This is a genomic window from Curtobacterium sp. MMLR14_010 (assembly GCF_001865015.1).
Classification (GTDB): domain Bacteria; phylum Actinomycetota; class Actinomycetes; order Actinomycetales; family Microbacteriaceae; genus Curtobacterium.
The window spans coordinates 2,488-57,029 of the sequence record NZ_MJGV01000027.1 but is presented as its reverse complement, the minus strand read 5'-3'; the positions used below and the strand labels follow the sequence as shown (position 1 = coordinate 57,029).

The 54,542-nt window shown below is 71.0% G+C and carries 60 protein-coding genes and 2 tRNA genes (1 of these 62 running past the window's edge); 42 read left to right on the top strand and 20 right to left on the bottom strand.

Going from position 1 to position 54,542, the window contains the following annotated elements:
- The 3 genes in view from BIU98_RS06885 to BIU98_RS06875 are tightly spaced (at most 57 nt apart) and all read left to right on the top strand, a layout consistent with a single transcriptional unit that may run on beyond the window.
- A protein-coding gene (locus BIU98_RS06885; protein ID WP_071273789.1) for an SDR family oxidoreductase crosses the window boundary here: on the top strand, positions 1 to 130 show its final stretch. Its footprint begins 521 nt before the window's first position; 130 of the gene's 651 nt are visible here — the last part of the coding sequence; the start codon falls outside the window, past its left edge; the stop codon is at positions 128 to 130.
- A gap of 57 nt (positions 131 to 187) precedes the next feature.
- Complete coding sequence (locus BIU98_RS06880) at positions 188 to 808, top strand: TetR/AcrR family transcriptional regulator (RefSeq protein ID WP_071273786.1); 621 nt, start codon at positions 188 to 190, stop codon at positions 806 to 808.
- Positions 805 to 1,509 (top strand): hypothetical protein, encoded by a 705-nt coding sequence (locus tag BIU98_RS06875; protein ID WP_071273783.1) that lies wholly within the window; start codon positions 805 to 807, stop codon positions 1,507 to 1,509. The genes BIU98_RS06880 and BIU98_RS06875 overlap by 4 nt, the downstream gene beginning before the upstream one ends.
- A 22-nt stretch (positions 1,510 to 1,531) precedes the next feature.
- Here BIU98_RS06875 and BIU98_RS06870 read toward each other — a convergent pair whose 3' ends face one another.
- Together BIU98_RS06870 and BIU98_RS06865 are read right to left on the bottom strand one after the other, a co-directional pair.
- Positions 1,532 to 1,960, bottom strand: a complete 429-nt coding sequence (locus tag BIU98_RS06870; RefSeq protein WP_083393046.1) for a BLUF domain-containing protein — start codon at positions 1,958 to 1,960, stop codon at positions 1,532 to 1,534.
- Positions 1,961 to 2,024: 64 nt separating this feature from the next.
- A complete protein-coding gene (locus BIU98_RS06865) occupies positions 2,025 to 2,501 on the bottom strand; it encodes a GtrA family protein (protein ID WP_083393045.1) in 477 nt (158 codons plus the stop codon).
- A gap of 54 nt (positions 2,502 to 2,555) precedes the next feature.
- Here BIU98_RS06865 and BIU98_RS06860 point away from each other — a divergent pair, with 54 nt between their 5' ends.
- The 3 genes from BIU98_RS06860 (at position 2,556) to BIU98_RS06850 (ending at position 4,677) form a co-directional block, all read left to right on the top strand.
- Entirely contained in the window at positions 2,556 to 3,272 is a 717-nt protein-coding gene (locus BIU98_RS06860; RefSeq protein ID WP_071273777.1) for a histidine phosphatase family protein, read from the top strand.
- A 116-nt stretch (positions 3,273 to 3,388) separates the two neighbouring features.
- Positions 3,389 to 3,916 carry a DUF3090 domain-containing protein gene (locus BIU98_RS06855; RefSeq protein ID WP_071273774.1) on the top strand — a complete coding sequence of 176 codons (528 nt, stop codon included), beginning with the start codon at positions 3,389 to 3,391 and terminating at the stop codon, positions 3,914 to 3,916.
- Positions 3,913 to 4,677, top strand: coding sequence for an SCO1664 family protein (locus BIU98_RS06850; protein ID WP_071273771.1), 765 nt, complete (start codon positions 3,913 to 3,915; stop codon positions 4,675 to 4,677). The genes BIU98_RS06855 and BIU98_RS06850 overlap by 4 nt, the downstream gene beginning before the upstream one ends.
- 157 nt (positions 4,678 to 4,834) lie before the next feature.
- Here the strand turns inward: BIU98_RS06850 and BIU98_RS06845 are convergent, their stop codons facing one another.
- The 3 genes from BIU98_RS06845 to BIU98_RS06835 all read right to left on the bottom strand — a co-directional run bounded on the left by BIU98_RS06845 (position 4,835) and on the right by BIU98_RS06835 (position 9,549).
- A complete protein-coding gene (locus BIU98_RS06845; protein WP_071273768.1) occupies positions 4,835 to 6,877 on the bottom strand; it encodes a VWA domain-containing protein in 2,043 nt (680 codons plus the stop codon).
- Positions 6,870 to 8,240, bottom strand: a complete 1,371-nt coding sequence (locus tag BIU98_RS06840; protein ID WP_071273810.1) for an ATP-binding protein — start codon at positions 8,238 to 8,240, stop codon at positions 6,870 to 6,872. Before BIU98_RS06840 ends, BIU98_RS06845 begins: the two co-directional genes overlap by 8 nt.
- Before the next feature lie 109 nt (positions 8,241 to 8,349).
- Positions 8,350 to 9,549 (bottom strand): cobalamin-independent methionine synthase II family protein, encoded by a 1,200-nt coding sequence (locus tag BIU98_RS06835; RefSeq protein ID WP_071273765.1) that lies wholly within the window; start codon positions 9,547 to 9,549, stop codon positions 8,350 to 8,352.
- A gap of 150 nt (positions 9,550 to 9,699) precedes the next feature.
- On the opposite strand from BIU98_RS06835, the gene BIU98_RS06830 reads away from it, so the two are divergent.
- The 5 genes from BIU98_RS06830 (at position 9,700) to BIU98_RS06810 (ending at position 15,457) form a co-directional block, all read left to right on the top strand.
- The gene (locus BIU98_RS06830) at positions 9,700 to 11,163 is read left to right on the top strand and encodes an MFS transporter (RefSeq protein ID WP_071273762.1); all 1,464 of its coding nucleotides are present in this window, start codon (positions 9,700 to 9,702) and stop codon (positions 11,161 to 11,163) included.
- A gap of 277 nt (positions 11,164 to 11,440) precedes the next feature.
- Positions 11,441 to 12,103 (top strand): GntR family transcriptional regulator, encoded by a 663-nt coding sequence (locus tag BIU98_RS06825; protein ID WP_071273759.1) that lies wholly within the window; start codon positions 11,441 to 11,443, stop codon positions 12,101 to 12,103.
- Positions 12,104 to 12,285: 182 nt separating this feature from the next.
- The gene (locus BIU98_RS06820) at positions 12,286 to 13,593 is read left to right on the top strand and encodes an LCP family protein (RefSeq protein ID WP_083393043.1); all 1,308 of its coding nucleotides are present in this window, start codon (positions 12,286 to 12,288) and stop codon (positions 13,591 to 13,593) included.
- Positions 13,594 to 13,690: 97 nt separating this feature from the next.
- On the top strand, positions 13,691 to 15,010 hold the full coding sequence (locus tag BIU98_RS06815; protein ID WP_071273807.1) for an LCP family protein: 1,320 nt from the start codon (positions 13,691 to 13,693) through the stop codon (positions 15,008 to 15,010).
- 358 nt (positions 15,011 to 15,368) lie between these two features.
- A tRNA-Ser gene (locus tag BIU98_RS06810) sits at positions 15,369 to 15,457 on the top strand.
- A gap of 58 nt (positions 15,458 to 15,515) precedes the next feature.
- Here BIU98_RS06810 and BIU98_RS06805 read toward each other — a convergent pair.
- Both BIU98_RS06805 and BIU98_RS06800 read right to left on the bottom strand, forming a co-directional pair.
- On the bottom strand, positions 15,516 to 16,628 hold the full coding sequence (locus BIU98_RS06805) for a site-specific integrase (protein ID WP_071273756.1): 1,113 nt from the start codon (positions 16,626 to 16,628) through the stop codon (positions 15,516 to 15,518).
- Positions 16,615 to 16,881, bottom strand: a complete 267-nt coding sequence (locus BIU98_RS06800) for a helix-turn-helix domain-containing protein (RefSeq protein WP_071273751.1) — start codon at positions 16,879 to 16,881, stop codon at positions 16,615 to 16,617. Before BIU98_RS06800 ends, BIU98_RS06805 begins: the two co-directional genes overlap by 14 nt.
- Positions 16,882 to 16,972: 91 nt before the next feature.
- Between BIU98_RS06800 and BIU98_RS18880 the strand changes: the two genes are divergently transcribed.
- From BIU98_RS18880 to BIU98_RS06740, 14 genes are all read left to right on the top strand, one after another.
- The gene (locus tag BIU98_RS18880) at positions 16,973 to 17,188 is read left to right on the top strand and encodes an AlpA family transcriptional regulator (RefSeq protein ID WP_071273748.1); all 216 of its coding nucleotides are present in this window, start codon (positions 16,973 to 16,975) and stop codon (positions 17,186 to 17,188) included.
- A 73-nt stretch (positions 17,189 to 17,261) separates the two neighbouring features.
- Positions 17,262 to 17,684: a hypothetical protein gene (locus tag BIU98_RS06790; protein WP_071273722.1), complete on the top strand. Its 423-nt coding sequence runs from the start codon at positions 17,262 to 17,264 to the stop codon at positions 17,682 to 17,684.
- The gene (locus BIU98_RS06785) at positions 17,684 to 17,986 is read left to right on the top strand and encodes a hypothetical protein (protein WP_071273719.1); all 303 of its coding nucleotides are present in this window, start codon (positions 17,684 to 17,686) and stop codon (positions 17,984 to 17,986) included. The genes BIU98_RS06790 and BIU98_RS06785 overlap by 1 nt, the downstream gene beginning before the upstream one ends.
- Positions 17,987 to 18,062: 76 nt before the next feature.
- A complete protein-coding gene (locus BIU98_RS06780; RefSeq protein ID WP_071273716.1) occupies positions 18,063 to 18,422 on the top strand; it encodes a helix-turn-helix domain-containing protein in 360 nt (119 codons plus the stop codon).
- A gap of 203 nt (positions 18,423 to 18,625) precedes the next feature.
- Positions 18,626 to 18,835: a hypothetical protein gene (locus BIU98_RS06775; RefSeq protein WP_071273713.1), complete on the top strand. Its 210-nt coding sequence runs from the start codon at positions 18,626 to 18,628 to the stop codon at positions 18,833 to 18,835.
- Positions 18,835 to 18,960: a hypothetical protein gene (locus BIU98_RS19970; RefSeq protein WP_302847963.1), complete on the top strand. Its 126-nt coding sequence runs from the start codon at positions 18,835 to 18,837 to the stop codon at positions 18,958 to 18,960. Before BIU98_RS06775 ends, BIU98_RS19970 begins: the two co-directional genes overlap by 1 nt.
- A gap of 13 nt (positions 18,961 to 18,973) precedes the next feature.
- Entirely contained in the window at positions 18,974 to 19,873 is a 900-nt protein-coding gene (locus BIU98_RS06770) for a hypothetical protein (protein WP_071273710.1), read from the top strand.
- A gap of 154 nt (positions 19,874 to 20,027) precedes the next feature.
- Entirely contained in the window at positions 20,028 to 20,399 is a 372-nt protein-coding gene (locus BIU98_RS06765) for a hypothetical protein (protein ID WP_083393041.1), read from the top strand.
- A complete protein-coding gene (locus tag BIU98_RS06760) occupies positions 20,399 to 20,686 on the top strand; it encodes a hypothetical protein (RefSeq protein WP_071273707.1) in 288 nt (95 codons plus the stop codon). The genes BIU98_RS06765 and BIU98_RS06760 overlap by 1 nt, the downstream gene beginning before the upstream one ends.
- Before the next feature lie 125 nt (positions 20,687 to 20,811).
- Positions 20,812 to 22,299 carry a hypothetical protein gene (locus tag BIU98_RS06755; protein WP_139200603.1) on the top strand — a complete coding sequence of 496 codons (1,488 nt, stop codon included), beginning with the start codon at positions 20,812 to 20,814 and terminating at the stop codon, positions 22,297 to 22,299.
- A 179-nt stretch (positions 22,300 to 22,478) separates the two neighbouring features.
- Positions 22,479 to 22,688 carry a type II toxin-antitoxin system HicA family toxin gene (locus tag BIU98_RS20040; RefSeq protein ID WP_139200602.1) on the top strand — a complete coding sequence of 70 codons (210 nt, stop codon included), beginning with the start codon at positions 22,479 to 22,481 and terminating at the stop codon, positions 22,686 to 22,688.
- 15 nt (positions 22,689 to 22,703) lie between these two features.
- The gene (locus BIU98_RS06750) at positions 22,704 to 23,018 is read left to right on the top strand and encodes a hypothetical protein (protein ID WP_071273701.1); all 315 of its coding nucleotides are present in this window, start codon (positions 22,704 to 22,706) and stop codon (positions 23,016 to 23,018) included.
- Positions 23,015 to 23,512 carry a hypothetical protein gene (locus BIU98_RS06745; protein ID WP_139200601.1) on the top strand — a complete coding sequence of 166 codons (498 nt, stop codon included), beginning with the start codon at positions 23,015 to 23,017 and terminating at the stop codon, positions 23,510 to 23,512. The genes BIU98_RS06750 and BIU98_RS06745 overlap by 4 nt, the downstream gene beginning before the upstream one ends.
- Positions 23,513 to 23,743: 231 nt before the next feature.
- Entirely contained in the window at positions 23,744 to 24,007 is a 264-nt protein-coding gene (locus BIU98_RS06740; RefSeq protein ID WP_071273695.1) for a hypothetical protein, read from the top strand.
- A 213-nt stretch (positions 24,008 to 24,220) separates the two neighbouring features.
- Here BIU98_RS06740 and BIU98_RS06735 read toward each other — a convergent pair whose 3' ends face one another.
- From BIU98_RS06735 to BIU98_RS06725, 3 genes are all read right to left on the bottom strand, one after another.
- Positions 24,221 to 24,505 carry a helix-turn-helix domain-containing protein gene (locus BIU98_RS06735; RefSeq protein ID WP_071273692.1) on the bottom strand — a complete coding sequence of 95 codons (285 nt, stop codon included), beginning with the start codon at positions 24,503 to 24,505 and terminating at the stop codon, positions 24,221 to 24,223.
- A complete protein-coding gene (locus BIU98_RS06730; RefSeq protein ID WP_139200600.1) occupies positions 24,492 to 24,695 on the bottom strand; it encodes a helix-turn-helix domain-containing protein in 204 nt (67 codons plus the stop codon). The genes BIU98_RS06735 and BIU98_RS06730 overlap by 14 nt, the downstream gene beginning before the upstream one ends.
- A 329-nt stretch (positions 24,696 to 25,024) precedes the next feature.
- The gene (locus BIU98_RS06725) at positions 25,025 to 25,330 is read right to left on the bottom strand and encodes a hypothetical protein (protein WP_139200599.1); all 306 of its coding nucleotides are present in this window, start codon (positions 25,328 to 25,330) and stop codon (positions 25,025 to 25,027) included.
- A 149-nt stretch (positions 25,331 to 25,479) separates the two neighbouring features.
- Here BIU98_RS06725 and BIU98_RS06720 point away from each other — a divergent pair, with 149 nt between their 5' ends.
- The 4 genes from BIU98_RS06720 to BIU98_RS06705 all read left to right on the top strand — a co-directional run bounded on the left by BIU98_RS06720 (position 25,480) and on the right by BIU98_RS06705 (position 31,355).
- Entirely contained in the window at positions 25,480 to 26,487 is a 1,008-nt protein-coding gene (locus BIU98_RS06720) for a glycosyl hydrolase family 18 protein (RefSeq protein WP_071273683.1), read from the top strand.
- A 268-nt stretch (positions 26,488 to 26,755) separates the two neighbouring features.
- Positions 26,756 to 27,685: a MoxR family ATPase gene (locus BIU98_RS06715; protein WP_083393047.1), complete on the top strand. Its 930-nt coding sequence runs from the start codon at positions 26,756 to 26,758 to the stop codon at positions 27,683 to 27,685.
- Between the two features lie 83 nt (positions 27,686 to 27,768).
- Entirely contained in the window at positions 27,769 to 28,995 is a 1,227-nt protein-coding gene (locus tag BIU98_RS06710; protein WP_175481304.1) for a DUF58 domain-containing protein, read from the top strand.
- Positions 28,992 to 31,355, top strand: a complete 2,364-nt coding sequence (locus BIU98_RS06705) for a DUF3488 and transglutaminase-like domain-containing protein (RefSeq protein ID WP_071273641.1) — start codon at positions 28,992 to 28,994, stop codon at positions 31,353 to 31,355. The genes BIU98_RS06710 and BIU98_RS06705 overlap by 4 nt, the downstream gene beginning before the upstream one ends.
- Positions 31,356 to 31,487: 132 nt before the next feature.
- Here the strand turns inward: BIU98_RS06705 and BIU98_RS06700 are convergent, their stop codons facing one another.
- Together BIU98_RS06700 and BIU98_RS06695 are read right to left on the bottom strand one after the other, a co-directional pair.
- A complete protein-coding gene (locus BIU98_RS06700) occupies positions 31,488 to 32,093 on the bottom strand; it encodes a TetR/AcrR family transcriptional regulator (RefSeq protein WP_071273638.1) in 606 nt (201 codons plus the stop codon).
- Positions 32,094 to 32,391: 298 nt separating this feature from the next.
- Positions 32,392 to 33,168 (bottom strand): trimeric intracellular cation channel family protein, encoded by a 777-nt coding sequence (locus tag BIU98_RS06695; protein WP_071273635.1) that lies wholly within the window; start codon positions 33,166 to 33,168, stop codon positions 32,392 to 32,394.
- A 69-nt stretch (positions 33,169 to 33,237) separates the two neighbouring features.
- On the opposite strand from BIU98_RS06695, the gene efeU reads away from it, so the two are divergent.
- From efeU to BIU98_RS19320, 4 genes are all read left to right on the top strand, one after another.
- On the top strand, positions 33,238 to 34,830 hold the full coding sequence (gene efeU, locus BIU98_RS06690; protein WP_071273632.1) for an iron uptake transporter permease EfeU: 1,593 nt from the start codon (positions 33,238 to 33,240) through the stop codon (positions 34,828 to 34,830).
- Positions 34,817 to 36,043, top strand: coding sequence for an iron uptake system protein EfeO (efeO, locus tag BIU98_RS06685; RefSeq protein ID WP_071273629.1), 1,227 nt, complete (start codon positions 34,817 to 34,819; stop codon positions 36,041 to 36,043). The genes efeU and efeO overlap by 14 nt, the downstream gene beginning before the upstream one ends.
- A complete protein-coding gene (locus BIU98_RS06680) occupies positions 36,040 to 37,317 on the top strand; it encodes a Dyp-type peroxidase (protein WP_071273626.1) in 1,278 nt (425 codons plus the stop codon). Before efeO ends, BIU98_RS06680 begins: the two co-directional genes overlap by 4 nt.
- A gap of 378 nt (positions 37,318 to 37,695) precedes the next feature.
- Entirely contained in the window at positions 37,696 to 37,956 is a 261-nt protein-coding gene (locus BIU98_RS19320; RefSeq protein WP_071273623.1) for a hypothetical protein, read from the top strand.
- Between the two features lie 182 nt (positions 37,957 to 38,138).
- Here BIU98_RS19320 and BIU98_RS06670 read toward each other — a convergent pair whose 3' ends face one another.
- From BIU98_RS06670 to BIU98_RS06655, 4 genes are all read right to left on the bottom strand, one after another.
- Positions 38,139 to 40,466, bottom strand: a complete 2,328-nt coding sequence (locus BIU98_RS06670; protein ID WP_071273620.1) for a 5'-nucleotidase C-terminal domain-containing protein — start codon at positions 40,464 to 40,466, stop codon at positions 38,139 to 38,141.
- An 86-nt stretch (positions 40,467 to 40,552) separates the two neighbouring features.
- On the bottom strand, positions 40,553 to 42,367 hold the full coding sequence (locus tag BIU98_RS06665; protein ID WP_071273617.1) for a thiamine pyrophosphate-requiring protein: 1,815 nt from the start codon (positions 42,365 to 42,367) through the stop codon (positions 40,553 to 40,555).
- Positions 42,368 to 42,550: 183 nt separating this feature from the next.
- On the bottom strand, positions 42,551 to 43,477 hold the full coding sequence (locus tag BIU98_RS06660) for a sugar phosphate isomerase/epimerase (RefSeq protein ID WP_071273614.1): 927 nt from the start codon (positions 43,475 to 43,477) through the stop codon (positions 42,551 to 42,553).
- Positions 43,474 to 44,631, bottom strand: coding sequence for a Gfo/Idh/MocA family protein (locus BIU98_RS06655; RefSeq protein ID WP_071273611.1), 1,158 nt, complete (start codon positions 44,629 to 44,631; stop codon positions 43,474 to 43,476). Before BIU98_RS06655 ends, BIU98_RS06660 begins: the two co-directional genes overlap by 4 nt.
- 79 nt (positions 44,632 to 44,710) lie before the next feature.
- On the opposite strand from BIU98_RS06655, the gene BIU98_RS06650 reads away from it, so the two are divergent.
- The 3 genes from BIU98_RS06650 (at position 44,711) to BIU98_RS06640 (ending at position 47,167) form a co-directional block, all read left to right on the top strand.
- Positions 44,711 to 46,132 carry a glucose-6-phosphate dehydrogenase gene (locus tag BIU98_RS06650; protein ID WP_071273608.1) on the top strand — a complete coding sequence of 474 codons (1,422 nt, stop codon included), beginning with the start codon at positions 44,711 to 44,713 and terminating at the stop codon, positions 46,130 to 46,132.
- A 70-nt stretch (positions 46,133 to 46,202) separates the two neighbouring features.
- Complete coding sequence (locus BIU98_RS06645; protein ID WP_071273605.1) at positions 46,203 to 46,988, top strand: dienelactone hydrolase family protein; 786 nt, start codon at positions 46,203 to 46,205, stop codon at positions 46,986 to 46,988.
- A 106-nt stretch (positions 46,989 to 47,094) separates the two neighbouring features.
- Positions 47,095 to 47,167: transfer RNA gene (locus BIU98_RS06640), tRNA-Arg, on the top strand.
- A gap of 100 nt (positions 47,168 to 47,267) precedes the next feature.
- Here BIU98_RS06640 and BIU98_RS06635 read toward each other — a convergent pair.
- A complete protein-coding gene (locus tag BIU98_RS06635) occupies positions 47,268 to 47,453 on the bottom strand; it encodes a hypothetical protein (RefSeq protein WP_071273602.1) in 186 nt (61 codons plus the stop codon).
- Between the two features lie 39 nt (positions 47,454 to 47,492).
- Positions 47,493 to 48,209: a TetR/AcrR family transcriptional regulator C-terminal domain-containing protein gene (locus tag BIU98_RS06630; RefSeq protein ID WP_071273599.1), complete on the bottom strand. Its 717-nt coding sequence runs from the start codon at positions 48,207 to 48,209 to the stop codon at positions 47,493 to 47,495.
- A gap of 263 nt (positions 48,210 to 48,472) precedes the next feature.
- Between BIU98_RS06630 and BIU98_RS06625 the strand changes: the two genes are divergently transcribed.
- The 3 genes from BIU98_RS06625 to BIU98_RS06615 all read left to right on the top strand — a co-directional run bounded on the left by BIU98_RS06625 (position 48,473) and on the right by BIU98_RS06615 (position 50,753).
- Positions 48,473 to 49,339: a PRC and DUF2382 domain-containing protein gene (locus BIU98_RS06625; RefSeq protein WP_071273596.1), complete on the top strand. Its 867-nt coding sequence runs from the start codon at positions 48,473 to 48,475 to the stop codon at positions 49,337 to 49,339.
- A 126-nt stretch (positions 49,340 to 49,465) separates the two neighbouring features.
- Positions 49,466 to 50,236 carry a hypothetical protein gene (locus BIU98_RS06620; RefSeq protein WP_071273593.1) on the top strand — a complete coding sequence of 257 codons (771 nt, stop codon included), beginning with the start codon at positions 49,466 to 49,468 and terminating at the stop codon, positions 50,234 to 50,236.
- 85 nt (positions 50,237 to 50,321) lie between these two features.
- The gene (locus tag BIU98_RS06615) at positions 50,322 to 50,753 is read left to right on the top strand and encodes a YsnF/AvaK domain-containing protein (RefSeq protein ID WP_071273590.1); all 432 of its coding nucleotides are present in this window, start codon (positions 50,322 to 50,324) and stop codon (positions 50,751 to 50,753) included.
- A gap of 72 nt (positions 50,754 to 50,825) precedes the next feature.
- On the opposite strand, the gene BIU98_RS06610 is transcribed toward BIU98_RS06615, so the two are convergent.
- The gene (locus tag BIU98_RS06610) at positions 50,826 to 51,434 is read right to left on the bottom strand and encodes a helix-turn-helix transcriptional regulator (protein WP_071273587.1); all 609 of its coding nucleotides are present in this window, start codon (positions 51,432 to 51,434) and stop codon (positions 50,826 to 50,828) included.
- Positions 51,435 to 51,530: 96 nt separating this feature from the next.
- On the bottom strand, positions 51,531 to 52,157 hold the full coding sequence (locus BIU98_RS06605) for an RNA polymerase sigma factor (protein ID WP_083393037.1): 627 nt from the start codon (positions 52,155 to 52,157) through the stop codon (positions 51,531 to 51,533).
- Between the two features lie 204 nt (positions 52,158 to 52,361).
- On the opposite strand from BIU98_RS06605, the gene BIU98_RS06600 reads away from it, so the two are divergent.
- Genes BIU98_RS06600 through BIU98_RS06590 form a run of 3 tightly spaced genes read left to right on the top strand, consistent with a single transcriptional unit; the run spans position 52,362 to position 54,267 of the window.
- Positions 52,362 to 53,051: a YceI family protein gene (locus BIU98_RS06600; protein WP_071273584.1), complete on the top strand. Its 690-nt coding sequence runs from the start codon at positions 52,362 to 52,364 to the stop codon at positions 53,049 to 53,051.
- Between the two features lie 32 nt (positions 53,052 to 53,083).
- Complete coding sequence (locus BIU98_RS06595) at positions 53,084 to 53,563, top strand: sigma-70 family RNA polymerase sigma factor (RefSeq protein ID WP_368073039.1); 480 nt, start codon at positions 53,084 to 53,086, stop codon at positions 53,561 to 53,563.
- Positions 53,560 to 54,267, top strand: coding sequence for a zf-HC2 domain-containing protein (locus BIU98_RS06590; protein WP_071273578.1), 708 nt, complete (start codon positions 53,560 to 53,562; stop codon positions 54,265 to 54,267). Before BIU98_RS06595 ends, BIU98_RS06590 begins: the two co-directional genes overlap by 4 nt.
- Positions 54,268 to 54,542: the final 275 nt, after the last annotated feature.

Genomic DNA, 54,542 nt, shown 5'->3' with positions numbered 1-54,542 from the left:
GGTGTCCCGCGGCGACGTCGCACACGTGATCGCCGACGTGCTCGAGACCGGCGGCACTGCCGGCAGCACCTACCGGTTCAACAGCGGCAGCACCCCGGTCGCCGAGTTCCTCCGCGCCGACCAGGCCTGAGCCGCACCGGCACGGGACACCGGGGTCCCCGCGGCCCCGTGCCGGTAGCGTTGACCCGTGCGTGACGTGGGTGGGCCAGGACGACGTGACGTGATCGTCGAGGCGGCGGCCGGGGAGTTCGACCGCGACGGCTACGCGACGGCGAGCATCGCCGGCATCGCGCGGGCCGCGGGCGTCAGTCAGGGGGCGCTGCACCGGACCTTCCCGACCAAGCACGCGGTGGCCCTCGCGGTGATCGACGAGCAGAACGCGCGGACGTTCGCGGCGATGGGGACGGGAGACCCCTCCCCGATCGGGACGCTGGTGCGGGCGTCGCGGGGGATCGCCGACCTGCTGATGCGTGACGTCGTCGTCCGTGCCGGGATCCGGATCTCGCTGGAGCACGGGGTCCTCGCCCGGCAGACCGCGAGCTTCTACGAGCAGTGGATCGCCGGCGTGGTCGACGAGTTCCGGCTCGCGGTCGCCAGCGGTGAGGTCAGCACGGACCTGACGCCCGAAGCCCTCGGCGGGACCGTCGTGCCGTACTTCACCGGGGTGCAGCTCGTCTCGAACGTCCGCTCCGGGCGCGCGGACCTGCTGCCGGTGGTGGCGACGATGTGGCGGGTGCTCGTCCACGCGGTCGTCGACCGGGCGCACCGGGAACGTCTGCTGCGGGTCGTCGACGAGGTGTTCGCATGAGCGGGTCGTCGGCGGCTGGGCGTCGTCCCGGTCGTCGTGCCGGGGCCGTGCGCAGCTCCGGCCGGGGCCGTCTGCGCGGGCCGCTCGGGTGCCTGGTCGGGGTCGCGGCGGTGGTCCTCGTGCTGGCCGTCGGGCTGACCGTGTTCGTCCTCGTCACCCGGGCGACGCGGAACGAGGCGCCGGGGACGGCGTTGACCGGGACCATCAGCCGGGACGTCGACGTGGACGTGACGATGACCTTCCGCTCGCTGGACCGCGCGACCGAGGCGCAGGCGGACGCGTGGGGGCGCGCCGGCATCACGAACGCGAACACGCCGGCGGACGGCGAACCGTACGTGGCCGTGGTCGACGTGGCGATCCCGGCGGGCGCGACGATCGCGGAGGACGACTGGGACCTGTTCGCGTGGACCGGGCGGCACGGGGAGGACGGCCGGGCGCAGGACGTCACGCCGACCCGCGACGCGACGGTCCCCGACGGGTGCGTCATCGACCGGGCGGCGCTCACCGCGGCGCTGGACGACCGGGGGAGCGCCCGGTACTGCGCGCTCATCCGGTCGGACGTCGAGCCGGAGGCGGTCGCCTACGGGTGGCTGTACCGGGAGAGCGGCGTCGGGCGGCGCGGCACGATGTCGGCGACGACGACCTACACCCCGCGGTGGGACGTCGGTGACGTCGGGGTGTGGAGCGGGTCGGCGCGCTGACCGCTCGCCGGTGACCTCCGGGTCAGACGTCGTGGAGTTCGCGGTCCCGGAACCACTTGAGCAGCCATGCGGCGCTCGTGCGGTCGAAGGAGCGCGGGAAGTCCATCGCACCGGAGAGGAACGGGCTGAAGCCCTCGACCTCGTGCAGGTCTGTGTCGTCGAGCCCCCGGAAGGCCATCGACCAGCCGTCGAACCGGCGCCGCTCGATGTCCTCGCGGATGAGCGAGGTGATCTCCAGGTGCCGGGAGTCGCGTGCGATCGCGGCGAAGCGGTCGTCGACGCTCCACGCCGGACCTTCGAGCAGCTGCATGAACCGGCCGCCCTTGGCGACGAGCAGCCCGGAGATGCCCATGGCCTCGTTCCGGAGCCGCGAACCCTTGAGGAGCTCGGCGAGGTCGTCGTCACCGAAGTCGTCGGCAGCGCGACTCATGTAGACGATGGAGACCAGCACGTGCCCATCTTGCCGTGTCCGAGACGGAAAGGGCCCACGCAGAACGGGAAACGAACGAAGTCGCTCAGACGTCAGCGCGCCGGACGAACACCCAGCGGCTCATCGCCCAGTACCGGAAGACCATCGCGATCGCGGTGCCGATGACGGGCCCGCTGACGAAGTCCGCGATCTCCTGCGTCGCCCGGCTCACGTTGGGGACCTCGAGGCCGAAGGCGTACCGCGACAGGTACAGCGGCGCCGAGTTCAGCCCGATGCCGATGGCGCTCACGATCACGAAGTAGAGCATCTCGAGCCCGGTGTGCCGACCACCGCGGTCGCCGAACGACCACTTCTTGTTGAGCCAGTACGACACGACGGTCGCCACGACGGTGCCGATGACGAGCGCGGTGACGGGGTGCTGCGGGATGACGAAGAGCTTCAGGCCGTAGTTGATCACCATCGTGAGCAGGAAGCCGATGCCACCCACGACCAGGAACCGTCCCGCTGAGGGGTACCGGCGGAACAACCGGAGCAGTGCGTCCATCGGGATCAGTATGACCATGGAGGGCCCCGTGGAGCGAATCCGACCCGGCCGCGCGTGAATAGGATCGTGCGCATGGCCACCGTCCTCCTCGTCCGGCACGGACGCACCACCGCGAACGCGACCGGGCTCCTGGCGGGACGGACCGCGGGCGTCGCGCTCGACTCGGTCGGCAAGCAGCAGGCGGCCACGACGGCGGAGCGCATCGGTGCCGTGCCCCTCGCGGCGGTGGTGTCCAGCCCGCTCGAGCGGTGCCGGCAGACGGCCAGAGCGATCACCGCGTTCCAGCAGGGGGAACCGCAGCAGTTCGTGGAGCGAGGCATCATCGAAGCGGACTACGGCGACTGGCAGAACCGGAAGATCAGCGACCTGGCAAAGGAACCGCTGTGGCGCGTGGTGCAGGCGAACCCGAGCGCGGTGGTCTTCCCCGGCGGCGAGTCGATGCAGACGATGCAGTCGCGAGCAGTCGCGGCGATCCGACGGCTCGACGCGCAGGTCGAGGCCGAGCACGGCCCGAACGCGGTCTGGGTCGCGGTGAGCCACGGCGACATCATCAAGTCGGTCCTCGCTGACGCGCTCGGCATGCACCTCGACCTGTTCCAGCGCATCACGGTCGGGCCGGCGTCGGTGTCCGTCGTCCGCTACGGCGAGCACCGGCCCGAGGTCGTCGCGACGAACACCGAGTCCGGCGACCTGTCCTGGCTCGCGAAGGCACCGGCTCCGACCGGCGACGCCGCGATCGGCGGCGGAGCAGGGAACCCGGCGCCCGACGACAGCGCCGCACCCGCCTGACGAGGTCGCGAGGACGGCGTCGCGGACGCGTGATGGTGCCGCGACGACGGTCTCGTTCGGAGACCGGTACTGCCAGACCCTGAACGGGCGCAGGCTGTCGCTCCTACAATGCCGGTATGCCCACCATCGTCCACGGATTCGACTGGCCGGATCGTCTCGTCGTCGGCACCATCGGGCGCCCCGGTGAGCGGAGCTTCTACCTGCAGGCGCGCGACGGCCGCCGGGTGGTGAGCGTCGCGCTCGAGAAGGAGCAGTCGGCGGTCCTGGCCGAGAAGCTCGACGAGCTCCTCGACGAGGTCGCCACGGTGGAGGAGAACCGCTTCAGCGTCCCGCCCACCGTCCCGCGCGAACTCCACGACGTGGACCCGCTCGACCAGCCCGTCGAGCCCGAGTTCCGCGCCGGTGCCCTGAGCCTGGGCTTCGACCCGGCCACGGCACAGGTCGTCATCGAGGCCTACCCGATCGAGGACGAGGTCGAGATCATCAGCGAGGAACCCGGTGAGGACGGCGAGATCGAGGCCGTCGTCGAGATGCCGGAACCCGCCGAACTGCTCCAGGTGAAGATCCCGGTCGGCACCGCCCGGGCCTTCGTCGAACGGACGCGCGAAGTGGTGGCCGCGGGACGGCTGCCCGGCGAGGCATGAGCGAGGCGCCGGACCCTTCAGGCATGACGCTCACGGCCCGCATCCGCGAGGCCTCGAACGCCACGTTCCTCGCGGAACTCGACGGCCACGAGGTCGTCTACAAGCCGATCGCCGGGGAGAAGCCGCTGTGGGACTTCCCGGACGGCACCCTCGCCGGCCGTGAGTACTCCGCGTTCCTCGTCTCCGAGGCCTTCGGCTGGCGCGTGGTCCCACCGACCTGGCTCGGGACGGGACCGCTCGGGCTCGGGATGGTCCAGCGCTGGCAGGACGTCGACCCCGAGCAGGACGCCGTCGACGTGGTCCCGACGGACCAGGCCGAGTCGTCCGGCATGAAGACCGTGCTCGAGGCCATCGACGAACACGACCGCCCCGTCACCCTGGTCCACGAGGACACCGCGGCACTCCGCCGCATGGCCGTCTTCGACGTCGTCGTCAACAACGCGGACCGCAAGGGCGGGCACGTCCTGGCGATGCCGGACGGTCACCGCCACGGCGTCGACCACGGACTCACCTTCCACGTCGAGCACAAGCTCCGCACGGTGCTCTGGGGATGGGTCGACGAGCCGCTCGACGCGGACGAGCTCGCCGGGCTCGAGCGGGTCACCACGGCGTTGCACGGTGATCTCGGCGAGCAGCTCACCGAGCACCTGACCGTGGACGAGATCGACAACCTCGAGGCACGGTGCGCCGCGCTGGCGGCCGTCGGCCGCTTCCCACCACCGGCCGGCTACGGCCCGGCGGTGCCCTGGCCGCTGTTCTGACGCGCTGCGGGCCGGGTCGAGTCTCGGCCCGGCGGACATCCTGCGGGCCGCAACATGCGCGATCTGTCCGCAGGACCGAGTCTCGGCACGTGGGCCGGGGACGGACGGGAGGCTCGGTGCCAGCTGGCAACGAGCCTCCCGTCCGCGGACGCCGCGCTCAGCCGAAGCGGCTGAACGCGCCGCCACCGCCCCAGTCGTCGTCGCGGAAGAGCGCGCCCCCGCGCCGTGACCCGAGGTACGAACCGACCACGGCCACGCCGAGGTCGTCGTTCTCCGGGGCGGTCACGGTGCCCTCCACGCGCCGTGCCATCCCGTCGATGAACCGGGCGAGCCCCGGGTCGTCGCCGAGGCGGAAGAACGTCGTCTGGGCGCCGAGGCGGTGGGCGTTCTCGAGCTCGCGGACGCTCAGCGCGATCGTCATCGGGTCCGGCGGGTAGCTGAAGTACACCTGCCCGTTCGGCTCGAGGTGCGAGGTCGGCTCGCCGTCGGTGACGATGAGCAGCACCGGCTGCGCGGTCGGGTGCTTCCGGAAGTGCCGGTTCGCCAGCAGCAGGGCGTGGTGCAGGTTCGTGCCCTTGTCCCACTCGGCGTCGAGGCCGACGAGCTGCTCCACGTCCATCACCTCGGCTTCGCGACCGAAGGCGATGAGCTGCAGGTCGTCGCCGCGGAACCGGGTCGAGATGAGCGTGTGCAGCGCCAGGGCCGTGCGCTTCATCGGGACCCAGCGGTCCTCCATGGCCATCGAGAACGAGGTGTCGACGAGCAGGGCGACGACGGCCTGCGTGCGGGCCTCGGTCTCCTGGACCTCGACGTCGTCGATCGTCAGGCGGACCGCGGCACCGTCGCGGCCGGACGACGCCGTGCGGGTGACGGCGTTCGTGATGGTGCGGGGGATGTCCCACGGCTCGGTGTCCCCGAACGCCCACTGCCGGGTCGCGCCGGACGGTTCGCCCGAGGCCCCGGACCGGCGGAGGTCCCGCGCACCCTGCCGTCCCGACATCTTCTGGGCGACGTCCTTGAGCAGGCTCTTGCCGAGCTGCCGCATGGCCTTCGGGGTCAGCTTGTACTGGCCGTCGGCTCCACGGCGCATGGTGCCCGAGTGCTGCAGGGCCTTCTCGAGCTGCTGCAGGGTGCGGGCGTTGACCGCGGCCTCGGACCCGAGCTGACGGGCCAGCGACTCGAGGTCCAGGTCGTCGAGGTCCGAGCCGGGACCCGACTGCGCCAGCTGCTCGGCGAGGGCGTCGAGGTCGGCGATGTCCTGGAACGCGCCGGTGCCGTCACCGAGCCCGAGTCCCTGCTCGCCGTCCATCCGCTCGGAGCCGCCCCAGTCCTCGCCGGGGCGGAGCGCACGGAGGTTGCCGTCGAGCTGCGACAGCGCACCCATCAGGTCGGGGCTGCCGAAGGCCTGCTGCGCGAGGGCGTCGAGCTCGTCGCGCTGCTCCTGCGTCATCGAGTTGCGCATCCGTTGGGCGGCGGCGGCCCGGGCGGCGAGGTCGTCGAGGAGCTCGTCGACGTTCTTCGGGTCGGACGGGAAGTACTCCCCGTGCTTCGCCATGAACTCGTCGAACTGCTCCTGTGAGTCGGTGCCGGTGCGGTGGTCCTCGAGCAGCTGGTTGAGGTCCTGCATCATCGCCTGGACGTCGGCACGGTCGTCGTCGTCGGCGTTCTCGAGCGCTTGCTTCATGCCGGCGAAGCGCTGGTCGAGCATCTCCCGACCGAGCAGGTCCTTGATCTCCTCGTACTTCTGGCGGGCCGTGGGGCTCGTCCAGTCGTACCCGGCGAGTTCGGTCACGGCGGCCGCTGGCGACGGCGGCAGGCTGTCGAGCTGCAGTTCGGCCAGGGCCCGGTCGCCGTCCTCGAGGTCCACGTTGCGCGCCAGCTCGCCACGTTCGGCGAGCAGCGCCTCGTCGAGCAGCTGCTTGACCTGCTGCAGCGTGCCGTCGAGGTTGTTCTTGCTCGTCAGCTCGCGGCGCTTCTCCGCCACACGACGCGCGAGGTCGTCGAGCCCGCGCTGGTCACGGCCACCGCGGCGCAGGAACTCCCGCATCGCCCGCTCGGGGGAGTACCCGGCCATGACGTCCTGGCCGATGGCGTCGAGCGCCTCGGACAGGTCGGCGGGCGGCGCGAGGGGGTCGGGACCACCGGCGTACTGCCCGTACCGGGTGTCCCGTGACAGCCGGCGGTTCTGCCGACTAGCCATAGACGGCTTCGCCCCCGCCGGACTCCTTGCTGATCTTCCGCGCGAGGAACAGGCCCTCGAGTGCGAGCTCGATCGCGCCGGCCCGCTCGCCGTCGTTCGTGGCGCCGAGTCGTTCGCAGATGCGGTCGTAGAGGTCGGACTCGCCGAGGGACGGCAGCCCCTCGAGGAACGCGCGAGCCGACACCTGTTCGCCGGTGGTCACCATGGTGCCGCCGTCGAGGGCCTCGATGAGCTGCGCGAGGTCGAGTCCGCGGAGCCGTGACCGGACGGTCTCGGCGGTGGCGGTGCGGAGCAGGTGCTCCAGGACCTCGTCGGCTCGGTCCTCTTCCCCCGACTCGAACTCGATCTTGCCGCCGAGGACGTCGACGGCGGTCTCGAGGTCGATGGGCCGGGCGACCGGCTCCGACTCGCCCTGTCGCGCCGCCCGGTGCACGGCCGCGGCGGAGACGGTCTCGGCGCCGGCGATGGAGAAGCGGGCGCTGACGCCGCTGCGCTGGTCCACGGCACTCGATCCCCGGAGGGCCCGGGTGAAGCGGGCGAGGATCTCGATGAGCGCGTCGGGCACGTCGGCCGTGAGCTCGGCCTCTTGTCGGATGACGGCGATCTCGTCCTCGAGCTCGATCGGGTAGTGCGTGCGGATCTCGGCGCCGAAGCGGTCCTTCAGCGGCGTGATGATCCGACCGCGGTTGGTGTAGTCCTCGGGGTTCGCGCTCGCCACGACCAGGACGTCGAGCGGCAGCCGCAGCACGTAGCCGCGGATCTGCACGTCGCGTTCCTCCATCACGTTGAGCATGGCGACCTGGATGCGCTCGGCGAGGTCGGGCAGCTCGTTGATCGCGACGATGCCGCGGTGCGCCCGGGGGATCAGCCCGAAGTGGATGGTCTCCGGGTCGCCGAGGCTGCGTCCCTCGGCCACCTTCATCGGGTCCACGTCGCCGATGAGGTCGGCCACGGAGGTGTCCGGGGTCGCGAGCTTCTCGACGTAGCGGCCGTCGCGGTGCCACCAGTCGATGGGCAGCGCGTCGCCGAGCTCCTCGGCACGCCGGATGCTGGCCGTGGTGATCGGTTCGAAGGGGTGCTCGCCGAGTTCGGACCCGGCGATGACCGGCGTCCACTCGTCGAGCAGGCCCTGCAGGGTGCGCAGCAGCCGGGTCTTGCCCTGGCCGCGTTCGCCGAGCAGGACGACGTCGTGCCCGGCGATCAGGGCACGTTCGAGCTGGGGGACGACGGTGGTCGCGAAGCCGTGCAGGCCGGGCCAGGGATCGGAGCCCTCGCGGAGGGCGGTGAGCAGGTTGTCGCGGATCTCGGCGCGGACCGTCTTCTGGACGTGACCAGAGGTGCGGAGCTCGCCGACCGTTCTCATGGTGGGTCGGGTCACGTCGTCGACGTTACGCCGCCCCACTGACGGACGGGAGGCTCGGTGCCAGCTGGCACCGAGCCTCCCGTCCGTCGTCGGTGACCGTCTCAGGTCGTCAGCCGAAGAGCCGCTTGCTCGCGATCTCGGCACCCTCGGTGAGCGCCCGGAGCTTCGCCCAGGCGACGTCGGTCGCGACGAACTCGTAGCTGGCGAACGTGGCGAGGCCGCAGTCGGTCCCGGCGACGATGCGGGTCGGGTCGCCGACGGCCTCCGCTGCCTCGACGATGCGGTTCGCGACGAGCTGCGGGTGCTCCAGGTAGTTCGTCGTCACGTCGATGACGCCCGGCACCAGGACGGCGTCCTCGGGCAGCGGCAGGTCGCGGAACGCGGGGAACTCGTGCGCGTGGCGCGGGTTGCCGAACGGGATGCTGAAGGACCCGACCTCGGCGCGGTACAGGTGCGGGAGCAGCACGTCGACGGGCACGTCGTCCTGGTGCGGGCCCTGCCAGTTGCCGTAGCAGACGTGCAGGCGGGTCCGCTCCTTCGGGATGTTGCGCAGTGCGTGGTTGAGGGCGTCGACGTGCAGGTCGACCGCCTGGAGGAACTCCTCGGTGCTCGCATCGCCGAAGTGGATGACCCGCTCCATCGCGAGGTCAGGAGCGTCCAGTTGGAGGATGTGCCCGCGGGCGACGATCTCCTCGTACTCCACGCGGAGCTGCTCGGCCAGGGCGAAGACGTACTCGCCGTGGTCGGCGTAGTGGGGGTTGGCCTCGTCGAGGAGCAGCGTCGTCGCGACGATGCCGGGTGTCGCCGCGGAGATGAAGGTGCCGGCGGGGGTGCGACCGGCGGCCGCGTTCCTGGCGAGCTCGCGTTCGAAGCCGTCGAGGTCCTCGCGGATGCCGGCGCGTTCCTCGTCGTACTCCAGCAGACCCTGGGCGAGGGGGGTGTCCCAGACCCGGGCGAACTCGGCGCCCTCGTCGATCTGCTTCGCCTGGAACGCGGCGTAGCCCGGGAACTTGACCGAGTCGAGCGTCGGCTTGCGGTGGCCCGTGCCGCCGAACCCGGTGAGCCGTTCGCGGATGTACGTGGAGAAGCCCACGCGGGGGACCTCGCCGTCGTTCACCACGTCGAGCCCGACGTCGAGCTGGGCGTCGACGGTGCTCGCGAGGACGGCGGCCGTCTCCTCGCGGAGCGCGGCCTCGTCGTAGGGCTTGCCCTGGTCGCGGGCCACGAGCAGGGCGCTGAGTTCCGGCGTCCGCGGGAGCGACCCGGTGTGGGTGGTCAGGATGCGGTCGGTCGAGTTCTGGAGCGGCACGCTGCCACGCTACTTGCGGGCGGCCGTCCAGGGTCACGATGTCCGCCCCGTGTGACGTGCAGTTCCGGACCCGAACGACATCGGCGATCCGGGCGTAGGTTCTCCATCTGTGCCGGACCGCGGGGGCCCGGCGGGTGAGGAGCGACCGCGATGACGAGCGCGAGCGGACTGCAGGACGGCCAGGTCAGGAGCCTGGTCCCGGCGCGGATGGACCGACTGCCGTGGACCCGGTTCCACTGGAGCATCGTGGTGGGGCTCGGGATCTCCTGGGTCCTCGACGGGCTCGAGATCCAGATCGTCTCGAACGCCGGCTTCCAGGCGGACCTCGGCCTGTCGACGCAGGAGGTGACGACGCTCGGGACCATCTACCTGTTCGGGCAGGTGTTCGGTGCGTTGGTCTTCGGGCGGATGTCCGACCGGCTCGGTCGCCGCAAGCTGTTCATCCTGACCCTGGCGATCTACCTGATCGGCTCCGGCATCGCCGGCTTCGCGCAGGACTTCTGGTTCCTGGCGGTCTTCCGGTTCATCGCCGGGCTCGGCATCGGTGGCGAGTACGCCGCGATCAACTCCGCGATCGACGAGCTGATCCCGGCGAAGTACCGCGGGCACGTCGACATCGCGATCAACGGCACGTACTGGGGTGGCGCAGCCCTCGGCGCCTTCGCGAACATCTACCTGCTCGACACGGCGTACTTCGCGGAGAACGTCGGGTGGCGCATCGGCTTCTTCCTCGGCCCGGTGCTCGGCATCGCGATCATCTTCCTGCGACGGCACATCCCCGAGAGCCCACGCTGGCTGATGACCCACGGGCGCCAGGAGGAGGCCGAGGCCACCGTCGCGCGGATCGAGGCCGAGGTCGAGCGGGAGTCCGGTCGGCCGCTCGAGGCGGTCGACGAGTCGAAGGCGATGACGGTCACCCCGATGGACAAGGTCTCGCTGCGGACCGTCGCGAAGGTGCTCATCATGCAGTACCCGAAGCGCACCCTCGTCGGCGCGACCATGATGATCACGCAGGCGTTCCTCTACAACGCGATCTTCTTCACGTACGCGCTCGTGCTGACCAACTTCTTCGGGCTGAAGACCTCGGAGACCGCGGTCTACTTCTTCCCGTTCGCGATCGGCAACCTGCTCGGACCGCTCGTGCTCGGGCGGCTGTTCGACACGTGGGGTCGTCGGCAGATGATCTTCAGCACGTACCTGATCTCCGGCCTGGTCCTCGCGGTGTCCGCCTTCCTGTTCCAGGCCGACGCGATCAGCGCCACCGTGCAGGTCGTCTTCTGGTGCATCTCGTTCTTCTTCGCCTCAGCCGGAGCGTCGAGCGCCTACCTGACCGTGAGCGAGATCTTCCCGCTTGAGCTCCGGTCGCAGGCGATCTCGTACTTCTTCGCGCTGGCGCAGGTCTTCGGGGCGATCGCGCCGACGATCTACGGCGCGCTCATCGGGGACGGGTCGTCTCGTGAACCGCTCTTCTGGGGCTACCTGCTCGGCGCCGGGATCATGATCCTCGGTGGCATCGTGGCGTTGGTCTTCGGCGTGGACGCCGCCCGCAAGGGCCTCGAGGACGTCACGCAGCCGCTCTCGGTCATCGCCAAGAAGGAGGAATCGAAGCGCTGACCGGCGATATCCGGAATGTTTAGCGGCTGACGATCGATCCTGCAACGCTCTCTCCATCGACCCCCGACGGGGGTCCCGGACGGCGGGAGTGCAGTGATGCAAGACGGGCACCGTGCCCTCCACAGGGCGACGATCGGCGGACTCGTCCACCGATCACGACCGACCATCCCCGGCGGTGAGCGCCGTGCGTGATGGTGGGCTCATGGGGTACGACGACACTGTGACTGCGCCCTCCCCGCAGCCGCGACCGCGGGGGCCGCAGACGGACCGTGCAGCGATGTCGGGGCTCGACGGCCCCGACCCGCTCGGCGTGCGGCGCAGCCTGCTGCGGGATGCGGTCTTCACCTGGCTGCTCGACCGGATCCTCCGGGGGGAGTACCGGCGCGGGCAGCGCCTCCGCCTCGACGCCATCGCCGACGACATGCGGGTCTCCCGGACGCCCGTGCGCGAAGCCCTGGTGCCGCTCGAGTCGCTCCGGCTCGTGTCGGTGCAGCGGTACGTCGGGGTGGTCATCGCGCACTGGTCGCTCGACCAGATGCAGGAGCGCATCCGGCTCGGGTGCACGATGCTCGCGGCTCCGCCGATGCCCGGAGCGCGGTCGGCGGAGCGCTTCGACCCGTTCTGGATCCGCGACTGCATGACCGAGGCCGGGGCGTTCGTCGAGATCGGGTCCTGGCTGCTCCGGCGGGCTGGCGCCACGGTCAGCGCCGACTGGCTGGCGGCGCAGCGTCCCGTGCTCGACATGTTCTACACGGACGACGTCGCCGCGGCGAACGGCATCGACGCCGTGGTCGACCGCCGCCACCGCCTCGACCTGGTCGAGCGTGCGCGGGCCGCCGCCGTGCGGGACGACCTCGACGACTGCGCCAAGGCGGTCCGCGCGCTCGGGGAGTGCCTGATCGCCCTCCCCGATCGGTTCCGAGCGGCGGAGTCCGCATGACGACGTGACGCCGACCCGGTGACGCCGGTGTGGGGCCGCCGCGGGCGCTGACCGGCACGCGCTCGCGGTGGCCCCCGAACGAGGCACGCCGAGCCGACCCGGGTCCCCGGCGACGAGCACCCGCTCGGGTATCGTCCCCCGGCGAGCGGCCGTGCCCGGGGCTGCTCGGAGGGAGCCCATCCGTGACCGATCCCGACGGTCCACAGTCCGACTTCGACGACGTCCTCGACCCGAGACGCCGCCCGTCCGTCGTCTCCGGCCCGGGGTTCCGGGTCAGCGGAGCACGGCACAACCGGGGTCGTCGTGACCTCGGGGTCCGTCGGCTCGTCAGCGGCGTCGGCATCGCCGCAGCGGTCGCCGTCATGAGCGCCACCTCGCTCTCGGCCTACGCGGCCTACGACGTGGGCCACGGGTTCCAGCAGCGTGCGGTCGACGTCGGCAGTGGCGCGGCATCAACAGAGGGTGCCTTCAACGTGCTGGCGATCGGCGCCGACAACGACCCGACCCAGGGGACCGCGTACGGCGACCGCGGCGCGACGCTCAACGACTCGAACGTGCTGCTGCACGTGTCCGCCGACCACACCCACGCGGTGGCGATCAGCTTCCCGCGCGACCTCGTCCTGGACCAGCCGGCGTGCAGTGGCGGACCCGCCGTGCAGGACACCCCGCTCAACCAGGCCTACGGACGCGGCGGCATGGACTGCGTCGTCTCGACGATCGAGCACGCCACCGGCATGGACGTCCCCTACGCGGCGCAGGTCAGCTTCGCCGGGGTCATCCGGATGTCGGACGCCGTCGGCGGCGTGCCGGTCTGCGTCACGGACGCGGTCGACGACCCCTACACCGGGCTGCAGCTCGCAGCGGGGGAGCACACCGTCTCGGGGACGACCGCGCTCGCGTTCCTCCGGGACCGGCACGGTGTCGGCGACGGCAGTGACCTCTCCCGGATCTCGAGCCTGCAGCAGTTCCTGTCCTCGTTGCTCCGCAAGGTCAAGCACGAGGGCACGCTCGGCGACCCCGCGAAGCTGTACGGGCTCGCGAAGGCCGCGTCACAGAACATCACCCTGTCGACCTCGCTCGCGAAGCCCTCGACGATGGTCGACATCGCCCGCGCCTTCGAGGGCATCGACCTCGGTGACATCACCTTCGTGCAGTACCCGGGCAGCGTGGACGACCCGGCCTTCCCGGGCAAGGTCGTCCCCGACCGGGCGACTGCCGACCGGCTGGTCCGCGCGGTCCGTGCTGACCGTCCGTTCAGCCTCGACGCCGGTGCCACCGGGCGCGGTGCGACCGAGGCCGCTCCGTCCACGGCTCCGTCCGCTGGTGGTGCGGCACCCGCTGACGCGCCTGCGCAGGCCTCGGCCCCGTCCGAGCACGCCACGACGGGGTCCGGCGCGGCATCGAGCCCGTCCGCGTCGCCGCGCGAGATGGCCGGCGTCACCGGGCAGACCGCAGCCCAGAAGACCTGCGCGGTGGCCGCCGGCGGGTGACCACGACGGACCGGACGCCGTCGGCACACACGGAACCGCAAGGGGAGACTGTGCCAGCCTGTCCCGGTTGCCGAGTCCGCCGACGACAGGAGTGCCCGTGAACGACGTCCGCGATCGATCCCACCGCCTGAACCGGGTGGACGGGATCGCCCGACACGGACGCCTCCGTCGGCACCGGCCGGTGGGCACCGCCGTCAAGGTGCTCTCCGGCGTCGTGGCCGTCGCGCTCGTCAGCACGGCATCGGTCACGGCGATCGCGGCGAAGCAGGTCGCGGACGACTTCGGCGAGGGCGTGCAGATCCAGGGACAGTCCGCTGCGCCGCCCCGGCAGCAGCACGGCTCGACGCTCAGCGCCTTCGAGGGCGGCTTCACGATGCTCGTCGTCGGGACCGACAACGACCCCGAGCAGGGCACGCAGTACGGGGAGCGGGACGCGACGCTCAACGACGTCAACATCCTGCTGCACGTGTCCGCGGACCACACGAACGCCACCGCCGTGAGCATCCCGCGCGACCTGGTCACGCCGATCCCGGCGTGCGCGAAGCCCGACGGCTCCGGCTCGACACCGTCCATGGCCGCGCAGCCGATCAACACCGCGTGGGGTGAGGGAGGCCTGAACTGCGTGGTGCAGACCGTGCAGGGACTCACCGGCCTCGACGTGCAGTACTCGGCGGCGGTCTCCTTCAACGGCGTCATCGAGATGTCGAACGCGATCGGCGGCGTGCCGGTCTGTGTCGCGTCGCCGATCCACGACCGCTACACGGGCCTCGACCTGCCGGCGGGGACGACCACGCTGCAGGGCTCGCAGGCGCTCGAGTTCCTCCGCACGCGCCACGGGGTGGGCGACGGGTCCGACCTCGGACGCATCTCGAGCCAGCAGGTGTTCCTGTCCTCGCTGCTCCGGACCGTGAAGGCCGACCGCACCCTGACCTCGCCGGCGACGCTGTACAAGCTCGCGCGGGCCGCGGCGTCGAACATGCAGCTGTCCGAGAGCCTGAACGACCCGCGCACCATGGTCCGGATGGGCCGGGCGCTGCAGGACCTGCCGCTCGACCGGGTGAACTTCGTGCAGTACCCGGGGACGACCGGCGGCACGGGCGTCTACGCCGGCAAGGTGCAGCCGACGACGGAGCTGGCCGACGCGCTCTTCGCCCGGATCAAGGCGGACGAGTCGTTCTCCCTGGGTGCGGGCAGCACGGGGATCGGTTCCGAGTCGGCGCCCGCCGCCCCGACCCCGACGGCCGAGACGCCGGCGCAGCCCGCGGCCGCGCAGACGCCAGCGGCGCCGGCCCCGGCCACGCCCGGGGCTCCGACGGCCACCGCTTCGCCCTCTGCTCCGGCCACCGCCGACACCCTCGACGGCCTGCAGGGGCAGTCCGCCGCGCAGCAGACCTGCTCGCGGGCCTTCGGCTCGTAGCGGACACCCTGGAGACGCGAGCCGGCCCGGAACACGCGCGTGCTCGCCCCGGAACGCAGGAACGGGGACGCTGCCTGGGCTGCGTCCCCGTTCCGGTCACTCCTCGACGGCTGCCGGACACGGGCGAGCCGTGCCGGGTCGAGGGGTGCTGCTGGGTGCTGTGTCGCGACGACGGGGACGAGCCCCGGAATGTGATGCCGCGTCTGGACGAGACTAACGACCGGGGTACGCCCCGACAAGCCCAGTGCGTCCCCACTTCGGGGGACCGGTGGTCGCGGTGCGGAATCCGGCTCAGGACGTGAGGTCGAGCGGCCCCGCGTCCTCCTGTATGGTGGTGTGTGCGTCCGCGAGGGCGCATGGAGACGTCGCATAGTCCGGCCGAGTGCACCACCCTGCTAAGGTGGAGTCCCCTTTAGGGGACCGAGGGTTCAAATCCCTCCGTCTCCGCACTCGAGAAGCCCTTCCGATCCGCATGAACATGCGGGACGGAGGGGCTTCCGCCGTTTCAGGAAGCGGCAGAGCCCCACAAATCGAACACATCCGCTGCACGTGCTGCATCATCCAGGCCGTCCGCCAGAGCCGTCAGGTCGTCGTCGAACAGGTCCGCGTACACGTCTAGCGTCATCGCCGCGGAGGCGTGGCCGAGCATGCGCTGCACAGCCTTGACGTTCGCGCCCGAGCTGATCGCGAGCGACGCGGCCGTGTGACGAAGGTCGTGCGGCGTCATCGGATCCAGCCCGCATTCCGCGAGCGCGGAGACGAACCAGGACTTGCTGCCCTTCGACGCTCGCGTGCGCCGCATGTACGAGCCGTCCGCACCCGGGAAGACCAGATCATCCCGGGCCTTCCCCTCGCACGCTCGAGCGAGCGCTGGGACGAGCAGCTTCGGGAAGACGAGCGTTCGCCGCTTGTGCGTCTTCGGCGTACCGACCTCCATCGTCCCGTTCACCTCGACGGCGTTCTCCACGACCGACAGCCGCCGGCGCAGCATGTCCAGGTCTCGCACCCGCAGTCCGATCGCTTCACCCCATCGGAGGCCCGTGTAGCCGAGCACGGCCACGAGTGCGCCGCGCTCGCCGGATGCCCGCACGAGTGCCGCCAGCTGCTGCTGGGAGAGGTAGACGTGCGGCTTCGACACCTTGCGGGGGAGGTTCACTCCTCGAGCGTGATTCACGCTCACGCGGCGATCCTTCACGGCGACGTCGAGGATGCCGGCCAGCACGCCGTACGCGCGCAGCACCGTCGTCGCGCCGCGCTCGCCGGAGAGGCCAGCCACCCACGCCTGCACCGCTGAGTGGCTCACAGCGCCGACCGCGACCTTCCCCCATCGCGGCTCTACGTGCACGCGCCACGACGTCTCCACGGGCCGCAGAGACGACGGCTTGAGGTGAGTCTGACCTTCGAGCCACGCGACTGCGAGCTCGCCGATCGTGACCTTCGCGTCGGACGGGTCGACGTACTCGCCGCGGTGCTTCGACACTTCGATCGTCGCCCGGTAGGTTTCGGCGTCGCGCTTCCGGACGAAGCCCTTCTTCTCGCGCTGCTTCCGGTCAGGCGTGCGGTAGCGGACCTTGTAGCGAGGGCCGGCCTTCGTCTCGTAGGGCTCAATGCTCGCCATCGTCTGCCCTCATCTCCTTGAGGCGCTCGAACGACTTGGTCAACAGCTCGGTCGGCTCCATGCCAAGAGCTATCGCGATCTTGCCCACGTCTGCTACGGCGATCTTGCGTTCTCCGGCGAGCAGGCGGGCCAGAGAAGCCGGCGACATGTTGAGACGTGCTGCGAGCTGCCGACCGGAGACCTTCCGAGCCGCCAGTTCCGCGCGCAGAGTCGCAGCCGTCGCCTCGTTGATGTCGCTCAGCTCGTTGTCCATGTCGCCCAGCCTAGTTGCATTGCGTCGATCTAAGGTCTACTGTCCCAATAAGCGAGACAAACACCGCAAAAAACGAATGAGAGAGGCAAGCATGGATGCCCAGATCGCACAGCGCGAGCGACTGCTCACGACCCAGGAAGTCGCCGCCTGGGTGGGCATGACGCCCTCGGCGCTCTCGCAGCTCCGGTTCAAGGGTCGTGGCCCGAAGTTCCGGAAGCTCGGCCCGAAGACCGTTCGCTACGTCGAGAGCGACGTCCAGGAGTGGATTGATGACGCGGAGCGGACGCCCACAGCGGAGGCGTCATGAGAACGAGAAAGCCCCGGGCGGCAACCCGGGGCGGTGTCCAGTACCCAGCTCAGAACCAGAACGGACAAGACCAGTGAACACCAGACAGCCCGCCGGCCACAAGACGTCCAGCATCACCGCGAGCACGCTCGCAGCCACTGCAGCCTTCCCGATCACCATCCGTGACGCGGTGATCACCCGTGTCAGGCCCGAGGTGCGCAACGGCACCGTCACCAGGACCATCGGCGAGATTCAGATCTTCCCGGATGCAGGGCGCATCGAGATCGTCCTGGGTGTCGGCGTCATGGACCACGAACGGGCGGCGGTCGGCCACAACGCGGTCGTCCTCCCGCACGAACTTCGCGCCGACGCGGACGCCGACTTCTGGGACGAGACCACACACCGACGGACCGGCGAGCGTGTGTGGCGGTGCGCCCTCTTCCTGGCTGCCCCGGACCCGCTTCTTCTCCTCGAGCTCGAGCAGCTCGCCGACGCGACCAACGAGGTGCACGCCTGATGGACAAGAGCACCCAGGCCCGGTGCCGGCAGCGTGGATGTGTCCACTACGGCTTGTGGCACTCCGTCACTGACTCCGCCCACCGCGCCAAGACGCTCCACACGGCGCTCGCCGCAGTGACCATTGAGAAGTCCACCGAGGACGGTCCCTGGATGGTGTGGATCGCCCCGCACGGAGAGGCGAAGGTCGGACCGCTGCTGGCCCCTCCGCAGCCTACGCAGGGCATCCCGCACGAGGAGTGGATGGAGCTCCGCAGCGCCGTCCTCTACGCCCTCCGCAGCGCCAAGCAGTTCAGCGCCTGAACCGCGACCATCAGCAACCACGACAGGAGGTGCGTGTGACCAGACACACCACCGCCGGACCCGCGAGGTGCGACCGGTGAGCGTCGAGGCGATCGAGTGGGCGTTCCAGCAGGAGGGCATGTCGGTGACCCAAAAGGCAGTCCTCGTGTCTCTCGGCGATCACTACAACCGGAAGCTGCACTACGCGTTCCCCTCCCACGCCACGCTCGCGCGTCGATGCTCCGCAGCGCGCTCGACCGTTCAGACCGCACTGCTCGATCTCGAGAACAAGCTCGGCCTCATCGTCTCTGAGTCGCGAGTGGACAAGAACGGCCGCCAGACGTCCAGCCGGTACTACCTCCCCGATTTCGACCCGCTGTCTCATCCCGGAGTCATCGACATCGACGAGATGGGGACTGCCCGGCTCCCGGGCATACCCCTACCGAGAGCCGGGTAGGGAGTGCCCGGGAGCCGGGCACTCCCTGCCCGGCTCTCGGGCACAGGACTGCCCGGCTCCCGGGCACGAACCAGGAGATGAACCACTACATGAACCAGGACATGAACCAGAAGTGAAGGCGAGACGGTCGGCTCGAGCACTTCGACGCAAGCCGATCGCACTCCTCAGCAGAAGCAACCCCGTCCAGTGAAGGAGACATCGCGATGCAGAAGAACGGACCCGACGTCACCCCGTACGACGTGCGGCTGCAGCGCTACCGCCGGCACGCCCGCCGGTGGGAGCAACGAGCGAAGGCGAAGGAACGGAAGCTCGCCGACGCCCGCCGCACCATCAGCTCGCTCGTCGACCAGCTCGACGCGATCGCTGACCAGCTCGACAACCTCACCACCCGCCTCAACCGACAGGAACCCTGATGCCCCAGCCCGCAGACGACGAGCAGATCCAGCAGTGGCTGGACGACGCCAACGACAACCCCGACGAGTACACCCCCGAACAGATCGCCAACCTCGCCCGCGGGCGAGACAAGAACGCGAAGTAAGGACACCGACCACATGGACACCACCGCCCGCGCCACCAGCGACGACGACAAGGACATCCAGCTCACCGACTGGATCGACACCCTCGAACAGCTCGGCATCGACACCAAGAAGACCCTCGAGGAAGAGCACGCCCTCATCGAGAAGCAGCACACCATCAACGCTCACTGGGCCCGCTTCCGCTCCGGACAAGGGCGCAGCCTCATCGACGCCGCAACGAAGCTCTCCGAGGAGCCCGCCGACTACGACTCCTTCGCCAACGCGATCATCACCGCCTCGATCGCAGCAGACCCCTCCGCCGAAGAACGCACCCGGAAGGTCGTGGGTCTCGCCGCACAGTTCGCCGGCCAGGCGGCCTACAACCACTTCCGCAAGCGCGGGGAGGGGGTCTACAAGCTGATCACCCCCGTCTTCACCGAGACCCGGGACGCCATCATCCGGGACGGCGCTGCACTGCCGGAAGGTGTGAACGACCTCGACACCGCTGCTCGCGCCGGCGTCGAGCAGGAGTGGCTGCGGCTCGAAGCCCTCATCGATCGGTGGTCCACGCTGCTGCAGCTCATCGAGTCCTGGTACGTCAACCGTGTCCTCCCGACCGACGGCCACAACCTCGAGCGCCTCAACGTGTGGATGTTCGTCTACGAGAACTACGAGGAAGCGGCCAACACGTACGGCTCCGGCATCCTCGGCACCATCCGCCAGGTCATCAACGGCGACGCGACGCTGCTGACGATCGACCAGGTCGACGAGCTCGGATCGAACAAGGTCAGGAGCAGCGACCCGAACGAGAAGCGCGCGTCTCACCACCGACAGCAGCAGGCCGACGACGAGGCCAACGCGATTCTCCGCGCTGAGTGGGAAGCCAACGGCATCAGCCCGCGGCTCGCTGCAGCGTCCGCCAAGCGCCGCCGCTGACCGCACCGGTGGGGTCCACATGGCACGTGGACCCCGCCTCGGGGCATGGGCCCACCACCCCCTCCCCCCGGGGTGCGTTCGACCGTATAGGTGCTGTGGCTCTGGCTGGCTGCATTGCACATCATCCGAATTCCGGGACGCCGAGGAGGCGCACATGGCCCGCAAGAAGGCCGAAGAGCCAGCAGGCGAAGTGCTGCGCCGGCAGTACGACGCAGCGCTCGGAGAAGAGCACGAGTGGACCGAGAGAGACCGGGTCATCCTCGAGCTCGCTCAGCGGCAGGCGAACGACATCCAGGCGCTCGAGGAGGTCCTCGCGGCCGACGGCATGACCGTGAAGGGCTCCGCCGGCCAGGTCCGACTGCACCCGGCGGTCGCCGAGCTGCGGCTGCAGCGCCTGTCACTCACCCGGATGCTCGCCCAGATCCCGCTACCCGACGAGACGGGGCAGCCCATGAAGAATCCGACCAAGCAGCGCGCGGCACGCCGCCGCTGGGACCGCGTGCAAGCGCGGAGAGAGGGCAACTGATGCCCAGGAGAAAGAACACCGCCGACACCGCCCGTGTCGGCGTCAGGGAAGCGGTTCGAGCCAAGTTCAAGCGTCGCGCCGACCGGTGGGGACACATCCCTGATGCGCCGTACCGCCGGATCCTCGAACAGCTCGACGCCGGCGAGGACGTCCTCGTCACCTACAAGGACCTCCACGGCACCGGCGCGATCGCGACCCGCGGCGGCCGGTACGTGCTGCACGCCGACGGCACCCTCACCGAAGACCACTACATCGACCGGCCGGGCACCGCCCCGGCACGCAACTGAAAGGCAACCTCATGGGCAAGCCCCTCCTCCCGTCCGTCGACTCGGACACCCTGCAGCTACCGGATGTCATCCGCGAGCGCATCGCCGCGAACCTGACGGACGGAGGAACCCCCGAAGGTGCTGCAGTGAGCGCACCCATTCAGGTGGGCGTCTCGCGACGGTACGTGTCGCCGACCGGTAGCGACAGCAACGACGGCCGTAGCGAGGGGCGGCCGTTCCTCACGGTGCAAGCGGCGTACGACGCGCTGCCTGGCGCTGGGGAGATCATCATGCTCCCGGGGGTGCACCTGCAGCCAGCAGGGACCACGTTCAGGATCTCGAACACCTCGACGAATCGGAACAAGCCGGTCAGCATCCGCGGGGCCGGCGTGCGGCGCACAGTCTGGCAGCGCACGTCAGACACGACGATGATCCGCCTGCAGGGCGACCCGAACGTAGTCCTCGACTCCACGATGCTTTGCTCCGACGTCACCTTCGAGGGCTTGACCTTCGACGGCCGCGGCTTCGACGCCGGCGGGCCTGGCTACGGGTCGAACCTGATCGAGCTGCTCGAGGTGAACCACATCGAGTTCTCCGACTACCGGCTCTACAACGTCGCCGGCAGTGGTCTCTACGGCCGGGCGGTCGAGAACTCGAAGATGCGGAACGGCCGGCACTCTGCGCTGGGCACGACCGTCGGATCCAACCGTGCCGGCGTCGAGCTCGTCAACGGTGTCAACCTCGAGACCAACGGCTTCCACTGGACGAGCATCGACTTCGAGATCACCTACGGCGGCCGAGACATCCACATCGTCGGGTCCACAGCGAAGAAGGCGCAGAACTTCATCTTCATCGAACCGAAGTTCGAGTCCGCTCCCGCATCGGCAGCGAACGGGTACGCACCGAGCGAGAGGGTTCTCCTCGAGGATGTCGACGACCTCGTGATGATCGGCGCGAAGTTCATCCGCGGCCGCGGGACACAGTTCCGCACCGTCCGCACGTCGAAGACGAAGATGATCGGTGCGGAGTTCATCGACGGGCAGGGCACGTTCGCCCTGGACTACTCCGACGGAGACGGTCACTTCCTCGACAACACGACCCTGCAGGGCTCGGCCGCGATGTCAGCGGCCGGAGGCGCGCACGTGCGAGTCGGGCCCACCGCTGGCGTCACCATCGGAACTACACACCACACCGTGGTCGGGACAGAGCTCACGATCCTCGACCTGTCCGGGGCTGGCCGTCGGGTGTTGCAGACGCGCGATCAGATCGGCACGCCTTTCTCGTTCCAGAAGGCCGGAGTCACCGCCTCCGGTTCCGGGTCGATGGGAGCGATCCAGGGGTCAACCGTTGAGTACGTCGTCCCGCGGAAGGGACGGCTGGTCGCCGTGACCGGGTACTCGTCAAGCGTCCTGGGTGCCGGCTCGATCACGCTGACGGCCGTCCGCAACGGGACCGCTACGACGCTGGCTGCAGTACTAGACGCGGCGCACAAGTCAGTCGTGAGCGACTCGGGGTTCCAGGCTGGCGTCGCGGTCGAAGCGGGCGACGTCATCGGACTCCGGTGGTCAGCATCAGCCGACGTCGCACCAGCCACGGCGAACCTGAACGGCACGATCTACGTCGTGCCGGCGTAGACGTTTCTTGGCTAGCCGGACCCCCTCGGGTTCCTTCGGGAGCTTGAGGGGGTCTCGTCGTTGGTCAACTCGTGGGACGTCCTACGCGAACCAGGGCCAGCCCACCACGTTGGGGGCCAAAAAGTGATGGACCTCCCAACTGGCGCATGTGAAGATGACGTGTGCCCAAGTTCCCTTCGATGACCGGAGCGGAACTTTTTCGGGTGGTGCAAGGGTTGGGATACACGGTGGCCAGGCAGTCTGGGTCCCACCGGCGTATGAAGTGTGAAGGCCGGCCCCCGCTGACCTTCGCCTTCCACGATTCAGCGTCGCTGCCGCCTGGGCTTGTGAAGAAGGTCCTCATGCAGGATGCGGGCCTTTCCGAGGATCAAGCTCTAGCGTGCCTGTAGGAGATGGAGTAGAAGATGAACAGCGTGACTGTCGTATATCACCGCGAAGATGGCGCATGGTGGGCTGAATCCGCCGACGCCGCTGGTTGGACCGCCGCCGCCGACACCTTCGCCGCTCTGCAGGATCTCGTGCGCGAGAGTCTTGCGTTCCACTTCGAGACCGAGGACATCAAGATCGAGGAGAAGCTGGACGATGGAGCGGTTCTGACTCCGCCGACGGGCTGGTTTGGCGCGTCCGTTGCCAGCGCGTTCGCGAAGATCAGCGAGGGGTTCGGCGTGGCAGCGCTGGCACCCACTCTTGGCGGTGCGCCGGCGGTGGCTCGCCCGTGAGTGCTATCGCCGACAACGCAACGATCACTATCGGAATGGCTGACTTCGCAGCCTCGGATGCCTCCGGCAAGACCAACGTTATCGGTGACGGCGTCGCCGTTCTTGGGTTTGTCCCTGACCAGGGCTTGACCAACCGCTTCGCGTTGACGGTGAAAGTTCGTCTACCCATCGGCTTCGCCGGGGCCGAGTTCCCGCTTGAGGTTGCACTGCTGGATGAGGCGGGGCAGCTCGCGCAGCTTCCTGGTCCGGCGGGCATCCAACCGTTTCGTGTTGCGCAGGTCGTTCAAGCGAACAGCTCGCGAGAGGTTTACGGTCAGCGCATCGTTGACCACGTGGGAGTCTCTGTTCAGGCTGTCTTTGACTTCGCGACCGGGATGCCGCTTCCAGTGAGCAGCCTGCTGACGTGGCGAGTCCAGGTCGACGGTGATGAGACCCGCCAGTGGACGTACCCGTTCGCAGTGACGGGCCCACTGCCTGGACCGGTCTTCGGTTGATCAACCCTCCACGCACGCGTTGCGTGGGGGTTTCCTGTGACGCGCTTCGACACAAACGGCCGGGGAACGTCACCCGGGCCAGCATCGGGTCTCGCTCAGCGAGATCGTAGACAGGCCGCCGTAGGCCGCCTTGGGCAGGCTCAGCGCCGGGCCCAGCGCCCACCGGTCACGACGCCTCCGAGCCACAAGCTCAGGATGGCGGTTGCCACTGACGCGAAGTAGCGTCGCCGCATGACCTTCCACATGAATCCGAACTTCGGCAACGAGCTCAACGCGATCTACGACCGACTCGACGCAGCGCTCGACAGTGTCCGTCAGGACCAGCAAGGGCAGCCGATCGAGAACGTGAAGGCGGTGCTCGAAGAACGATTCGCGGCCGCGAACGATGGCGCTCGGATCACTGACCCTGAGCTGACGACGTGTGCGGAAGCGCTCGCTGCGGGCAAGCGCGTCTGGGTCGACCGGCAGACCGGGCACATCATGGCTGACGACTGATGTAGTCGCGGGCGCTGGCCGGAGGATCGCTTCACCCGGGAAGGATCGTCTCCACGTGGCTCGGATCCTTTGAGCAGACGTAGTCGACGGCTCCGACGATGCCGCCAGAGCCAGTGCGCCGGGCCTGCTCGCCACAGAACTTGCACGGTTTGAAACGGGGCCTAGAAGTGCTCATCCCGCGATTGTTGCACCCGTCCAGGCCCCGGGGGCTATCTATAGACGACCGGCTTGAAGCCAGATCGCGTAGCGGGAAGCAGTCTCCCGGTCGATGAGGTACTTGCTCCCGCTCGGTTGCGCCGCTGCCAACCGTCCGCTCCGGATGTCGTTTCGAACGTACTGGGCGGACATGCCCGTGACGGCTGCGACGTCGGCGACGCTGTACAGCAGCTTCCGATCGTCGACCGCTGGGCCGTGCAGCGTGGCAGCGGCTGCGCGATCGATCTCCTCGCGCACGATCCGCCGGATGATGCTCTCAATGCCGTCGTCAGGGGCGCTCATCGAGATCCCGCACGAACGAGCTCGGGTGCCGTCCCGTGAGCACGGCGATGTGTACGAGCTCGGTGAAGGTGATGTGCCGTTCCCCGCGGAGCTTCCGGTACAAGCTCGACGCGGACATGCCGGCCCGCGGTGCTGCGTCCTCCACCGACATGCCGACCTCGTGCAGGGCCGCTCTCATCCTCTTCGCCACCAGGCGAGTTGAGTCGTCAACGTCCATGTGGTGCAGCGTGGCCTGGTGCTGTTCTCCGTTTGGATCAGACCTCAGGGCTGCCTCCCAGGCTTCGAAATCGAAGACCGAAGGGCCGCACACATCGCACACACTCTCCGGAGAATCATCGAACCCGTGCAGGCGAACAGAGACGTTACGGCCCCGTAAACGCAACGCACGAGCACGAGCGAGACGCATACAGATACCTCCGGGCATGGTTCAAATCCCTCCGTCTCCGCACTCGCAGAAACGCCCCCGTCATGTTGACGGGGGCGTTTCGCGTTGACGAGGGCATGTCCGGGTGGCACGGATCAGCCGTCGGTGAAGTCCACCCAGCGCATCCAGCCCTCGAGCTGCGCCTTCGCACTGTCGAGCGTGCTGTGCTGGCCGTTGACCTCGCCGCCCGTGGAGTGCACGGAGTAGCTGTCCGACCACGACACGACACCGACCAGGTCCTGCCCCGAGGACCCCTCCCAGCGCCCGTTCGAGGTCTCGGTCCAGAGGATGCCGTCGCGGAGGCTCATCGGGTGCACCCCGACGAAGACGACGTCGAGCCACCCCGGGGCAACGAAGCCGCCACGGTTCCGACGGGGACGGCGTGACGAGTGCGTGCGCACGATGACTGCATGGGGGCTTCCGGTCGGGCTGCGGACGATGAGATCGTTCCGGCGGCCGGGGTCCTGGGTCACCTGTCACTGACGGTAGTCGCCGTACATCCACGACGCACAGGGGACCGGGGCAGCGCGGCAAGCGCTACCGTGACGACGTGTCCCGCCGTGCCGTCCTGCTGTCGTCCGCCCTCGTCGTCGTCACCGTCGTGCTCGGTGGATCCCTGGTCGCCCATGCCCGCACCGGGGATGCGCTGGCGGTCGAGGCCTACGCCGAACCCGGCGGTGCTGCATCCTCGCGGGTGTCGGCCGCAGCGCCGCACGTCGCCACGATCGGCATCGACGGCGTCACCATCTCCGAGGGCGGTCGTGGGCTGAACGCCCTACCCGAGGGCATCGCGGCACTGGCCAGGACGGCGTCGACCCGCGGGGCCGCCACCGAGCTCCTGGTCAGCAACTACTCCTCCGCGATCGGGGACTTCTCGCCGCGCATCGGGACGGCGCTGCTCGGCTCGGCGGCGAACCGGGAGCGGGTCGCCGGCAAGGTCGCCCACCTCGCGGCACGCACCGGGATGGACGGCGTGCAGATCGACCTCGAGTCGCTGCGGGCCCGCGACCGGCCGGGCCTGGTCGCGTTCGCCAGGGTGCTGCGCGCCGAGGTCCGGGAACAGCTCGGGTCGACGGCCTCGGTCTCGATCGCCGTGATGGCCTCGACCGACGCCGCGGGCTTCCACGACACGGGCTACGACCTCCGCGCGCTGACGCAGCACGTCGACCGCGTCGTCCTCATGACCTACGACCAGCACGGCCCGTGGAGCGGCTCGGGCACCGTCGGCGCCCTGCCGTGGGCGACGAAGGTGGTGCGGGCGGCGGAGCGTCAGGGCGTCCGGTCCTCGACGATCGACCTCGGCATCGCCGGGTACGGCTACGTCTGGGGCGGGGACGCCGCGGACGCCCAGCTCACGCCGACCGCCGCCGCGCGGGTCGCCGGGGACCACGCGAGGTGGTCCGCCCGCGACGGCGAGTGGTCGGCACGACTCGACGACGGGCGCGTCCTGCACTGGTCGGACGCGCGGTCGTACCGCGCCCGGACGGCGCTCGCCCGGCAACTCGGGCTGCACGGCGTCGCGATGTGGTCCCTGAACACGATGGCGCTGCCGCGCTGATCCGTCCCCGCGCACGGCGAGCGGGAGACGCGTGGACCGCGCACACCGGACTGGAGGCGCGGGTCACCGCAGCCGGTCTGCGCGGCTGATCCGGGCCTCCAGTCCGGCACCCATCCGCGATCCGCGGGTCGGTGACACATCCCCCGGTGCCTGTCACCGGGCCGATGTAGCATGCGCGGACATCCCCAACTCCGAGGAGACCTGCGTGCCGGAAGCCCCCGACCTCGCCTTCCCCGTCGACCGGGTGCGTGACGCCGGCGCCGCGATCATGTCGGCCGTCGCCACCGTCGTCGACGGCAAGACGGACGCGATCCGCACGGCGCTGACGGTGATGCTCGCACAGGGGCACCTGCTCGTCGAGGACGTCCCCGGCGTCGGCAAGACCGTGCTGGCGAAGGCGCTCGGTGCCTCGGTCGGCGGGTCCGTGAACCGCATCCAGTTCACCTCGGACATGCTGCCGTCCGACGTCACCGGGGTGAACATCTTCGACCAGTCGTCCGGCACCTTCCGGTTCTCGCCCGGCCCGGTCTTCGCGAACGTCGTCATCGGCGACGAGATCAACCGCACGAGCCCGAAGACCCAGTCCGCCCTGCTCGAGGCCATGGCCGAGTCCCAGGTCACGGTCGACGGCGTCACCCGGCAGCTCGACTCGCCGTTCATGATCGTCGCGACGCAGAACCCGGTCGACATGGAAGGCACCTACCCGCTGCCAGAGGCCCAGCGCGACCGCTTCATGGCGCGCATCGCGATGGGGTACCCGAGCGTCGACGCCGAGCGGCGCATGCTGACGAACCGCGGCGGGCGCGACCCCCTCGAGTCCGTGCGGCCCATCGTCGACGTCGGCACGCTCCGCGCGATGACGGCCGCGGTGCACGCGGTGCACATCTCTCCGGACGTCGAGGCCTACATCATCGAGATCACCCGGGCGACGCGCACCCATCCGGACCTGGTGCTCGGCGCGAGCCCGCGGGCCACGCTGCACCTCGCCCAGGCTGCCAGGGCCCACGCCGCGCTGCTCGGCCGGCCGTTCGTCACGCCGGACGACGTCGCCGAGCTGGCACCGGTCGTGCTGGCCCACCGGCTCGTCCCCGTCGCCCGCGGCCTCGGCGGCTCGACGGAGGACACCGCTCGACAGATCGTCGTGCGCATCGTCTCCGAGACGTCCGTGCCGTTCACCGCGGCGCCCGTCCGGTCCTGATGTCCCAGGCGTCCTCACCGCTCGCTCGTCGTGCGGGTGCCGCACGGTCGGTGCTCGGGCGGTGGACGCGCCGCGGTGCGTCGATGCTCCGGCGCACGCCGTTCCCGCGGCCGACCGCCCGCGGCTGGACCGTCATCGCCGTCGGCATCGGGCTGATCGGCGGCGGACTCGTCGCGACCACGAGCGTCGCGGTGTCCGCGGGGCTGCTGCTGCTCGTCCTCGTGGTGCTCGGCGTCGCGATGGCGTTCCTGGTGGCGGCACCGCTCCGGGGGAGCCGGACCGCGCCGCGGGCGACGGTGCAGGTCGGCGAGGTGTACCGCGAGCGGATCACCCTGCGCGGCACCTCGGTCCCGATCGGGCCGCGGTCGACGCTCCTGGTGCGGGAACAGCTCGAGGACGCCTTCGCGAGCGTGTCCGACGCCGAGGTCTACGTCGAGGTCGGCCCGTCCGTGCCGCCCGCCGTGTTCGACGTCGAGGCCCTGGCGATGCACCGCGGCCGCAGTCTGGTCGGCCCGGTGACCATCCGCGTCGAGGACCCGTTCGGCCTGCTCCGCATCGACCGCCCGGTCGTCCCGGCAGAGGAAGTGGTGGTCGTCCCCGCGTCGACGGCGCTCTCGGCGATGGACACCGGCGCGCTCGCCGGTGCCGTCTCCGCGGACGAGGGCCGCGTCGGCCAGGGCGGGTCGGCGGACGACAGCGAACTCCGGCCGTACCGTCCCGGCGACCCCATCCGCCGCGTGCACTGGGCGCAGAGTGCTCGCCGCGGTGAACTCCACGTCCGCCAGACCGCCCAGGCGCAGCCGCCCGAGGCCGTCATCGCCCTCGACCTCCGACGCTCGTCGTACCAGGACCTCGGCCGCGACGACCTCGCGGAGCTGTCGGACCTCGGCGGGGACGCGGCCTTCGAGCACGCGGTCGTCGTCGCGGCGAGCGTCGCACGGGCGCTGGCCGCCAGGACCTCCCGCGTCGTGCTCGTCACCGACGACACCGTCACCCGCCACGCCGGGGACGCCGGCGGGCTCACCGACGTGCTCGTCGGGCTCGCTGACGTCCGGGTCCGCAGCGACGCCCGCGCCGTCACCGACGTGCTGCCCGACGTCCGCGGCCGCGACGTCCACGGCATGACGGCCGTCGTGACCGGGCACTGCACGATGGAGCAGGCAACGGCCCTCGTCGCCTCGACGAACGGGTCCAGCCGCGGCATCCTCGCCACGATCGTGCCGCCGGACCCGGTGGTCCGCGGGATCCTCGACCGCGGCGGCTGGCGCACCCTCGTCGTGCCGGTCGCACGGACCGGGGCGAACCGATGACCGCGCAGGACGTCCGACCGGGCGGACGCCCGGACGCCCGTGGCTCCGACCGACGGGTCGACGTGCGGGCGATCCTCGACCGCGCCGACGACCGTCCGGCCCCCGCGGCCGCCGTCGTCGCGCTGGCACCCGTCCCGGTGATGATCGCCGCGCTGGCCTTCCGGCCGCTCGTGCAGGGCGTCGCGTGGTGGACCTCCGCCCTGGTGATCGTCGTCGTGCTCGTCGGCGTGATGCTCACCGTGCGTCGGCGACCGGCCGGCGTCCGGTTCATCGCACTCGTGTCGACGCTCGTCGCGACGTCGTGCGCGGCCGCCCTGGTCAACGACATCCAACCCCTCGGGTGGCTCGACGGCGAGGGCGCCCTCGGGCAGACGATCGCCGCGATCCGGCTGAACCCCGCGCCGCTGCCACAGACGGACCCGATCCGCCTGGTCGTGACCGTGGCGATCGCCTGGGTGGCTGCGACCTCGTTGTTCCTGGCGACGATCGCCCCGGCAGCCGCGCTCGCCGCCGCCCCGGCGCTCGTGATCCTCATCGTGCCGGGCGTCGTCACGGGCACCCCGGCGAGCACGGGTCTCGTGGTCGCCGTCGGGCTGGCGTTCCTCGCCCTGCTCTGGCTGTCGGTCCGGCCGGTGCAGCGGGCGGTCCCGGCGACGGTGGTCGGCGCCCTCGCACTCGTGATCGCCGTCGGCCTGCCCTCCGTCGTGCCGTTGAACGCGAGCTGGCTGTCCAACGTCACCGGGGCGATCCAGTCGCCGATCCTGCCCGGTCGCCCCGGCACGCTGCTCAACCTCGGCCAGGACCTCCGCCGGCCGAACGAGCTCGAGGTCTTCCGGTACCGCACCTCCGACGGGCAGCCGGAGTACCTCAAGCTCGCCGACCTCGACGAGTTCGGCACGGGGGACTGGGTGCCGACGGCGACCGACGTCAGCAACGCCCCGACCGCCGACCAGCAGCAGTGGGCCGTCGGCGTGAACCCCCGGCTCGCCAGCCGCGGCGACGTCACCGTGCGGATCACCGGCCTGTCGAGCAACTACCTGCCGGTGCCCTCCGGTGCGGTGTCGATCGAGTCGAAGTCGACGAACCTCGAGCTCGACCAGTGGCGGTGGATGAACGGGTCGAACACCGTGCGCTCGACCGGTCCCTCGACCCGCCGCGGTGCCACGTACGAGGTGTACGGCGCCTCGACCTTCGCGAACGCGTACCTCGACGCCGTGAACGCCTCCGGTCGGCTCGCGGCCTTCGAGGGCCGCGGGTGGCCCACCCCGTCCGGCGGCGAGCTCCGCTCGGACCGGGCGCTGCCGAAGGACCTGCCGGCGAGCATCAGGACCACCGCGGGCCGGGTCGCCGGCAACGGGTTGACCGACTACGACAAGGCCCGGTCGCTCGAGCAGTGGTTCCGCAGCGACCTGTTCACCTACTCCGAGACGGCCCCGGTCGAGCAGGGCTACGACGGCGACAGCATGGACGTCGTCGCGAAGTTCCTGCAGGTCCGCCAGGGGTACTGCGTGCACTTCTCCTCCGCGATGGCCGTGATGGCCAGGACGCTCGGCATCCCCTCGCGCATCGCGGTCGGGTACCGGGCCGGCGGCACCGCGGTCGACGGCGAGTACACGGTGTCGAACCGTCAGCTGCACTCGTGGCCCGAGCTGTACATCAAGGGCGCCGGCTGGGTGGCCTTCGAGCCGACGCCGGACTCCGACGAGGCCGCCAGCACCGCCCCCCAGCCCTCCGCCAGCCCGACCGCCGCGAACCCCGAGACCCCGCTGCCCGCGCCGAGCGACACCGCCCAGCCGTCGACCTCGGCGAGCCCCACCCCGAGCGCCTCGGCCGAGGCCGGCGCGTCCGGCGGTCCGGGCTCCGGGGGGAGCGGCCCGTGGGGCGTCCTGCTCGGCATCCTCATCGCCGCCGCCGTCCTGCTCGCCCCCGGGCTCGTCCGGGCGGTGCGCCGACGCTCCCGCCTCGGTGCCGTCGCCGCAGGGCGCACCCCGGCGGTCACCGCGTGGCGGGAACTGCTCGACGACGTCACCGACCACGGCTACGCGCCAGGGGTCGCGGACGCCGGCGACGCCTCGGCTGCGGCACGGACCGCGCGGGCGGTCCTCGGACGCCTGCGGTCCAGCGTGCCGACGTCGGTGCTGCCCTTCCTCGAGTCGGTCGTCGACGCCGTCGACCAGGAGCGCTACGCGCCGTCGGGTGCGGTCGACGGGGCAGCCCTCGTCGCCACCCTCCGGGAGGCCCGGGTCGCCCTCGACGCGTCCGTCCGGCTCCCGCAGCGGGTCCGGTCGCGCCTGCTCCCGCCGAGCCTGACCCCCGCGTCGAGCTGGTCGCACGAGGGGCGCCGGCGCCGCACCGCGTAGCGCGGGCGCGCTGATGGTCCTGGTGCGAGCTTGACCACGTGGTGCGCCGCTGTCGGACCGCACGGGGTGGTCGACCTCGCACGGGCTGGGGGAGCGCGTACGGTGTGACCCGCCCCGCCACCGGACTCCGCGTCAGCGGCGGCGGATGACGGCCTCGACGAGGGTGGCGACGACCTCGCCCGGGTTCACGTCGTCGAGTGCCGGGGCGTCGAACACGGTGCCGACGTTCGCCGCGATGAGCAGCGTCGTGAAGGTGTCGAGCGGCATGCCCGGGTCGACCTCCGGGTGCGCGCCGAACCACAGCCGCACGAGTCGCCCGACGCCGTCCTGCAGCACCCGGCGCTGGCGGACGAACTCGGGCATCGACTCCGGGTGCCGCAGGGCGTACCCGCGGAACTCCGACAGCAGCGCGAACTGGGCGCTCTGGTCGTGCCGGCCGAACGCGGCGCGGACGACGTCCCCGATGTCCGACGCCGGGACGTCAGCGTCGACCAGGTCCTCCAGGGCGCCGAGCACCAGGTTCGTCGCGCGCTGCATGACCTGGGCGACGAGGTCCTCCTTCGAGGAGAAGTTCGAGTAGACCGCGCCCTTGCTGAACCCGGCACGGGCGGCGACCTCGTCGAGCCGGGCCTCGTGCACCCCGTGTTCGGCGATCGCGTCGGCGCCGGCGGCGAGCAACCGCTCCCGGACCTCGGCGCGCGGGGTCCTGGTGGTGGCGGGGATGTCCTCGTCGCTCATGGGGTCCTGGTTCGACGGAGCCCGGAGATCCGGCCGGGCCGATCTGCTGGTGGAACACGTCCACCGTGGCGTGAGCGGTGCTGCCCCCGGGGACCTGCCGCACCGCGCGTCTGATCGCGCGCGGCGCGGTGGAGCCCCCATCGGCTGCACACCCCGGATGACGAACTGCAGTCGGTACCGCCACGTTCGGGTCGTGCCGGTACCCGACCACGGCTGCGTGACCGGGGCGAGGTGCGCCGGGGAACTCGATCCCCGGCGGTATCGATGCTACGCCGGACCGGCCGGACCTGACAAGCCTTCATGGTTCGCGTGTCGTCGTCGGCTCGTCCGAGCGGGGGCGACCGGTCCCGTTCCGTCGTCCCGGACGGCGCAGCAGCCGCACGGCGTCCGGTCGGAGCCCACGCCCGCGGCGGAGGAGCGATGCCAAGGTCGACTGCGGCTGCCAGTCGCGGCCGTTCGGCAGGCCCCAGCCCCACCGCACGGCACCCCAGCGGAGCAGCAGCGAGAGCACGACGGCGGCGACGATGCCGATCGTCGGGGACCCCAGCGCGGACGCACCGACCATCACCGCCGACGCTGCGACGGCGACCGAGGCGTACAGGGCGTTGCCGCCGAACACCGCCGGCACGCGCCGCAGCAGCAGGTCACGCCCGACCCCGCCGCCGACCGCGGTGATCGTGCCCATGATGATCGCGGCGGGCCACTCCAGCCCGGCGTCGAAGGTGCGCTGGACCCCGACCACCGCCCAGAACCCGATGACGGCCGCGTCGAGGAACGTGAACAGCCGGTCCCACCCGCGCTCGGAGAACGACACGAGGAACGCGACGAGGGCACCCGCCACGGCGACCGGCACGTAGAGGGGGTCGGTGAGCGCGACGGGCGGCCCGTTCTGCAGCAGGACGTCGCGGAGCATCCCGCCGCCGAGGCCCGACACGAACCCGACGACGAGGAACCCGAACAGGTCGAAGTCCATCGACCGGGCCACCGCTCCGCCCAGCAGCGCCGACGCGAAGACCCCGGCGAGGTCGAGCACGTTCGTCACCGCGGCGAGGCCGTCGACCGAGAGCAGGTTCATGAGAACCATCAAACCCCACCCCGTCGGCCTCGACGGAAGCAGTGAGGTAAGGCTAACCTTGCCTTCGTCATGCTCGCCACACTCGTCATCGGTCTCCGTGAAGGCCTCGAAGCCACGCTCATCGTCGGCATCATCGCCGCGTTCCTGCGCCGCAACCGGGTGCCGCTCGCGCCGATGTGGCTCGGGGTCGGCGTCGCCGTGCTCATGAGCATCGGGGTCGGCGTCGGGCTGCAGGCCGTCGAGCAGGCGCTCCCGCAGGCCCAGCAGGAGGGCATGGAGGCGGTCATCGGCATCGTCGCCGTGGTCTTCGTCACCGGCATGATCGTCTGGATGCGCACCCACGCGCGCACGCTGAGCAGCGACCTCGAGGCCAGCGCAACCGCCGCCCTCGGCCGCGGCACCGCGTGGGCCCTCGCCGGCATGGCCTTCCTCGCCGTCCTCAAGGAGGGCTTCGAGACCTCGGTCTTCCTGCTCGCCACGTTCCAGGCGTCGACCGACACCGGGCTCGCGGCCCTCGGCGCGGTCGTCGGCATCGCCGCAGCGGTCGTCGTCGGCTACGGCATCTACACCGGCGGGGTGCGGCTCGACCTCGCGAAGTTCTTCACCGGCACGGGCGTCTTCCTGGTCTTCGTCGCCGGTGGCCTGGTCCTCACGGTCCTCCGCCGTGCACACGAGGCCGGGTGGGTCGTCATCGGCCAGCAGCGCACCGTCGACCTCAGCTGGCTCGCCCCGAACGGCTCGGTGCAGGGCGCGCTCGTCACCGGCGTGCTCGGCATCCCGCCGGACCCCCGCGTCATCGAGGTCCTCGCCTGGTTCTGCTACGTCGTGCCCGTCCTCGCGCTCTCGCTCTGGCCGCGCGCATGGCGTCCGGCTCCCCGGCGCGTCCCGGCCCTGCGCGTCGGCGTCGCCGCCGTGCTCGCCGTCGCCGCAGCGGCCCTCGCGGTCGCCGTCCCGACCGGTGGTGCCCACCTGCCCTCGACCGTCCCGGTCTCGGGCGACGCCACGTCCGTCTCGGCGGAGGTCCACGGAGCGACCGCCGTGCTCCGCAGCCGGGGCCACGGCCAGGAGGCTCGGATCGACTTCCCGGCGTCGACCCACCGCAGCGTGACCCGCGCCGGTGCGACCGCCGACCGCTGGCGCTCCACCACGAGCAGCGGTGCCGGCAGTGAGCCGTCGAGCCTGACGCTCGACGACCTGGTCGGCCTGTTCGGCCGCGTACCCGTCGGCGTCTCCCCGTCGACGAACCCGGGCCCGTTCCGGGCCCGCTGGTCCACGTCGCGGACCGTCACCCTCTGGAGCGTCGGGGGTGGCGTCCTGGACGCGACCAGCTCGGAACGGTCGGTGCTCACGCTGAGTGGTGGGGGCCTCCCGTCCGCTCGCACCACGACGCTCGACCGCAGCGTGTACGCGGTGCCGTCGTCCCGCGTCCGCGCGAGTGCCACGGCGGTCACCGCGGCCGACACCCGGTCGGCGGAACTGGCCCTCTGGGGTGCCTGGCTGCCGATCGCCCTCGCTGTCGCCGCCTCGGCCCAGCTCGCCCTCGCCCTGCGCGACCGTCGCCGCCTGGCGACTCCCGTTCCCCACCGCCCAGCACCACCCGTCCCCGCCCGCGGCCCGCCCGCCGGGGACCCGACAAGGAGCACCGCCCATGCCGTTCGGTAAGCAGACCGCACGACCCTTGATCACCCTGGGCGCCCTCGGCGCCGTGACCGCACTCGCCCTCACCGGGTGCGCGTCCACCTCGTCGTCCGCGACGGACGACGCCACCGACTCCGGGAAGGTCGCCCGGGTGTCCATCACCCTGACGAACGACGGCTCCGACGCCTGTGCCGTGTCCACCACGAAGGTGCCGGCGGGCCCCGTGACCTTCACCGTGAAGAACGAGTCGTCGAGCGCCATCACCGAGGTCGAGCTGCTGCAGGACCAGCGGATCTTCGGTGAGAAGGAGAACCTCGCGCCGGGCCTGGCAGCGGTGTCCTTCACGAGCACCCTCGGCGGCGGGAAGTACCAGGTGTACTGCCCGGGAGCCGAGCAGGAGCTGACGGACTTCACCGTCACGGGTTCGGTCGCGTCGACCAAGGGCAGCAGTGCGGCGTCGCTCCTGGAGGACGGCGCCACCGGGTACTCGAAGTACGTGGACGCGCAGGTCAGCGACATGGTGACCGCGGTGAAGCAGCTGCAGACCGACGTGGACGCCGGTGACCTCGACGCCGCCAAGCAGGACTACGCCGAGGCGCGGCCGTACTACGAGCACGTCGAGAGCGACGTCGACGGCTTCGTGAAGAAGGGCTTCAAGGCCACGGACAACGCCGGCAACCTCGACTACCTCATCGACATGCGGGCGTCGAACCTCGACCCCGCCGTCGGGTGGAGCGGCTTCCACGCCGTCGAGCGCGACCTGTTCGAGAAGGGCGCGATCACCGCGTCCACGAAGGACCTCGCCGCGGACCTGACCACGAACGTCGAGCTCCTCGCGAAGCTCGTGCCGACGCTGGACTACAAGCCGGAGGACCTCGCCAACGGCGCCGCCGGCCTGCTCGAGGAGGTCCAGTCGAACAAGATCACCGGCGAGGAGGAGGCCTACAGCCACATCGACCTCGTCGACCTCGCCGCCAACGTCGAGGGCGCACGACAGGCCTTCGCCTACCTCAAGCCGGGCCTGACGAAGACCGACCCGACGCTGACGAAGCAGATCGCGGCGCAGTTCGACACGACGAACACGATGATGGACGACTTCCGGAACGCGGACGACCTCGGCGGGTTCGACAGTTGGACCGACGCGACGAAGTCCGAGCACGCCAACGCGATCTCGCAGCGGGTGCAGGCACTGCAGGACCCGCTGTCCCGCCTGGCCGAGAAGGTCGCCACCGCGTGAGCGACGGCGTCTCTCGGCGGGGCCTCCTCGGCGTCGGACTCGCAGCCGCGGGTGCCGGCGTCGGGGCGGCCGCTGGCATAGCGGGTGCCACCGGCGCGACGGGCGTGAACCCCTTCGCGGCGGCGACCAACGGCGACGAGTCCATCGACCTGTCGACGAGTCACCCCTTCTACGCGACGGCTGCCCGGCAGCCGCAGGGCGGGATCCGCACGGTCCCGCAGCGGTACTGCGTGTTCATGACCTTCGACCTGTCGACCTCGGTCGCCACGGACCTGCAGGTGCTGCTCGCCCGGTGGTCGGCGTCGATCGCGCAGCTCCAAGCCGGCGCGACCGTGGGCTCCGTCGAGCCAGCACACGGCGACGGCGTCGGGGCGGACACCGGCGAGGCGCTCGACCTCGGGCCAGCGTCGCTCACCGTGACGGTCGGCCTCGGCCCCGGGGTGTTCGACGAGCGCTTCGGGCTGGCGTCGCAGCGCCCGGCGAAGCTCGCGGACATCCCCGCGCTGCCGAGCGACCGGCTGCAGGACGGACTGAGCGGGGGCGACCTGTCCCTGCAGGCCTGCGCCGACGACCCCCAGGTGGCGTACCACGCCGTCCGCGACCTGGCCCGCATCGCACGGGGGACCGCGACCGTGCGGTGGACCGTGATGGGGTTCGGGAGGGCCTCGGCCGGCCCGTCGCAGACGACCCCGCGCAACCTGATGGGCTTCAAGGACGGCACCCGCAACATCACCACCGACGAGGACTACGAGCGCTTCGTGTGGCTCGACCGGTCCGCGGGGTGGATGGCGGGCGGGACGTACCAGGTCGTGCGGAAGATCCAGATGAACATCGAGATCTGGGACGCCGACGTGGTCAGCGACCAGCAGCGGGTGTTCGGGCGGACGAAGATCGAGGGCGCGCCCCTGTCCGGTGGCACGGAGCACACGACGCCGGACTTCCACGCCCGGGTGGGGGCGTCCGGCGGGTCCGGCGCGACGAAGATCGACCCGACGTCGCACGTGGCGCTGGCGGCGCACGAGAACAACGACGGGGTGAAGATCCTCCGGCGCCCGTACAACTACACGGACGGGCTGAACCGGTACGGCCAGCTCGACGCCGGGCTGCTCTTCGCCGCCTACGTCAACGACCCGGACCACTTCACGCGGATCCAGCGACGCCTGGGCGCGGTCGACCGGTTGAACGACTACGTCGCCCACATCGGGTCCGCGGTGTTCGCGGTGCCGCCGGCGCCCCGGAAGGGGTCGTACATCGGCGAGTCGCTGTTCCGCTGAGAGGGCGCTGCGGCGAGGGGCTGTCCGTGGCGGCCTGACCGACTCCGGAATCGGCGATGACGGATCTGGTTCGTCAACCTCGGCGATCGCGAACCGGATCTGTCACGATCGCGTTCGAAGTCCGTCGCTCGGCTGCTGATTCCAGGGAAGTGGAAGGGTGTCCTCCGTCGTTTCCCTGGAGACGGAGGACACCCGCGCCGCGGAGTCTTGTCGGGCGGAACCACCGTCCGACGTGAGAGGCGACCCGGCGCGGCGCGTCGCTGTGCGACACCGCTGAGATTACCCGCCGAAGCCCCGAAAGCACAGAGCGTGTCCGGCACGCGTGCGGGTCCCTGCACTGGAGGCGACTTCCTCGCGTGGGGCGTCCGGTTTCGGGTCGTGCTCGTGCTCGTCGTCGTGGTGCTGGTGCTGGTGCTGGTGTTCGTGCTCGTGCTGGTGCTGGTACTCGTACTGGTGCAGGTGTTCGTGCTCGTACTGGTGCAGGTGAGACGCCCCCGTCTCATCCCGAGACGCCGGCGTCGCACCGAGACGCCGCCCGAGTGTCGAGACGCCGCAGTTTTCGGCGGCGTCTCGAGCGGCGGGAGGTGTCTCGCGCAGACGGGGGTGCCTCGCGGGCGCCGGAGGGGTTTCGGGAGCTGAGACGCCGGTGTCTCGCGCAGACGGGGGTGTCTCGCGGGCGCCGAGGGGGTTTCGGGAGCTGAGACGCCGGTGTCTCGCGCAGACGGGGGTGTCTCGCGGGATGGCGAACGACGGCGCGCGCGAGACGGGGGTGTCTCGCTGAGCGTCGGAGCAGGCCGGGTCAGCGAGACACCCCCGTCAGGTCAGCGCTGCAGGCGTCGGCGGCGGGCAACCGCCATCGCGGTGATGCCGGCGAGGAGCAGCAGCCCAGCGGCAGCCGCGGGCGCCATGAGCTCGGCGCCGGTGTACGCCAGCGAACCGTCGGCCGTGGTCGGGGCACCCTCGGCGTCCGTGCCGGTCGAACCACCGATGCCGGCACCACCACCGACGCCGTTGCCGTCATCCGTCACGGGGTCGGCGACCGGGTCGCCCGGGTCGGTCCCCGGTGCGCCCGGATCCGTCGGGTCCGTGCCAGGGTCGCCCGGGTCACCCGGCGTCCCCGGGTCACCCGGCGTGCCCGGGTCGGTCGGGTCCACGGCCACGGCGAGCGGGATCGTGACGGGCAGGACGATCCGCGTCGCGCCGACGGTCACCACAAGGGGCTCGTCGGTCGTGTCGGCAGCGGCAGCCGCACGGGTCGTCGGCGCCGAGGCCTCCGGCACGTCGAACGCCAGCGTCGCTCGACCCTGCTCGTCGGTGGTGTCGACGACCGTCGGGTCGACGTCCGCCGTGGCGAGCACCTGGTCGCCCGCACTGACCTGCACCGAGGTGGGCTGGTCGGCCGCGTTGCTGAACAGCAGCGAGGAGAGCGCCACCGAGACGCGGTCACCGGGCTGGAAGCCGCCGGCCGGGGTCGGGGTGATCGTGGCACCGACCGCACGCTGGTCGTCGGCCACGGTCACGTCGGGGTTGGCCTCGAAGTACTCGACCTGTGCCTCGAGGTCGACCTTGCCGCTGTCCTGCTTGGCGGCGGCTCCCGCGAAGGCGGTGAAGTTGTCGCCACCCGATGCCAGGAACGAGTTCACCGTGACCTTGTACGTCGTCGCCGGGTCGATCGCGGCACCGTCGAGCGTCATCGACGTGATGCGGGAGCCCTTCGCGGCGGCGGGGTCGTAGCTGTACGCGAAGCCCTCGGACACGCCGAGCTTCAGGAACGGACGACCGGTGGCCGACGGGGGCTGCCACTGCTGCTCGAGCGCCTGCTTCACCTGCGCGCCGGTCAGGTCGAGCACGACGAGGGTGTTCGCGAACGGCTGGACGAGCGCGGCCTCCTTGTAGGTGACGGTGCCACCGAGCAGGTCCGCACGGAGCCCACCCGGGTTCATGAACGCGATCTGGGATCCCTGGCGTCCCGCGGTGGCGGTGCGCTGCACCTCGGCGACGAAGTTGCCGAGCGTGGACTCGCCTCCACGGTTCTCGCTACCGTCGGTCTGCACCGCGCGGCGCATGTCGACGTCGGTGGTGCCGAGCTCCACGGCGCCCAGGACGTCGGCCTCGGCCACCGCGGCGGCGACCGTCGCGGCCACGCCGGCGTCGGGCGCGAAGGTGCCGTCGACCAGGCGGATGTTCTCGCCGGTCGCGGTCACGCTGCCGTCGGCGGCGACGGTGAGCTCGAGGTGCCCGAGGTTGAAGCCGTACGACCCGGTCTGGATCACCGGGCGGGGGACGGTGCCACCGTCCGGGACCACGTCGTGGACGTAGGTCTGGTGCGTGTGCCCGGAGAGGATGGCGGACACGTCGGGGGTCACGCCGTGCACGGCCCGGGCGAAGGCGCTGTCGCCGTCGAGGTCGCTCGCGGCGGCGGTCTCGGCGCCGTCGTGGACGATGAGGACCAGGACGTCGGCCTCGCCGTTCGCCGCGTCGCCGTCGAGCAGGTCGGTCGCGACGGCGTTGACCGAGTCGGTGATGTCGGCCATCTCGAGCGACGCGATGCCGTCGGGGCTGACGAGTCCGGTGAGGTCGACGGTCGCGCCGATGAAGCCGACGCGCTTGCCGCTGATCTCCTGGACCGAGTACGGGTCGAACGCGGGCTCGCCGGTCGCCCGGTCGAGGATGTTCGCGGAGATGTAGTCCCACTGCGCGTTGCGGGCGTCGTCGGGCCCGATCACGCGGTCCTGCAGGTCGGCGCGGCCCTTGTCGAGCTCGTGGTTGCCGATCGCGCTCACGGAAAGGTCCATCGCGTTGAGGACGTCGATCGTGGGCTGGTCCTGCTGGATGAAGGACTCGAACGTGGAGGCGCCGATGTTGTCGCCGGCGCTCACGAACGCGGAGGTCGAGGGGTCGTCGCCCCGGAGCTGGTCGAGGGCGCCGGCGAGCACCGCGGCACCGGCGGCGTCGCCGGAGCGGGGCGGCGCGCTCAGGGACTGGGCGATGCGGCCGTGGAAGTCGTTCACGTCGTAGACGTCGATCGTCGTGTCGCCCTCGGCAGCGGAGGCCACCGACGGGACGGACAGGGCGACGAGGACACCGGCGGTGGCGAGTGCGAGACCGGTGCGGCCGACGCGCGTGCGGAGGGAGGAGTGTGCGTTCATCGCCGTCGAACCTAGGAGGACTCACAGGCGACGCGCCAGACCACCCTCGCGACCGTCACACGGTGTTCACACGGCGGACGACCGCGTCAGTCCCGCCCGAGCGCGCCCTTGACCCGCTCGGTGACCTCCGCCGCCATCGCCTTCGCCGAGTCCTTCACCACGCCGAGCTCGACCGGGTCGCCCTTCAGCAGGCTCTTGGCCGTGTTGATCGCGTACTCCTTCGTGATGTGCGGCGGCAGCGGCGGCACGTTGCGGCTCACGTAAGCGTCGATGAGCGTCACGCCCTGGTGCGCGAAGGCCCGCTCGACGGCGGCGTCCACCTCGGAGTCCTCGTGCACCGCGATCCCCTGGAACCCGAGCAGCGTCGCGTACCCGGCGTAGTCCATCGTCTCGACGTCCTGCGAGCCCGGCCACATCGGGTTGCCGTCCTCGGTGCGCATCTCCCACGAGACCTGCCCGAGGTCGTCGTTGTGCATGACCACGACGACCAGTTGCTGGTTCGGCCAGGCCGCCATGTACTTCTTCACGGTGATGAGCTCGTTCATGCCGAGCATCTGGAACGCGCCGTCGCCGATCGTGCAGACGGCGGGACGGTCGGGGAACGCGAACTTCGCGGCGACGGCGTACGGCATCGCCGCGAGCATCGTCGCCAGGCGTCCGGACATGTCACCGCGCATGCCCTTCCGCAGCCGGATGTGGTGGCCGTACCAGTCCGCCGTGGTGCCGGCGTCCGCAGTCACGGTGACGCCATCGGGCAGCCGGTCGTTCACGGCCTGGATCACCCGCCTCGGGTTGACGCCGTCGGAGTACTCGACCTCGGCCTGGGCCCGCATCTCGGACTCCCACTCGCGCATCTCCGACGCGACGGTGTCCTGGAACGAGGTGTCATCGGTCTGCTCGAGCAGCGGCAGCACCGCGTCCAGGGTCGACCCGACGTCGCCCCACAGGTTCAGCTCGGTCGGGTACCGCAGCCCGAGCTGCTCCGGCTTGATGTCGACCTGGATGCCCCGCGCCTGCCCGCTCTTCGGCATGTACTCGCCGTAGGGGTAGTTCGTCCCGAGCAGCACGAGCGTGTCGCAGTCCCGGATCTGGTGCAGCGACGGCAGCGACCCGAGCAGGCCGAGCTGCTGCGAGTGGTACGGCACGTCGGACGGGATCACGTCCTTCCCGCGCAGCGCTGTGATGATGCCGGCGCCGGCCTTCTCGGCGGCGGCGAGCACCTGCTCCGTGGCACCGCGTGCACCGGCGCCGACCAGGAACGTCACCTTCGAGCCGGCGTTGATGATGTCCGCCATCTTCTGGATCTCGTCGGCGGGCGGCGTGATCCGTGTCGAGGCCGGCACGTCGCTCGACCGGGACGCCCAGTGCTCCAGCGGCGGGGCGTCGTAGGACATCGCCTGCACGTCGTGCGGCAGGATCACCACGGCCGGCTGCTTCCGGAGCGAGGCGGTGCGGAACGCGGTGTCGAGGACGACCCCGACGGACTCCGGGGTGGCGACGGTCTGCACGTAGCAGGCGACGTCGGCGAACACCCGCTCGAGGTTCGACTCCTGCTGCGTGAACGACCCGATCGACGCGAGCCCCTGCTGTCCGACGATCGCGACGACGGGCTGGTTGTCCATCTGCGCGTCGTACAGCCCGTTCAGCAGGTGGAACGCACCCGGGCTCGACGTCGCGACGCACACCCCGACCTCGCCGGTGAACTTGGCGTGGGCGGTCGCCATCAGGGCCGCGATCTCCTCGTGCGTCGGCCGGACGTACTCCAGCCCCTCGCCCTTCCCGGCGGCCTTCCCGAGTGCGCCGTCGAAGGCGCCGATCCCGTCGCCCGGGTACCCGAAGACGCGCGAGACGCCCCACGTCTTGATGCGGTCGATGACGAAGTCGCTCACGGTCTGGCTCATGCACCCAGCGTGCGCGGGAGCGCGCGGACCGGCTCCCAGGGACCGCGTCCCTCCGGCAGATCCGGCCTGGGCCCACGCCGCCGGTTCCGGGGCGACGCGCCAGCGGCGGACCGGCCGTGCCGGTGGGGAGAGGCTCGGCGGAGGTGACCGACGTCGGTCACCTGCACCGAGCCTCCTGTCCGACTACCGCTCTTCCGCGATCAGCGGACGGAGGGTGCGGTGCGCGATGCGCAGCCCCTCGAGGACCTTCTCGTCGGTGCCGCCCCAGAGCGGGTCCTCGTGCTCGACCGAGAGGGTGCCGGTGAAGCCGGCCTCGTAGAGCCGGTCCACCACGTGCGGCCAGTCGACGACACCGCGACCCGGCACGCGGAACCGCCACCAGCCCATGTCCCAGGGGTCGTCGCCCTTGTCCACCTTGCCGAAGAAGCCGTACGCGTTGCGTCGCTCGGGGAAGAGCTCGAGGTCCTTCGCCTGCGCGTGCACGATGTGCTCGGCGAACGGCAGGATCGTCTCGACGGGGTCGATGCCGATCCAGGTCAGGTGGGACGGGTCCCAGTTCAGACCGAAGCCGAGCCCCGTCACCCAGCCCCAGAGCTCGGGGGAGTACGCGATGTTGCCGGGGTAGCCGTCGGGGTGCCAGCCCTCCATCACGCAGTTCTCGATGATGAGCTGCACGCCGCGCTCGCCGGCGTAGTCCACGAGCTCCGGCAGGACCCGGTCGCCCTCGGCCATGTTCTCGCGCACCGACTTCGTCATGTCGCGGCCGATGAAGGTGCCGACGTACGGGACACCGAGCGTCTGGGCGGCGTCGATCGCGTGCTCGAGGTGGGTGCGGATCTCCGCGCGACGGGCGGGGTCCTGGTGCAGGTTGTTCTCGTAGTAGGCGAGGGCGCTGATCTCGAGCCCGGTGCGGTCGAGCAGCTCCCGGGTCGCGGCCGCGTCCTCGTCGGTGAGGGTCGCGACGGGCAGGTGTGCCGCCTCGAAGTCACGGCCACCCGTGCCGGGCCAGACGGCGACCTCGAGCCGCTCGTAGCCCTGGCCCTGGGCGAAGTCCGCGATACGGTCGAGCGACCAGCCGGGCAGGCACGCGGTGAGCATCCCGAGCTTCATGCGATCTCCTTCCAGGTGTCGTCGCCGGCGCTGGCGACCACGGCGTCGATGATCTGCGCGGACCGCGCCCCGTCGGCGAACGTCGGCAGCCCGTCCGGGGCGACGCCCGTCCGGACCGCCGTGTACGTGTCGGCGACGAACGCGGCGAAGGCGTCGAGGTAGCCCTGCGGGTGACCCGACGGCACGACCGCCAGGCGCCGCTGGTCGACGGACCCCTGCGACGGGTCGCGGACCAGGATCTGCGCCCCGCGCTCGTTGCCGAACCAGGCGGACTCGGGGCTCTCCTGGTCGAACGCGGCCGAACCGCGGGTGCCGTCGACCTCGAACCACAGGCGGTTCTTCCGACCGGCTGACACCTGCGAGATGACGACGTTGCCGATGCGGCCGGTTCCGGTGCGGAAGGTGGCGACGGCGGTGTCCTCGGTCGTGACCTCGGCGCGGGTGCTCGCGTCCGCGATCGGGTCCGGGTCGGGGGAGCCGGAGAAGGACGGCCCCGACGCGGCCGGTCGGGTCGGGAAGACGATGTCGGTGACGGCGCTGACGGACGCGAAGCGCTCGCCGGTGACGAACTCGACGAGGTCGCACCAGTGCGAGCCGATGTCGGCGAACGCCCGCGACATCCCGCCGGCGCCGGCGTCGACCCGCCACGAGGACGAGTCCTCGTCGAGCATCCAGTCCTGCAGGTAGTGGCCGTGCACCGCGAGGACGCGGCCGAGGTCGCCGTCCGCGATCTTCGCCCGGACCTCGCGCACCATCGGGTGGAAGCGGTAGACGAAGGGCACCGTCGCGACGACTCCGGCCGCGCGCGCAGCCTGTTCGAGTTCACGGGCCTGCTCGCTCGACACCGCGAGGGGCTTCTCGCACACGACGTTGATGCCGGCGCGGATGACCGCGAGCGCCTGGGGGTGGTGCTGGTCGTTCGGCGTGCAGACGTGCACGACGTCGGGCCGGTCCGTGATCACGTCGTCGAGGGAGGCGTAGCCGGTGGGGACGTCGAGCTGCGCGGCGACCTGCACGGACCGCTCCGGGGTCCGCCCGAGGACCCCGAGCACCTCGGCCCCGGCGGCCCTGGCGGCGCGGACGTGCACCGCGGCGATCATCCCCGTGCCCACGACGACCACGCGCAGTCGTCGGCCGGTCTCGTCATTCGTCATGGTGCTCCCTCGCGCCGTCGGCCCCACAGTATTGGAACCAGCCGACCACGCACCGGAACCGGTGGGTACGGTCTGGGGCATGGCGAGCCTCCAGACCACACTGCTCATCCTCGGCGCGAGCGGGGACCTGTCCAAGCGACTGCTGCTGCCGGGCCTCGCGACCCTGCTGGAGGTCAAGCAGGACTGGGAGATCCAGCTCGTCGGGGCCGGTGTCGAGGACATCGCGGACGCCGACTGGAAGCGACTGGTCCACGACGCGTTCGAAGACGCACAGGCGTCGAAGAACGAGGGGGACGAGGGCGCCTCCGGCGACGCGACCCTGTCGAAGCGGCTGCAGGACGTCGTCGACGCCTCGAGCTACCGCAAGGCCGACGTCACGAGTGCCGACGACCTCACGGCCCTGCTGGCGGAATGCCACCACGACCCGGCGGTCTACTTCGCGCTGCCGCCCGCCGTGACCGAGAAGAGCTGCGCCGTCCTCAAGGACCTCGACCTGCCGGCCGGCACCCGCCTGGCGCTCGAGAAGCCGTTCGGCACCGACGCCGAGAGCGCCGAGCACCTGAACGACGTGCTGCACTCGTTCCTGCCCGAGTCGCGGATCCACCGCGTCGACCACTTCCTCGGCCGGGCCACCGTGCTGAACCTGCTCGGCCTGCGCTTCGCGAACCGCATCATCGAGCCGCTGCTGTCGTCCGTCCACGTCGAGCGCGTCGACATCGTCTACGACGAGACCCTCGGGCTCGAGGGCCGCGCCCGCTACTACGACAAGGCCGGTGCCCTCGTCGACATGATCCAGAGCCACCTGCTCCAGGTCATGGCCGTCGTGGCGATGGAGGCCCCCGCGTCGATCGACGCAGACGACCTCCGCACGCAGAAGGAGCTCGTGCTCCGCGCCGTGCGGCCGTGGGGCGGGGACCCGCTCACGGCCGGGCGTCGGGCGCGGTACACCGCCGGAACGGTGGGGGAGCGGACGCTGCCGTCCTACGTCGACGAGGACGGCGTCGACCCGTCCATCGGCACCGAGACCCTCGCGCAGATCCGGCTCGAGATCGCGAACTGGCGCTGGGCCGGCGTCCCCTTCACCCTGCGGTCCGGCAAGGCGCTCGGAGCCCAGCGCCGCGAGATCGTCATCACGTTCAAGGACTCCCCGCACGTGCCCGACGGGCTCACCGGCGTGCAGCGCCCCGACCGGCTCCGCATCTGGATCGCCCCGGACAAGATGGACCTCGAGCTCAACGTCAACGGCCCGGGCGACCCGTACACGATCGACCACACCGTGCTCGAGACGACGTTCAACCCCGGACGGCTCAGTGCGTACGGCGAGGTGCTCGCCGGCGTGCTCGAGGGCGACGCGACGCTCTCCGTGCGCGGGGACAGTGCCGTGCAGGGCTGGAAGGTCGTCGAGCCCTTCGTCACGGCGTGGAAGGCCGGCACGACGCCGCTGGACGACTACGCCGCCGGGTCCGAGGGGCCCGAGGGCTGGGACAACATCGACTGCTGAGCGAGGTCGGGCGTAGGTGGCGCCTGGCCGCTCGGCTGGCGCCGTGGCGTCGGCGCGTAGCGTCCGTGGCATGACCACCACCGACGACGTCCTCGCCACCGTTCCCGAACCCGCCGGAGCCGACATCCGTGTCGAGCCCGTCCGCTACGACCACGAGGGGACGGCCCTGGCGGGTGTCCTCGCGAAGGACCACGCTGCGTCGGGCCCCCGCCCGGCGGTGCTCGTCATCCACGACTGGCACGGGGTGAACGAGCACGTCGAAGCCCGCGTCACGATGCTCGCGCGACTGGGCTACGTCGCGTTCGGCGCCGACGTCTACGGCGAGGGCGTCCGCCCCGGCGACGACACCGCGGCCGAGGTCGCCGGCTCGTTCTACCAGGACCTGCCGCTCATGCGGGCGCGGGTGCAGGCGGGCCTCGACCGGCTCCGCGAGGACCCCGACGTCGACCACTCGCGGATCGTCGTGATGGGCTACTGCTTCGGCGGGTCCGCGGCGCTCGAGCTCGCCCGCACCGGCGCCGACCTGGCCGGTGCTGTGTCGTTCCACGGCGGCCTCATCGCCCACGACCCCTCCGACGCGGCCCAGATCCGCACGAAGCTGCTCGTCCTGACCGGCGCGGCCGACCCCGTCGTGCCCGACGAGACCCTGCAGGCGTGGCAGGACGAGATGCGCGGCGCCCCCGAGGTCGACTGGCAGGTCGTCACCTACGCAGGGGCGATGCACGCCTTCGCCGTCCCCGGCACCGACGCTCCCGACCACGGCGCGCAGTACCAGGAGCGCGCCGACCGCCGCTCGTGGCAGGCGCTCCAGGTGTTCCTGGCCGAGGTGTTCGGCGAGGAGCTCGCCTCCGTCTGACCGGTCCTCGAGCCGGGCGACACGCCGACCTCGGCGTCGAGCCCGGCTCGATTGGCGTGGGGGCCGCACCTGTTGTAGAGTCTTCCACGGCCGCTTCGGCAGCCACGCGCTCGTAGCTCAATGGATAGAGCATCTGACTACGGATCAGAAGGTTGGGGGTTCGAGTCCCTTCGAGCGCACAGGGTTGGAACCGGCAACGGACCAACAGGAAACACCGAACAGACGAAGGGCCCCGGCATCGCCGGGGCCCTTCGTCGTTCCGCTGGTGGTCGGACCGGCTCAGGCCTGGTCGTTCTCCGGGGCCGCGGGCTCGCCGCCCGAGTCGACGTCGCTGTCCTGGTCCGGGTCCTCGGTCGCGTTGCCGGTGCTCGACCCGTCGCCGAGGTCGGCGGTGCGCTGCCGCTCCTCGTCGCTGACGTCGGTCGAGCCGTCGGGTGCTGACTGTCCTGTGGTGTCGTCGCTCATGATCCGGACGCTACGCGCACCGGGACGGGTGGGTCGCAGCTACTGGGAGACGTCGCGGTCCAGGCGGTCGAGCAGGGCCTCGAGGGACACCTCGAACTCCTCGTCGCTGCGGTCCTCGCTGAGCAGGGTGCGGAGCCGCCGGACCTCGGGTGCGACGTCGAGGGACATGCTGCCGTCGCCCTGGGGGACCTCGGCACCACCCTCGTCGAGTGGTTCCTCGGCCGGGCCGGCCTCGGCGCCCCGGACCACGGACTGCAGCAGGAGCTGTCCGAGCAGGAAGCTGCTGAAGGCCCGGTAGGCGTCGACCGCCCGGGTGTCCGAGAAGCCCGCCGTCGTCATGGCGCTGAGGAAGGTGTTGACGACCTCGACGCTGCGGAGGGGCGGACGGAGCCACGGTGCGGCGGGGTGCCGGGTCGCCACGAGCGGGAAGGCCTTGGGGTGGTCGGTGGCGATCCGACGGACCTCGTGCGCGACGGTCTGCAGGAACGCCTGCCAGTGGTCGCCCTCGGCCTCGTTCAGCCGGGCGGTGAGCTCGCTCATCAGCGACGCGACGACGCCCTCGAGCAGGTCCTCCTTCCCGTGCACGTACCGGTAGAGCGACATGGCCTCGACGCCGAGCTGCTGCGCGAGGGACCGCATCGACAGTCCCGACGGGCCTGACTCGTCGATCTGGCTCAGCGCCGCCGCGATGATCAGGTCGCGGCTGAGTCGGGGACCAGTGGCGCCCGCCCGGTTCGCCTTCGTGCGTTCCGCCACGGGGTACCTCACAGATCTGCCGTCGTCCGGCTGCGGTGTGCTCCCGGAAGTCCACCGGACGCAGTCCTTCACGATAGCTCGACTTACGTTGTAAGCTCCGACACGGCTTACACCGTAAGCCAACCGAGGCGGCACCTGTGCCGGCACACGGGACCCGTCCGTGTTCTCTGCCCCACAGCGCCATCGAGCTCCATCCGAGCAGCCGCCTCGTCTCTCCTCATCATCGAACCCGGTGCACCACGCCGGGGAAAAGGAGCACCACCATGATCGACAGCAGCACCGTCAACCAGCTCGTCGGCGCCGACGTGTACGGCAGCGACGACGCCAAGATCGGCACCGTCGGACAGGTCTACGTCGACAACGACACCCAGGCCCCGACCTGGGTCACCGTCCGGACCGGGCTGTTCGGCTCCTCTGAGTCGTTCGCCCCGCTCGACGACGCGACCTTCGACGGCAGCGTCGTCCGCGTCACGCACGACAAGGCCTTCGTCAAGGACGCTCCCCGCGTCGACGCCGACGGCGAGCTCGACCCGTCCGAGGAGCAGGCGCTGTACTCGTACTACGGCAACGGCGACGCCACCACCCACGGTGCCCCGGCCGAGTCCCCGCTCTTCGACCAGGACGCCGACCGCGGCGTCGACGCCCAGCGCACGAACGAGCGCAGCTCGAACGACCACGGCACCCAGGGCCACGACACGTCCGGCCCGACCACGGACGACGCGATGACCCGCTCGGAGGAGCGTCTCCACGTCGGCACCGAGCGTGTCGAGGCCGGCCGCGCACGCCTGCGGAAGCACATCGTCACCGAGAACGTCACGACGAACGTGCCGGTCAGCCACGAGGAGGTCACGCTCTCCCGCGAGCCGATCACCGACGCCAACGCCGCCGACGCGCTGGCCGGCCCGGACCTCAGCGAGGAGGAGCACGAGGTGGTCCTCACCGAGGAGCGCGTCGTCACCGCCAAGGAGACGGTCCCCGTCGAGCGCGTCAGCCTCGGCACCGAGACCGTCACCGAGCAGCAGACGGTGAACGAGGAGGTCGCGCACGAGGAGATCGAGCTCGTCGAGCCCGGCACCGACGGCCACACGACGACCGACACCTCGGCCGTCGACCGTGACGCCCGCTCCTAGGCACTGACCGCGGGCGACCGGCCGGCACCCTCCGGCCGGTCGCCCGCCTCCCTGCACGCACCACCCGTTCGCTGCACCCGCACGCGACGCCCCGCGCCATGCGCCCTGCGCCCGAGAGGCCACACCATGAACTTCCCCGCTGCCCTGCAGAACGGACTCGCCGCGGTCATCGCGTTCGTCCCGCTCGCACTCCTGTTCCTGCTCATCCTCGTCGTCGGCCTGATCGTCGCGAAGCTCATCGAGAAGGGCCTGTCGCGCCTGCTGACGAAGGTCGGCTTCGACCGTGCCGTCGAGCGCGGCGGCATCAAGAAGGCGCTCGCGAACTCGAAGCTCGACGCCTCCGACATCGTGTCGAAGATCATCTACTACACGCTGGTGCTGTTCGTGCTCCAGTTCGCGTTCGGTGTCTTCGGACAGAACCCGGTCAGCGACCTGCTCGCGGCCATCATCGGCTTCCTGCCGAAGATCATCGTCGCGATCATCATCATCGTGATCGCCGCCGCGATCGCCGCCGGTGTGAAGGGCCTGATCCAGAACACCCTGGGCGGCCTGTCGTACGGCAAGGTCCTCGCGAACGTCGCAGCGGTGTTCATCCTGTTCCTCGGGGCCACCGCCGCGCTGAACCAGGTCGGCATCGCCACGACGGTCACCACCCCGATCCTCATCGCGGTCCTCGCGATCATCGCCGGCGTCATCATCGTCGGTGCCGGTGGCGGCCTCATCAAGCCGATGCAGCAGCGCTGGGAGTCGATCCTGACGAAGGCCGAGGCCGAGGCGCCGAAGATCCAGCAGCACGCGCAGAACGCGCCGTCCGTCACCGAGCAGGCCAAGCAGGCCGCTGCCACGGCGAAGCAGGCCGGTCAGTCGTCGACCAGCAGCGCCCACCGCGCTCGCTGATCACCAACACCGTGCGTCGGCCCCGCTCCCACGAGCGGGGCCGTCGCGCGTCCTCGCACCACCTCGCCGCGCATCGGAGCAGCCCATGACCGACCGTCACGTCCCACAGCCCACTCCCGGTGACGACGCCCCGGAGGTCGCCGTGGTCCGCTACGAGGAACACCTCCTGGTCGGCACCGAGGTGCACGCGACCGAGCGGGTCCGGCTTGAGCGGTACATCGTCACCGAGCAGCGGACGATCACCGTCGACGTCCGTCGCGAGGAGGTCCGATTCACCCGCGAGCCGGTCGACGGCGGCCCCGCCCTGTCGCCCGACAGCGGAGTGCCGACCCGCGAGCCGATCGTGGTGGTCCTGCACCAGGAGGAGGTCGTGGTCTCGAAGCGGATCGTGCCGGTCGAGCGGGTGACGCTGACGGTGCACACGGTCACCGAGGACCGTGCCGTCGACGCGGTGCTCCGACACGAGGAGGTCACCACCGACCAGGACACGACACAGGGACCCGGGACGCGCCGCTGAGCAACGGACGGCGGACGCCAGACAGCAGACGCCCCCGCGCCGCGGCAGGCCGACAGGCCGTCAGGCCGGCCGTCAGGCCGTCAGCGCCTCCGTGTCGGACGGGACCTCCGAGCCTCCGTCCTGGGCGAGGTCGAGGCGACCACGGGTCTGGGTGGGCGTCTCGCCGTACCGCTCGCGGTAGGCCGCCGCGAACCGACCCTGGTTCGAGAACCCCCACTTCAGCGCGATCTGTCCGACGGGGGTGTGGCTGTCGACCAGCAGCTGCGCGTGCGCGCCGGTGAGTCGTGCATCGCGCACGTACTCCATCGGCGTCAGGTCGAGCGCGCGACGGAACGCGAGCTGGAGCGCCCGCGGCGAGGACCCGGCGGCCGCGGCGATGTCCACGGCCGTGACGCGCTCGAGCAGGTTGGCCTGGATGAACGTGACGGCGCGGCGGACCGCACGTGGGGCGTCGTGCTCGTCGAGCTCGCCACGGAGGCTGGCGGGGACGACCTTCGCGGCGGACTCCAGGTACCGCGAGGCGATCCGCCGGACGTCCTCGGACGTGCCGGCCGGGTGGGTCTCGAGGATGAACCGGACGTGTGCCGTGACGTGCGCCCAGTACTGGGTCAGGATGACGTCGGCTTCGGTCGGACGGGGTCCTGGATCGCTGTGGGTCGGGATGCTGTCACCTCTACGCACCGGGGGGAGAGGCGCCGCGCAGATGCGTGAAGACGGGACCAGCAACGACGTTGCCTGCGGAGCGTACCGCACGCGGCCGCTCGCCATCCGTACCCGTCACCGCCAGAGTGCGAGGTCGGTCTCGAGCGCCAGGCGAGCCCGTGCGAGCAGGCCCCGGACGGTCGACTTCGGCACGCCGAGCTCCCGGCCGATCTCGTCGTAGCTGCTGCCGCGCAGGTGTCGGAGCTCCCAGCACCGTCGCTGCACCGCGGGCATCCGGTCGAGGACGCGTCGGGCCTCGGCGACGAGCGATGCCCGTTCGACGACGGCGTCCGGAGCGTGCTCGACGGCGGCCGGGAGCGTGTCCTCCAGGTCGGCCGGTCGCTGGCGACCAGCGCCGCGCAGGCGGTCGTAGCTGCGTCGACGGGCCGTCGTGACGAGCCATCCGACGATCGCAGCACCGTCGAGCACGTTGTCCAGCCGGGTCCACGCGGCGATGAAGGTCTCCTGCACGACGTCGTCGGCGTCGCTGGAGCTCCGGAGGATGCCGTGCACGACGCCGTGGAGCAGCGCCGAGTGCCGACGCATCAGCTCCCCGAACGCCCGGTCGTCCCCGGACGCCGCGCGGACGACGAGCACGTCGTCGGACACCAGCAGGACCGGACGAGCGCGCGGCGGTCGGAGGGGTGCCTCGATGACGAGCGCGGGACGGACCCGGGTGGGGCGTGGGGCGGTGGTGAGCATGCGGGTTCCGGTCTTCCAGTGACGGTGTGTGCATGCTTCGGAACCACCCGCGGCCGCGGTGGTCCACCCCGATACCCCAGTCCGCGGGACCGAGGGGCCGCCCCCACGGCACGCAACGGCACGCAACGGCACGGCTACGGCACGCGACGGCCCGGCCGTCGATCCGGCGTTGAACGATCCGCCGCCCTGTCTCGTCGTCGAGGTATGGGACTCCGTACACGCACCAAGGTCATCATCGGCATCACCACCGGCGTCGTCGTGGTCGGCGCCGCCGCCCTGATCGGCGGCCCGCTCATCTACGCGAACGTCGTCAACGGCCAGGCCGCCGCCGCGCCGAGCCTCGCGCCGAGCTCGTCCGCCACCCTCGACGCCTCCGACGCGGACGGCACCTGGACGAGCCGCGACACGTCCTACGCCGGCTACCGGGTGCACGAGGTCCTGCAGGGCCAGGATGTGAACGTGGTCGGACGGACGAAGCAGGTCGAGGCGGATGCCACGGTCGACGGCGGGCAGCTCCGGAAGGCCACCGTGACCGTCCAGGTCGCCAAGATCAGCACGCCCGAGTCCGCCCGTGACGCCTACTTCCGCTCGAAGGCCCTCGAGACCGACCAGTTCCCCACCGCCACCTTCACCGTGACGAAGCCGGTCGACGTGTCGCAGGCGCTCGCCGGCACCACGCAGGACGTCTCCCTGACCGGGACGATGGACCTGCACGGGGTCGAGAAGCCCGTGACCGCCGACGCCCAGGTGGCCGTCGGCGAGGACGGCACCGTGCAGGTCGCGGGCTCCGTGCCGATCACCTTCGCCGACTACGGCGTGACCGCACCCTCGCTCGGCTTCGTGACCGTGGACGGGAAGGGCTCCGTGGAGTTCTCCCTCGACCTGGCGCGGTGACCGTGGCGAGCCGGTCCGCGGACGAACTGCTCGTGACGCTCCACCGTGAGCACGGCGACGCGCTCACCCGGTACGTCCGGCACCTGACGCGGGACGGCTCGACCGTCGACGACGTCGTCCAGGAGACGATGGTGCGCGCCTGGCAGCGCCCGGCGGTGCTCGAACGGTCGCCGGACAGTGTCCGGGCGTGGCTGTTCACCGTCGCGCGGAACCTCGTCGTCGACGACGCCCGCTCCGCCAGGAACCGGCGCGAGCACGGCAGCGAGGAACCGGTGGACCGCGTCGAGGCCGACAGGACCGACGCCGTCCTCGACCGCATCGTGGTCGCGGACGCGCTCACGTCCCTGTCGCCCGAGCACCAGCGGGTCGTGGTCGACGCCTACTGGCTCGGCCACACCGTCCCGGAGATCGCCCGGCGACACGACATCCCCGAGGGCACCGCGAAGTCGCGCCTGCACTACGGGCTCCGGGCCCTCCGGCTCGCACTGCAGGAACGAGGCGTGACCCGATGAACGACGACCCGTACGCCGAGTGGGACGCCGCGTACGTCCTCGGCGCGCTGCCGCAGGACGAGCGGCTCGAGTACGAGCGGCACCTCGTCACGTGCGACCGCTGCACGGCCGCCGTCGCCGAGCTCGCCGGTCTTCCCGGCCTGCTCGGGAAGCTCCCGGCCGACCAGGCGGTCGAGATCGCTGACGCGGACTGGAGGCTCGTCCCGGCCGCCGAGAGCACCCTCGCCTCCGTCGCGCACCGCGTCCGCCACCGTCGGCGCCGTCGTCGGGTCTGGGTCGCCGCCACCGCGGGCCTCGCCGTCGTGGTCGCCGTGCTCGGTGGTCTCGCGGTCGGGACCGCGGCCGACCGCGGCACCGTGCAGGCCGGCCGGACGACGTCCGCGACTCCCGGGCCGGACCAGTACGCGATGTCGGGGCGGCAGGGCTTCACGGTGGACCTCGCCGTGCAGGACGCCTCGTGGGGCACCCGCTTCGACTGGGGCTGCTCCTACGGCGGCAAGGACTGGGCCGCCGACGGGTCGGTGATGTACGACCTCGTCGTGGTCCGGACGGACGGCAGGACACAGACCGTCGGCACGTGGACGGCAGCGGGGGAGGACGCCCGCGGACTCGCGGCGACCACCGACATCCCGCGTGCCGACATCACCGGCGTCCAGGTCCGCCTGCACGACGGTGGGCTCACGCTCGCCAGCGTCGACCTCTGACCCTCTGACCCTCTGACGGACTGGAGGCTCGGGACCAGCTGGCACCGAGCCTCCAGTCCGTCTGTCGCACGGCCCGGCGCCGCGCTGGCGGACGTGTCGCGATCGCCGGGCCGGTGTCGCGCCTCCGTCGATGCGCGCGCATCGGGCGACATGCTGCGGGCTGGTGCGCGGCGCATCTGCCCGGCGCGTGTCGCTTCCGCCGGTACGCGCGGGACGCCCTCGGCGCACACCGACGGACGGGAGGCTCCCTGCCAGCTGGCAGGGAGCCTCCCGTC

Bases quoted from the DNA above. Each gene is read 5' to 3' on its own strand.
- BIU98_RS06800 (WP_071273751.1), bottom strand. From the start codon at position 16,881: ATGGACAACGAGCTGAGCGACATCAACGAGGCGACGGCTGCGACTCTG.
- BIU98_RS06770 (WP_071273710.1), top strand. From the start codon at position 18,974: ATGGACACCACCGCCCGCGCCACCAGCGACGACGACAAGGACATCCAG.
- BIU98_RS06715 (WP_083393047.1), top strand. From the start codon at position 26,756: ATGTCGGCCGTCGCCACCGTCGTCGACGGCAAGACGGACGCGATCCGC.
- BIU98_RS06740 (WP_071273695.1), top strand. From the start codon at position 23,744: ATGACCTTCCACATGAATCCGAACTTCGGCAACGAGCTCAACGCGATC.
- BIU98_RS06765 (WP_083393041.1), top strand. From the start codon at position 20,028: ATGGCCCGCAAGAAGGCCGAAGAGCCAGCAGGCGAAGTGCTGCGCCGG.
- BIU98_RS06710 (WP_175481304.1), top strand. From the start codon at position 27,769: ATGCTCCGGCGCACGCCGTTCCCGCGGCCGACCGCCCGCGGCTGGACC.
- efeU (WP_071273632.1), top strand. From the start codon at position 33,238: ATGCTCGCCACACTCGTCATCGGTCTCCGTGAAGGCCTCGAAGCCACG.
- BIU98_RS06875 (WP_071273783.1), top strand. From the start codon at position 805: ATGAGCGGGTCGTCGGCGGCTGGGCGTCGTCCCGGTCGTCGTGCCGGG.
- BIU98_RS06785 (WP_071273719.1), top strand. From the start codon at position 17,684: ATGGACAAGAGCACCCAGGCCCGGTGCCGGCAGCGTGGATGTGTCCAC.
- BIU98_RS19970 (WP_302847963.1), top strand. From the start codon at position 18,835: ATGCCCCAGCCCGCAGACGACGAGCAGATCCAGCAGTGGCTGGACGAC.
- BIU98_RS06635 (WP_071273602.1), bottom strand. From the start codon at position 47,453: ATGAGCGACGACACCACAGGACAGTCAGCACCCGACGGCTCGACCGAC.
- BIU98_RS06655 (WP_071273611.1), bottom strand. From the start codon at position 44,631: ATGACGAATGACGAGACCGGCCGACGACTGCGCGTGGTCGTCGTGGGC.
- BIU98_RS06865 (WP_083393045.1), bottom strand. From the start codon at position 2,501: ATGGTCATACTGATCCCGATGGACGCACTGCTCCGGTTGTTCCGCCGG.
- efeO (WP_071273629.1), top strand. From the start codon at position 34,817: ATGCCGTTCGGTAAGCAGACCGCACGACCCTTGATCACCCTGGGCGCC.
- BIU98_RS06825 (WP_071273759.1), top strand. From the start codon at position 11,441: ATGTCGGGGCTCGACGGCCCCGACCCGCTCGGCGTGCGGCGCAGCCTG.
- BIU98_RS06695 (WP_071273635.1), bottom strand. From the start codon at position 33,168: ATGAACCTGCTCTCGGTCGACGGCCTCGCCGCGGTGACGAACGTGCTC.
- BIU98_RS06605 (WP_083393037.1), bottom strand. From the start codon at position 52,157: ATGCTCACCACCGCCCCACGCCCCACCCGGGTCCGTCCCGCGCTCGTC.
- BIU98_RS06625 (WP_071273596.1), top strand. From the start codon at position 48,473: ATGATCGACAGCAGCACCGTCAACCAGCTCGTCGGCGCCGACGTGTAC.
- BIU98_RS06840 (WP_071273810.1), bottom strand. From the start codon at position 8,240: ATGAGAACGGTCGGCGAGCTCCGCACCTCTGGTCACGTCCAGAAGACG.
- BIU98_RS06705 (WP_071273641.1), top strand. From the start codon at position 28,992: ATGACCGCGCAGGACGTCCGACCGGGCGGACGCCCGGACGCCCGTGGC.
- BIU98_RS06830 (WP_071273762.1), top strand. From the start codon at position 9,700: ATGACGAGCGCGAGCGGACTGCAGGACGGCCAGGTCAGGAGCCTGGTC.
- BIU98_RS06615 (WP_071273590.1), top strand. From the start codon at position 50,322: ATGACCGACCGTCACGTCCCACAGCCCACTCCCGGTGACGACGCCCCG.
- BIU98_RS06665 (WP_071273617.1), bottom strand. From the start codon at position 42,367: ATGAGCCAGACCGTGAGCGACTTCGTCATCGACCGCATCAAGACGTGG.
- BIU98_RS06845 (WP_071273768.1), bottom strand. From the start codon at position 6,877: ATGGCTAGTCGGCAGAACCGCCGGCTGTCACGGGACACCCGGTACGGG.
- BIU98_RS06775 (WP_071273713.1), top strand. From the start codon at position 18,626: ATGCAGAAGAACGGACCCGACGTCACCCCGTACGACGTGCGGCTGCAG.
- BIU98_RS06660 (WP_071273614.1), bottom strand. From the start codon at position 43,477: ATGAAGCTCGGGATGCTCACCGCGTGCCTGCCCGGCTGGTCGCTCGAC.
- BIU98_RS06645 (WP_071273605.1), top strand. From the start codon at position 46,203: ATGACCACCACCGACGACGTCCTCGCCACCGTTCCCGAACCCGCCGGA.
- BIU98_RS06850 (WP_071273771.1), top strand. From the start codon at position 3,913: ATGAGCGAGGCGCCGGACCCTTCAGGCATGACGCTCACGGCCCGCATC.
- BIU98_RS06600 (WP_071273584.1), top strand. From the start codon at position 52,362: ATGGGACTCCGTACACGCACCAAGGTCATCATCGGCATCACCACCGGC.
- BIU98_RS06735 (WP_071273692.1), bottom strand. From the start codon at position 24,505: ATGAGCGCCCCTGACGACGGCATTGAGAGCATCATCCGGCGGATCGTG.
- BIU98_RS06620 (WP_071273593.1), top strand. From the start codon at position 49,466: ATGAACTTCCCCGCTGCCCTGCAGAACGGACTCGCCGCGGTCATCGCG.
- BIU98_RS06650 (WP_071273608.1), top strand. From the start codon at position 44,711: ATGGCGAGCCTCCAGACCACACTGCTCATCCTCGGCGCGAGCGGGGAC.
- BIU98_RS06855 (WP_071273774.1), top strand. From the start codon at position 3,389: ATGCCCACCATCGTCCACGGATTCGACTGGCCGGATCGTCTCGTCGTC.
- BIU98_RS06670 (WP_071273620.1), bottom strand. From the start codon at position 40,466: ATGAACGCACACTCCTCCCTCCGCACGCGCGTCGGCCGCACCGGTCTC.
- BIU98_RS06805 (WP_071273756.1), bottom strand. From the start codon at position 16,628: ATGGCGAGCATTGAGCCCTACGAGACGAAGGCCGGCCCTCGCTACAAG.
- BIU98_RS06700 (WP_071273638.1), bottom strand. From the start codon at position 32,093: ATGAGCGACGAGGACATCCCCGCCACCACCAGGACCCCGCGCGCCGAG.
- BIU98_RS06750 (WP_071273701.1), top strand. From the start codon at position 22,704: ATGAACAGCGTGACTGTCGTATATCACCGCGAAGATGGCGCATGGTGG.
- BIU98_RS06760 (WP_071273707.1), top strand. From the start codon at position 20,399: ATGCCCAGGAGAAAGAACACCGCCGACACCGCCCGTGTCGGCGTCAGG.
- BIU98_RS18880 (WP_071273748.1), top strand. From the start codon at position 16,973: ATGGATGCCCAGATCGCACAGCGCGAGCGACTGCTCACGACCCAGGAA.
- BIU98_RS20040 (WP_139200602.1), top strand. From the start codon at position 22,479: ATGACCGGAGCGGAACTTTTTCGGGTGGTGCAAGGGTTGGGATACACG.
- BIU98_RS06590 (WP_071273578.1), top strand. From the start codon at position 53,560: ATGAACGACGACCCGTACGCCGAGTGGGACGCCGCGTACGTCCTCGGC.
- BIU98_RS06860 (WP_071273777.1), top strand. From the start codon at position 2,556: ATGGCCACCGTCCTCCTCGTCCGGCACGGACGCACCACCGCGAACGCG.